We start from the raw sequence: 43,472 nt of genomic DNA, 5'->3' as shown, positions 1-43,472 counted from the left end.
TAAGGAAAGGTTATTGTCTTATGAGAGAGCGGTTTTATTTCTAGTGCTCCTAGAACTAACGGATATGAAGGCATGAGATGTTACGGAATGCATGATTGGCATCCGTCAAAAAGAACTATAGGCACATAATAAATCGCTGCTAACCGTATCAATTTTTGACTGTAATATTATTTAACGGTTGAGTAAAACATGATTTAATACCGAAATTACCTAATAATTCTGTAGTTGTGATGGACAATGCAAGTTTTCATAAAAGCCCATATTTAAAAACTATACTAGAAAAAGAAGGGCATTGAATTGCATTTGAAATAAGATTTAGCATTACTTTTCTTATTCTAGCATAATCAAACTCAAACATAGTTTCAGCTTGATCACATAATTTAAACTAATTATATGGTTTTCAGTTACGTTGAGTTTACTACATTCAGCAACTATTTCTTTTAACATAATTGAAAATTATTTAACTCTATATCAAATACATTCGCCTTGTTCAATTCGATAAATCAAGTAAATTTTCTATATGATACAATTCTCAATACCAGAATTAGCTAATGTTATTATAGTTAATACTCTTTCTTTCTCCTAGAATCTCGCTTCTTATAGTATTTTGGTAGCTTTTATTCAGTAAATTAATGCAGTACGTGCTACAGATAAGGAGACTTTATTTCATGACTTAAATTATTAAGTATATATTTTTTAGTCTCAAGAAGTGCTTCCATTTTTTGACTTTTATCATCTAAACGTAGATTAAGTACATCAACATTATCCTTAGTGTAGCATACATTTTGTGTTACTAACAAACTGATTTTGCTTAATCTAATAGCAATAATATTGCGCTAATAATATTATTGCCCACATAACATATAATTCTAAGTCATTATTAACTTTATCATAATCACTAAGTAGCCTCCATAGCTAGCTAACATATTAAAAACTACAGTACCAACTGGACACCTAATAATATCATAACAAAGCTGTATGCCATTGTAATAATATCCTGTTACAACTAAGTTAGTATAAAACACATTAGTAATATTGGTGATGAACCGCCAATTAATGTTAGTAAAGTATTGCTAAATACTAAAGTATAAAATATTGCAATATGCCAAATAAAGCCTAGATATTTATTTCGAAAATCTTCATTCCATTTCTTATTATAGAGTAATAATGTAGTTATTATAAATCCTAAAAGAGTAATAGATATTTTAGTAATCAACCATACTGAAGCAGCTTTATGCTCTACTTGCCCACATAATGACATAACCATTAATGATAATATAGTAACAGCTGCATACTCAATATAATAGTGCTTACCACGAAATGTTTCATTATTACAATAAGCACAAATATTATTCCAACTCAAGTTAATTGCTAGTGATTTAAAGAAACTAGAAATAGTATTAATTTGTTGTTTACGTTTTTCTTTAAGAACATTTAGTGGTCCACGATCACTAGGACCAACCCACCCACCTGGCTCGCCAAGGCCATAATGCATTATCATCATTACTGTAAAATTTGCTATAGTAGCTGGTATGATGTCACCTATTGGTAGCGCTGCATTAAAGTATTTACTCCAAACAAATGTAGTTGATACTGCAGCAGCCATTCCAGCTAATATCACTCTAGTAGTAGTTCTAAAACCTAAAATTGTAAACAGTAATGGTATTCCTACTATTGGGGTATAAAAACTAGCCCCAAATAATAATATTCCTAACAAATTTTGTTGTGACAACGCCATACATAATCCCAATACTCCAATGGATATAGCAAATGCTCTTACTGCTATAATTTCTAGTTTTTGATTATTGTTAAATAAACCTAAAGGTTTACATAAGTCATTAACAAAAATAATAGAAGCTGAATTAATCCATGAATCTGCTGTTGACATAATCATTGCAGATATTCCAATTATTACTAATCCTTTAAATCCAGTATAAGCATAGCTATCTATTATATATGGTACTAAATTATTAGCTTCTATTGTCTGATGTGATGAAAGTAATGTTAATCCTATAAACCCTACAAATAGACAAAACAATAAATACATAGAAATCATAACTTTAAAGGCACTAACAGCTTGTACTGTATTACGTGCAATTAAAACTCTATGAAACATAGCTGGGCTAAAGCATGGTAATATACAGTAGACAAATACACCATAATATTTCAGAGTATTTTGATTGTTATAGTCTAGCAATATTTTATAGTCTAATATAGGATTAGTAGTTACAGTATTTACTATAGATTTCCAACTGCCAAACATACTCCAAATAAGTATTGCTAAAGTCGGAATAAAAGCTCCAAAAGCTAAAGCTTGAAAAATATCAGTAAATACTACAGCCCTAATTCCTCCAAAAGCTGAATATATAACGACTACCATACTACTAATTAAAGTTGCATATAAACTATCTATATCTAAAAAGTGATTAAACATGGTGGAAAAAACTTTAATCTGCATAGCGATTGCTGTTGATGATCTTATTATAGAACAAATAGCTGTAACAATTCTAACATGTTTGCCATAAAGATCTCCCATTACTTCTGCAACTGATAACTTACCAAAAAACTCCTGCATTCTTGGAATTAAGATATAAGCATAACAAAGTAATCCCAATGTTTGCCCTATAACGGAAAGTAATGCAAGTATTCCAATTGAGTATATTTCATATAATCCAAAACTAAAAGTTCCTCCGCCAATCCAAGTAGCTATTAAAGTTGCTGTAAGTGCAGTTGTGCTGAAATTTTTTCCACCAGAGCATAGTCTTTTATAGATTTTACTCCCTTACCATACCATAACCCTATAGCTAAATTTGTTATCAAGAACAACCTACTAAAATTAGGTCTATATTTAATGCTGGCATTTTAAATTCCCTTTAATTCCTTAGTTAGCAATTATAAATGTATAACAACCAAATCATGTAATAAAACATCTATATAAAAAATAGTGACTTAATATACTAGTCCTGTCAACAATTGTATTTAATATCAGTTTTAGATAACGATTCTAACAATAGAGCTATATCATCAGTCTCTTTAAAAAAAACTTTAAATATTGTTATACTAGTTATTTACAATTATACAAATAATCTGATTTTAATATAATACTGCTGTTTTACTACATTATAAAGTGAGAATATTAAACTATTTAATTTCTTATTTGTGAATAGTATTGTCATTTCTTAGTAAGCCTACTGACTTATCCTGCATAGATTCTATATCAATTTCGATCTATCATTCAAAAAAAGCTTTCAGAAATAACGTTAATATTACTGCTCTTAATAAATGTTGGTTTTTTGGGATTAAAATTACATTTGCTAATTATTCAAGAACCTTAAATTAACTATAGACAAATATAGCCGTAGGATCCTGTTTCTGAATTAATCAAGCATATTAGTTTTATATATGGTGATAAAATGCTATTTAAAATTCAGAATTATTTTCTGATCTTTATATCAACAACTGACATTGGTAACTGGTATAAAGAAAAATATGGAAAATAAAATTTTCACCTCTGTTTGAGATTCACTACGTAAACATTTAATCATTGAAACTGTATTCAATGTATTAATAGTTTCTTAATCAAAAACTGATGTTTGTAATATTGCTGCAAAATATATTATCTACTTCAAAAACTTTTATTATGGCTAGCTGGGCGATTTTTTTGAATTTTTATTCGATGACTCATTTTAGGCTTTAATAACATTCTCTTTTTTACTAACTCAGAATCATCAAAATTTTTTACTTTTTCTGATGGTAACTTTCTTACTAACATATTTTGCGATTGTTTCAATAGTAATTGCTTTTCAAGATCTTTTCTACATTTTTCGGTTTCTATGATATAATCTGCAGCATTCAATTTAATAATATCTTTTTCTTGTATTTGAGTTAAAAGCTCCTTTTTTTGCCATTTACCATCATTATCCTTTTGCCATTGTTGTTCGCAAGTATATTTTTCTACATTATGATGGCTTAAACTACTTATTTGATAATTATTTTCAATAGCCCATGTTAAAGCATCTTTTTCATCAATTTTGATATTGTGATTGTATGCATACAAAACTGGATCTTTTATATTACTAGTAGCAAAAGCTTTTAACCACATTCCTTTCTTAAATTTAGATGATACATTGCTAAACTTACTTATTACATCAGTTGCTTTTGCAATTTCTTTCATATTTTTAATATTTTCTTTTAAATTAACTTTATAGAACTTTATTAGTGCATAATAATTATTGATAGGAGTGCTAGTAAAAGCTTCACCTTTAAATTTAACCTTTCCAATAAAGCCCTTTGGGTCAAATCCTAATTTTTCTAATTCAAAAGCTTTTTGTTCGATTATAGCATCTATTTGATGTTCATCTATTTGAGCTAGCATTTGCTTTAGTGCGCTATTATATTTTCTAATATCAAAGAATAAATTACCTTTCTGAATCGCTGAATTATAATTTAGAAAAGGATCATTAAACATATTATTTGTTGTACTAACCATGCTTTTAAAATCTTCATAAAATTGCATTAAAGATCTACCATGGTCTATTTTAGTTATAGTTGTACCATCTTGTACCATTAAATTACCAGAATGATAATCTAACTCTCCTAGAATATGACAAGCAGCAATTACTTTTTCAAATCCTTCTAATTTTTGTAACTTTTTAGCTCCAGCTTTAAGTCCTGTAGATGTTTTCATGCCAGAAAATTTTGAAAGCAGTACTGCATTATCAAGAAACTTAGACCTAATATATAGGGAATCTGAATTAGACTCATCTGGTCTTACCAATGCTTCCTTTGGAGCTCGGCCATACAATAATAGCTCATATAGGGAAGATGCTATTAATTCTTGTACTGCATCTCTTCTGTCGCTCCAAGCTAGTTGCAGCTTATCTATTTCTTTTTCTGGCATTTGAGCTAAATTTTTACCAATACTGATATCTTTTTTATAAAATTTTTTTAAAAGAAAGGTATGCCCACTTAATTCTTCAGTAGCAACGTATCCATCAGATATACCAATCTTTTTAGCTTCTTTTTTAGGAAATTCATTTTGTTTAGTAACATTTCTATCACGTAGCAGCGTCTCAATATTGCTATTTGGGAAATCTTTATCAGAACTTTTTTGATTCTTTAATTCCTCTGCTTGCTCTGCTTTATATTTTTTAGTTAATCTATCTAGCAGTGGTAAATTGATAACCTCTCTTAACTCCTTATTTTCATCACCTACAAACACATCCTGTAATATTTTTAATACTTTACATAAATCCTGATTATTTAAATCAGAAAGACATTTATGATATTCTTCAATATGAGGTATGCTAGGATTTTTAGAAATAATATTTAAGATTCTTTCTAAATTATTACCTAATGATAAAATTCTTTCTTCTGAAACTTTAGATTGATTAGATACTGCTAGAGCTTTAAGTAACTTATTTGTTAATATGCCTTCTACAAGCACGTCTTTAGACATTAGAACCTTCCTGAATATTACAATCTTCAACTTAAAGATACATAATTCTATAAATTTATTCAAGAGATAAACTGAAAGATTTTTTAATTAGCTAAAATTATGCGTTTCATGCCCTTTTCTATAAAAAATAAGACTGCATGAAAATTGTCTACTATCGTAAGACCTTATATAAAAATATTTTAGCTTATAGTTATATAGTTTTTTTTCTTTAGCTTATATTTATTCGTTTTTATTTTGACATTTTTCTATTTTAGCATAGGATAAAGCGTATTATAGTTCCATAATACTTAATTAGATAAAAATTTACTAATGAAGTTAAAAGAAAAACATAAGCAGCATGGTAAGGTTGTACAAGTTATTTCAGCAGTTGTTGATGTTATGTTCCCTGATGGACACTTGCCTTATATTTTAAATGCTTTAGAGTGCAATGTTAATGATAAAAAAATAGTTTTAGAGGTTGTACAACACATAGGAGATAATGTGGTGCGGTGTCTTGCTATGAGTTCAACTGATGGATTATTTAGAGGAGTAGAAGTAATTGATACTGAAGAACAAATTAAAGTACCAGTTGGTAAATCAATTTTAGGAAGAATTTTAAATGTAACTGGGCAGCCAATAGATGGTTTAGGTCCTATTAAATGCAAAAATTTTGCTCAGATTCATAAAGATGCTCCAACATTTGCAAACCAATCTACTACACGAAAAATATTAGCTACTGGTATTAAAGTAATAGATTTACTTACTCCATATGTAAGTGGAGGAAAAATTGGCCTTTTTGGTGGTGCAGGAGTTGGCAAAACTGTCTTAATAATGGAGATTATCAACAATGTAGCTAAAGCTTACAAGGGCTATACAGTTTTTACAGGAGTTGGAGAACGTACAAGAGAAGGTGGAGATTTATATAAGGAGATGGTTGGGTCTAATATAATTGATCTTAATAACTTAGAAAATTCTAAGGTTACTTTAGTATTTGGGCAAATGAATGAGCCACCTGGAGCAAGAGCTAGAGTAGCATTAACAGGGTTAACTATAGCTGAGTCATTTCGTGATATGCATGAAGGTGAGGTTCTGCTATTTATTGACAATATTTTTAGATTTACTCAAGCAGGTGCAGAGATATCTACATTATTAGGACGTATTCCATCTGCAGTAGGTTACCAACCTACCCTAGCTACTGATATAGGAAGTTTACAAGAGCGCATTACTTCAACAAAATCTGGAGCTATCACATCTATACAGGCAATTTATGTACCAGCTGATGATTTAACTGATCCAGCTCCAGTAGCTTGTTTTGCTCATCTTGATGCTACTACTGTTCTTAGTCGTAAAATTGCTGAGCTTGGCATCTATCCAGCTGTTGACCCATTAAATAGTAGTTCACAATTACTTGATGCTGATGTAGTAGGACAAGAACACTACTTAGTAGCTACAGAGGTACAAAAAATTTTGCAAACTTATAAGTCTCTACAAGATGTAATAGCTATATTAGGTGTTGACGAATTATCTGATGACGAAAAAAAAATTGTTTCTCGAGCCAGAAAAATACAACGTTTTTTAACTCAACCTTTTCATGTTGCTGAAGTTTTTACAGGCAAAGAAGGTAGATTTGTTAGTTTACAAGATACAATTCGTGGATTTAAAGGTTTAGTTGAAGGAAAGTATGATGACTTACCAGAAATGGCTTTTTACATGGTTGGTAGTGTTGATGAAGCTATCAAAAAGTCTAAAACATTATGAAATTTGCAAATCTACAAAAGCTTACAGTTAAAATTTTCGCTTTTGAAAAAGTAATATACAACAACAATGCTGTTGATATGTTAGTCCTGCCAGGATTAAAAGGAGTATTAGCAGTTTTACCTCAGCATTCACATATAATAGTTGTACTAAAATTTGGTATAGCAGAAGTTCATAATAATGGCAAAATTATTGATAGTTTTACTATCAGTGATGGTATAGCAAAAGTATATCCTCAAGGAGTAGATATAATAACCACTTTTGGAATGAATTGTAAGCAAGCTGATAAGGTCAAAATTGAAGCTAGGATTGAAGAAATTAATGCTATAATTTTATCAAAGCAAAATAATTTATTACAAAAAGAACATAAATTTTTAACTGCTAATTTAGAATTATTAGCTAAATAGAATCCAAAAAAAAGTTCTAAAAATAGAAAAAATATCATGGTGAATAAAGATTTAGTTTTATTTTCTTTTATATAAATTCTATCTCCTCCACTATATTTTAGCATTATTCTTAAAGACTTTCTGAAAAAAAAAATTACCTTAGTAGCTGCAGCATTCCTGTGCTTTCTTAGAATAATTGATGGTATTGCTACTACGATAGTCAATTGCTATTAAATCTTAAATATGTCTTGTCTATTGGATTTACCAAGGAGAAAACTTAATTAACTATCTTTGAAAAATCATATGATCTATATTTTGGCTCCTCTTACACTTACTATCTCTTTAAGTTCTCTATAACTTAAAGAAAATTTACACTTCATATATACTAATTTATTATTTCATGTGATAAGCAAAATCATTTGAAATACTTCAAGTGTCTTGGAGCTATAGTAAAATAGCATAAATCTTTCTTAAGCTATTTAAAGTCTATGTCACATACTTGGCAATAAATGCTACAGAACTATATTACAAACACAGCTACAGTTAACAGTTATATATTAACTAACAAATATACACGCTAATAGCAAATTTTATGAAGCTTATAAGTTAAGTAAAATTAACTTTCCACTTCTTTTGTGTAGCCCATAATCTTATAGTATAATGTTTTATAGTATAATATTTTATAGTCAAATTTTTTATAATAATTTTATAATAAAAAAATACTTGAAAACAGTTTTATGCCGCGCTTAGCTTATCAACTATAAGCTCAAGTTGTTTAATTGAAAATTGGTACTCAATTTTTGGGAAGTATTAATGTCTACATTTGCACAATCACCTTTAAGATATTATAGTCATGTTGACAAATTAATATTAATCTAGCTAAAGTTAAATTTATGTATTAACTAAAATGAAGATAAAACTTAATAGCAGATGTTATATAGTTTATAAAACATTAAATAACTATTTCTCTAACTTCTTTTTTAGTTAGTTAGTTCATTTATATTTTAAATCCACGTTTTGATTTAAAATATAAATGAAAAAGCATTAAATGTTTTTAAACAATAATTCTGTTGCATTGGAAATAATTTTATGATATTGCTTGAATTATTCTAATTTAAAATTTGTATATTGTGAAAACATATTCAGTTAAGCCTACAGAAATTAGTAAAAAGTGGGTTCTAATAGATGCAACAAATTTAATTTTAGGACGCTTAGCTGCTAGGATTGCTGTAATATTACGTGGTAAAGATAAGCCTATTTATACATCACATATGGACTGTGGTAACAATGTGATTGTAATTAATTCAGAGCTAATAAAGTTAACCGGTAGTAAGTCTAATACAAAAAATGGCAAGCTTTACTATCACCATAGTGGTTTTCCGGGTGGCATTAAAGTTACAACAGCTGGTAAGATACTACAAAGCAACTATCCTGAAAGGATTATACAGCTTGCTGTAAAGAGAATGTTACCATCAAATAAATTAGGAAGAAAGCAATTTAGTAATTTATACGTTTATAAGGGGCCGGATCATCCGCATATTGCTCAAACTCCAATATTGTATAACTTTGCTGCTGAAAATATTAAAAATAAAATTATAGTTTAATTTATGTCTAATATATCAACTCAAGATACAGTATCATCAGGTTTAAGCTCTAACTTACCTGCTGAATCTAAGGAAATTAGCGCTTCGCTAAAAGGGAGTAGGTTATATTCTAGCTATGGAACTGGGCGCAGAAAATGTGCTGTTGCAAGAGTTTGGCTAAAGCAAGGAACAGGGGCTATTATAGTTAATAGGATGCCAATTAATAGTTATTTTAAACGGTTAGCTCATACGCAAATAGCATTAAGTGCACTAGTAGTTACTAATGCTATTCAGCAGTTTGATGTTAAGTGCACAGTAAAAGGTGGAGGTCTTTCTGGCCAAGCTGGGGCAATACAATTAGGTATATCTAGAGCTCTTAATAATTTTAATCCAGAGTTGCGTCATATATTGAAGCAGCATAAGCTTTTAACCCGGGATTCACGTATCGTTGAACGTAAAAAATATGGTAGACATAAAGCACGTAAGAAAACACAATTTTCTAAACGTTGATATATAAAAATTTATTGTATTATTAGCACTTTTTTAAGCTATTATATAATCGCTTTAAAAAAGCAATTTAATTACAGATTGATATAGCTAGCTATAATGCGGTCTAAAAGTTTTTTAAGTCAAATATATTTATATATTGTTTGGGCGAGGTAGCTCAGGTGGTTAGAGCAGTGGAATCATAATCCACGAGTCGGGGGTTCAAGTCCCTCCTTCGCTACCAGTTTTATTTTTATCTAATCAGCTCTGTATTACTTGAGTTTGCTATAAAATAACAGAAGTAATAAAGCCAAACCAAACAAAGAAAAAAAGTGTATTTTCTTATAAGAATGTGTAAGATTTCTATTATAGAAAATTCAAAGGTAAGGTATTGTTTTATTGCATAATTTTTAATGTATTTTTTCTTTTTTTTACATTATTAAAGATTTAAAGATATTAAAAGTTTTTGATAAGTTTTATATGTTAAAGTATTATATTAGTTATCTTTTATCTTTAATTATGGTTTTGTCCTCTTATGCCTGAACGTTTATCTTCTTCTATCAACCAACCTTCAACTTTCTTTTCAATTATGTCTTCCTTTATTATTAATTACTGAAATAGTTATAGTTTCTACATGATAGAGCACGAAACGCTGGAATGATAAAGGATACTGTGCTTTTGATTTTAGTAACAATACCAGATTTAAACGCTAATATCAATGATATGATTCGAAGAAAAGAGACTTTATAGGATACGTTTAAATCAATTGGATTAGGTACTGAAATCAAAAGCACAGTATCCTTTATCATTCCAGCGTTTCGTGCTCTATTATGTAGAAACTCTGTTCTTCTTTTTTGCTAGCTCAAAACAAATATATTGCCTTTCCGATAAGACTGCCAATTATTCAAGAAATGCTCTATATGATGGCTACCAAATATTTCTCCATTTTAATTCTTAAATTCTTAATCTAAAACTCTGAGGTTTACAAAATGTCTTGGTATAGCATGCAAAAACATAAAATCATACCAGCTCTGGCTTTTTTTAAGAATTACTCAATGTATAGCCTAAACCTAAAGATAAAAATTTTTTATATCTAAAAAATTAGTAATAAAATTCCTCCTGATCTGCTGCTATCTACTATACTAGAAATCAAACCGTATACTACCTAGTATATTATACCCATATAAACTATGCAGCATAAATTTGCCCAATGATTGTGAATTAATTGGTAATAAATCATTTTTTACACTTAAACTTGCGTAATTACACTCAACATCAAAATTTATACGACTTATACTAAGTGATAATCCTCCACCAATCAAAAGTCCAGGAACAATAAACATTGGTTCATGTGATATATTAATACCATATGCTCCTATTCCTCCTGTAGCAAAAACAGATACTATATTAAATAAATCAATTATATGCCAATACCCTTTAATCATTCCTGCAGTAGTAGGAATATATTCTTCCGCTCCTATATTATAATTGTTGATCTTAATATCTGCATTTCCAACTAAGCTTATATCCCCCCCAAATGAAAGATTTGATACATACTGCAATCCTACCTCTAATCTTATTGATCGAGTACAATACATACCCAGAGATATTTCATAAATTGTACTATTTCTATTAACAATAGCATTCTTTAATTCTTGAAACTCAGGATAGAAATCAGCCTTCAGGATTTTTTTTGCGCTTTCAATATTTAATTCTCCTTTAGGTTTTGTCATTCCAGCAGATATTTTAAAATAATAATTTTCCTGCAAATCATTTATACCATAAACTAATGACGGAAACGAGTAAAGTAATAACAGGACTGTAGCTAATAGTAAATTTTTTCCTCTTATAACCATATTTTTACTTAATTTGCACAAAAAGTTATTATAGATTTAATTTAGTAAAACAACAATCAAAAAAATTTACTCTATATTTTTCCATAAGAAAAAGTATAAATAAGTCAAAAATATATAAGCAAAATTGATAGGTGATATATTTCTAGAAAATTATCCTCTGCACCATTTGAGCAGAAAGTTACTTTAAATTACTAAAATTAAAAAAAAGCATATTAATTGGTATAACTGATAAGATGATACTGATGTAATGGTCTTTTATTGAAAAACTTATCTCTCCTATGAAATCAGTATTATAAATATTAGCTTATCACAGACATAGCTCTTGTATTAATGTATTTACTCACTTATTTGCTGAATTCATTAATTATTTAAATTCGTACTGATAACCATTTTCTAGATCAGTTTGCTAAAATTAAACCATTAAACACAGTTAGTGTTACATTTAATTATAGTTACCCATTTTTTTCAAAAATTTCTTAAAACATCATGAAAGTGGTAAAATACTTAAACTTATAATAATATTAGAATATCTTATTAACTAACTCTTTTCTTTAATAAACTTTTCTTCTTTCATCATATCTATTAATTCAAATTTTATGGCATAATTAAAAATAGTTTTTAAAGCTATAATAAATCTACTCGCTGAAATATATTTCTTATTCTTTGTTATATAATTTGATCTCAAATATACAATATATCGTCCAATATCGAATGCTTTTGTTTATACTTAGTCGCTATATTAATTCTAAATTTCATAATCTAACACTGAGGTTTATAGTAACTTTATTCATTAATTAATTCCTATGTAAACAAATATACTTCTATATTTTCCTTTACTATTTTTCTAGTTGTACAAATCCTAATATTGCATTTACAAAATCACTAGAATTAAATTCTTTAATATCATCAATTTTCTCTCCTATACCAATAAAATAAATAGGAATTTTAAACTTTTCAGCTATTCCTATAGCTACTCCTGCTTTTGATGTGCTGTCAAGTTTTGTAATAATTAGTCCATCCAATAACATAATATTTTGGAATTGTTCAACTTGAGTAAAAGCATTTTGGCCATTAGTAGCATCTAAAGTAAGCAGGGTATAACATATGGAACTACTATGATGCTGATTTATAACCTTTTTTATCTTTTTCAATTGATCCATTAAATTTTTATGATTGTGTAATCTACCAGCTGTATCAATAAACAAGATGTTTATTTGATTAGATATTGCCCAATTTACAGCTTGATATGCTACACTTGCTGGATCAGCACCTGCATCCCCTTTAAATATATGGCTATTTGATCTGTTTGCCCATTCTTCTAGCTGCTCTGTTGCTGCAGCCCTAAAAGTATCACAAGCAGCTATAGCTACTTTTTGTGTTTGTAGTTTATAATAATTTGATAATTTACCAATAGTAGTAGTTTTACCATTACCATTAATTCCACACATAATTATTATATTTAGCACATCTGGCTTAATAGCTAGTTTAGAATTCCCATTAGGAAAAGCAAATTTAATAATTGATGTTGCTAACTCTGCCTTAAAATCTTCGAACTGAAGATTTTTATTAAATTTAATGTTTTTAAAGTTTTCTATAATATTATTGGTAGCTGTAACACCAAAATCAGCACTTAACAAAATTTCCTCTAGCTGTTCAATAGATTTTTGATCTATAGTTTTTTCAGAAAAAAGTTTAGTAATTTGTGCTGTAAGCTTGTTAGTTGTTTTACTAACAGCTGTTGTAAGCTTATTAAGCCATGATGACATAAATTTTATACCTTGTTTAATTTTTTAATTATTATGCTATAATATAATTTTTTATAAATATAATTACAAATGAATCAATCAAATAACAAGGTTACAGCTTAAACTATGCTTAACTATCTAGTTATAATTTTATTTGCTATTATCGTAGTTTACTTAGTGCTTTACAAAATACGAAAATATAAGCCAAACAAACATGAATACGTACAACGAGGAGACGAACAAGCGCAAAATAAGTATGCTCAAGCTAGAACATCTATACAAAAGCTTTCCTTAAAGCAACTAACTGAAATGTCTTGGCAATTTTTATATGATATAACTAAGACAATCTTAAAAAGATTTAGCTATGAAGATCAGCAAAAAGTAATTAAAATAGGTAGTAAGTTGCATGAAATAGGAGTAAGGTATGAGCATCAAATAACTAATACTGTTAATCATCAACCTCATCAAAATGTTACTGTTGAAAAAACTACTAACAGAGGAAAAAGCCATTAAATTTAATGTGTATATAACTTAGTTTTGGATTAGGATTTTAGAATAAATAGAATATTTAGTAGATAAGGCCAACTAAGGAAGATAATATATGGACAAAGGTATCCCATACTGAATATTGTTTATATGCTTGAAACCAAAAAAGCATTTTAATAACCAGGGTGGTTAAATATAATATGCCAGAATATAGATAAGTATTACAGACATGATCAAACATTTAAAATAGAAAAAATAATAAAGAATGCATATATAAAAGCTGCTAGAAAACATATTATAGAGTTATTATTAAACTACAATTCTACCACTGCAATACTTATTTCTCTGTACTATGGCCTCACAATTATATTAACCTTGCTGCTGATATTTAACAATATTAGCAAATTTCGAATACTGACTAGTATAGTATAACTTTACTGTACCAACTGGACCATTACGATGCTTAGCAACAATAATTTCAGCAGTATTATGGCATCTATCTTGCCTTTCTTGCCATTCTATGTGTTCTGGAGTATCAAGAGGTGGCTCTGCTCTAGATAAATAATATTCTTCTCTATATATAAACATTACAATATCTGCATCTTGCTCAATAGAGCCTGATTCTCGTAGATCTGATAATAACGGTTTTTTATCTGGCCTTTGTTCAACCGCTCTTGATAATTGTGATAATGCAATTATTGGAATATTAAGTTCTTTTGCAAGTGCTTTTAAGCATTGAGTAATTTCAGATATTTCATACACTCTGTTATACTGACCTTTACTGTTATCAACTTTTATTAACTGTAAATAATCAATAAATAATATTGCTAAATTATGAGTACGTTTAAGCCTACGAGCTCGAGATCTAATTGCAGATATTGATATTGCAGGAGCATCATCTATAAAAAAGTTCCACTGTTGTATTTCATCTTGAATTATCTTTAACTTATTAATTTCTTGTTCTCTTATCTTGCCATTAGACAATGCAGAGCTATTGATTTCTGATTCCATAGCAAGAATTCTAGTAGCAATCTGCTGAGATGACATTTCTAATGAAAAGAAACCAATTGATTGTGCTATACTAGAAACTTTATCATTATTATTGATACTTTGTTGAGCTGATGACAAAAAGTTTTTACAAGAATTCACTGCTAAATTAATTCCTAAAGCAGTTTTACCCATTGAAGGCCTACCAGCTAATATTATAGATCAGAATTTTTAAATCCTCCAAGTTTGCAATCAAGATCTAAAAAACCACTACTAATGCCGTTAATTGAGCCTTTATTTTTTATAGCAGCTGAAATTGATTTCCATGACTCTTCAACAGAAGCTTGTAATTTGGCAAATCCATGACTTAAAGTTCCTTTTGAAACTAGATCATATAATTGTGATTCAGCAGCTTCTATTTGACTTATAGCTGTTTTGTCTAAAGTAGAACAATACGCATTTGTTACTACTTTTTCACCAATTTCAATTAGATAACGGCGGAGTGCAAGATCATATACTATTCTACCATATTCATTAATATTAATAACACTCAAAGCTAAAGTTGTAAGTTTTGCAAGATAATTTATTCCTCCAATTTCTTCAAATGAAGGTTCATTATTTAACATATTTTTTAATGAAATAGGAGTAGCACTAATTCCTTTACTAATAATAAGATTAATAGACTGGTATATTTTACTATGTAATGGCTCGTAAAAATGTTCAGGTAGTAAAAACTCGTTAATACTATATAGTGCACAATTATTAATTAGAATTGCTCCAAGTATCATTTGCTCAGCTTGAATATTATTTGGCGCTGATTTTGCTATAGTTAAATCTTTTTCCATGTTCTCTTAATAATATATATTGATTACTAAAATTGAATAATATTTTAGATCATTAACTAAAAATAAGCAGCTATAATACTAATCTATACTTTATAAATAAAGTTAGTTTTAATTATTATAATTTTTTAAATTTTGCAGCAGTTTAATAAGTGCACTATAAACTCTTACATTACGATTAGAGTAAAAAATTTAAAAAAATACTCAATAGTAAAATTATTAGTTAGGAAAATAATTTACTACTTTTGTAGTAATACTTCATTAAACACATATACCACTTTTTTTCCTAACTTCAAAGATAATCTAGGAGCTACTTGCTCTATAATCATTAAGTTAGGGTGCTTAGTACTTATTCTAAAATTCGCTAGTGATTCTTTTCGTCTATCATCTATTACATATACTGTTGGCATTGCAGCATTTTTATCTCTGAAATATATATAAGTAAAATCCCCATCATCAAAAATCTTTATCGGTGCTATTTCTTGATGTCCACTAATAGTATAGTAAAAATTATAATTTTCCGGATGTGCTAAATCTGGTTCTGAAGTTAATGATGCAGAATTTATATTATTGCTTTTTTCATTATCAGGATACAAAAATTTTACATAAAATATCATATTAGAATCAGTAATATTTTGTACTTCCTCAGCGTGTAATTCAAAAAAGTAAGTACGTTTATTAGTAATGAGAAGCATATTTGTTGTAGCATCATCCTTAATAGGTTTAATGAAAATTCTATTACCAAATTCTTGAATAAACCAAGCATTTGGATCTCCCATTGATAAGTTTATAACCTCTTCGCCTTTATCAAGTTCTATGCATCCTTGATAATTATAATACCCAGTAAATTTGAATACATCATTTGGACTATAAGTTATTACTCTGATTCTGCTGTCAATAGCTGTAGGCTTAGGTTCCCTAATAGCAACTACTTTAAGTGGTAGTATTATAGTTAATAACAATATGAAAAAAAACCTAATGTGCTTGTTGATGCTTTCCATTATTATTCCGTAGTAATGTTATTTTATAATCTGTTACAAAAAATTTAAAAATTGAACCAGATGCAGCATTTAAATTAACTTGGTCTGTCTCAAAATTAATATTTGCTTTCCATTCCATATCTTCAAATATATTGCCCTTATCATCTATAGTACAAGAATGAAAATATACGGCTAGTTCTTCATTATTAAGAAATACCGAGGATAAAATTTTAATCTTACGTTTAGCTGTCTTTTGATATCTTAATACAGGAGAATGATAATTTTCAAGGCTCATATAATTAACAAATTGCCTAAATATTCCTCTAGTAGATCTATTTTTGATATATTGAAATTGACTCGCAAGTTCATTATAGTTATAACTTTCACGCTTTATAACATAACCTTCAGCTAAAATTTTTATTATAGATTGGAGAGGATTTTTAAGAACTTGATCTGCATGAGTTACCTTAGCTGCAGCATTAAACTTTTCATCTACTGAAATAATATATTTCAGTGATTTCGTAATAGGCAATAAGCTATAAACGTTTATTATACTTAGTGCTATTAGCACTAGCAATAACATTAGTACAATAAATATTATAGAACGATGCAGTAAAGGATAAAGGTACTTACTTTTATACCATGTATAAGCATCTTGAAAGTACTTACCGCTTTTAATATTAGCTGTTATTTTACTATTATCCATTATTTAGATTTAGCACTAAAACTGTAGCTAAATCCTAACATATTACTATAGATTTTAAAACTATTTATTTCAAATATGCTTATACTAAATTATAAAAAAATCACACTGTGGATTAGTAATATAATATTTAGTTTAGAAATATAGATAACGATATTTTATGTTAGATCAAATCTTAAATTTTTTATCTGTTTTATTTGAAAAATTTTTTTTTCAATATCTTTTTATATGCTTTTATGATATATTTTGCTGCTTATATATCTCCATCTACATATGCCTAAATATAAAATAACTATTTTCATTTTTAATAATTTATATTAAAATAATCCTACAGGTTAACATTACAGTTAGCAATTACCATATTATATGAAAATCAAGGTTGATATTATTAAACAGGCATTAATTTGGCAAAATTGCAAAAAGATAAATTCTAGCTATATTAAAAAAATTGTAAAAACGACATTAAGCCATCCAGTTTTTACTAGGTTTCAATCAGTACAGCAGGTTAAGATTGTAATTTTATTGACCAATGACCGTGAAATTCAGAGCTTAAATTTTAACCATAGGGGAGTTAACAAGCCAACAAATGTTCTATCATTTCCAGATCAAGTCATTGATTGGAGGAATTTATCTACTTTAGAAATAAAGAGTAACTCCATTTATTTAGGAGATATTGCATTTGGATATGAGACTATTTTGCTGGAATCAAAAGAACAAAAAAAAAGCTTTGTTAACCATTTTTCTCACTTACTAATACATGCAATATTGCATTTATTAGGGTTTGATCATCAATATGAGAACGAAGCTATAATTATGGAGAAGCTAGAAATTAGCTTACTAGCACAATTTAGCATAGCATCACCATATTAGTAATAATTTATGCAACTTAAACCTTTAGAAAAAAAAAGCAAAAAGAGATTTATTGCCTCTTGTATAGTAGCAATAAAAAATTGGATTTTACAAATTTTAAGTAGCTTTAAGCTTATGCGTAATTTCAAATGCAGCGCATTATATCATATTATTCAAGACCTTGAAGTTAATGATAATAAACTATCTCTAAGAGAGCAAATGTTACTAGGAATTTTCTAAAATGCTATAACAAAAGTTTAGAAGAAATCATGATTCCTAGATCTGATATTAAGGCAATTAAGCTACCAGTTACTTTGGATAAGTTAAAATCAATTATTACCCATACTTGCTATACTCGTATATTAGTATATGAGAATAATCTTGATACTATTCTTGGATTTGTACATATAAGAGATTTATTGCCTATATTGGTTGATGATAAGAATTTTGCATTAAACTCCATTTTACGTCAACCAATTGTTGCAGCTCAGTCAATGAAGGTATTAGATTTATTATCTATTATGCAAAGAAAAAAAATATATATATCAGTAATAGTTGATGAATATGGTGGAACAGATGGTATTGTAACCACTGAAGATATTATAGAAAAAATATTTGATGGAATAGACCAAGAAGATAATAATTATTCTGATGCTAGACCAGAATTTACATATCAAGTAGTTGATCAACAAACAATTATTACCAGTGCTAGAGTAAAAATTGAGACATTAGAGAAAGTTATTGGCATGCAACTAAAACAAGAAGAAGATGAATGTAATACTATCGGAGGGTTAGTACTTACTAGAATAGGATATATGCCATCTATAGGTTTTATTGTAGATATTAATAACAACGCTCAAGCAGAAATTATTGATGCTACTCCTCGTATATTAAAGCAAATTAAATTAACTATTCACAATCAAAAAGAATCTACTATATTATAAAAAAATTCTGAAATCATGATTTCCACCTACTAATTGGTATATCTAAGTCAAATAAATCAAGTGCTCTACCAACAGAATGTTCAATAATATTCTCAATAGTTGATGGCTTATTATAAAATGCAGGTATAGGTGGAGCTATTATTCCTCCAAGATTTGTTATTTTAATCATATTTTCTAAATGAGTTAGGTGATATGGAGATTCACGAAACATTAATACCAAGCGTCGTCTTTCCTTTAAAATAACAGATGCTGTTCTTACAATTAAATTATCCTCATATCCTTGAGCAATAAAAGCTAATGTCTTAGCACTACAGGGAGCAATAATCATACCACAAGTTTTAAATGAGCCACTAGATATTGTGGCAGCAATATCAGAATTCTTATAATGAAAAGTAGATAATTTTACAATATCTTTAATTGTAATCTTAGTTTCAATTGAGATAGTTAATGCTGCTGCCTTAGAAATAATTAAATGAGTAGTAACACCATGATTTCTTAGCAATTCAAGAGCCTTAATACCAAAAGCTGCTCCAGATGCTCCTGTAATAGCAATAATAATACTACTTTTTTTAGGCATAGCTTTCTTTTAATGATAAATGGCGGAAAAGAGGGGATTTGAACCCCTGATACGTTTATCGTAAACACGCTTTCCAGGCGTGCGCCTTAAACCACTCGGCCACTTTTCCTTGATATTACTATAAACCAGCATTTGGTAGTACATAATCCTTACTATGCTAAGGTATAAAGTATTGTTATCTTATACCTTTCTTAGTCTTCATATTAAAGAATAAAATATACAATAAAAAATAATGCTCTACAACTACTTATCACAGTACTTAGTTTTATATATTTGGAATAAATTATTTTTTACTTACTTAATTAATAGTAGCTAGTCGCTTCAAGAATTATAACTCAATTAAAACGCGAAATAAGCTAAGGCAAGATTTAGTAAAGACTTAGATATGGCAAGAAATATAGTCACTATCATTGATTAGCAGCAATAATAAGGCCCATTCCATAATGGGCAAACATTGTAAAAATAAAGTATATGCTCTCAAGCAAAAATTAAATTATAATATTCTGTTATAATCCTATTTTATTTTGATGTATAGCATAAATCTTCAGTATGAATTAATAATTCATACCTATTTATTAAATCAAAAAAAATTAGAACATCAGAGATCAGCTATTCACAGATTTTAATAATCATATCTAATTTAACACTCAGGCTATAAACTTCTTCTTAAAACAAGTTAGTGTCTTTGTGTTTTAGTTAAATATCTGTTTTAATGATGCTTTTTACTTAAATTAAAAACAAATTTGATAAAACTTTTTGATAAATATTACTTCAAACAGCACAACTAACGTATTGATTAATAAGCTTTACAATAAAATGGTCGGAGCAGAGAGATTTGAACTCCCGACCCTCTGGTCCCAAACCAGATGCGCTACCAGGCTGCGCTATGCTCCGATGGAAAGTTATACCTACAAGTATATAGATGATATTGTCCCTTTCAACATCTAATTTTACCAGAATTTTATTTATTTTTTTTAAGAAAGCAACATAATTCAGATTACATACTATTCTAAGTCACTAGAAGTTCTTTGTATATCACATATAGTATAATAAATCTAAAAATAGTATAAATGCTTCTTTAACTTGTTAAAACCTAAGCTTGATATAATAACACATATCAGAAAAAGGTAAGCATTATAGCTCTTTTGTGCTTATATACAACCTCAAATTTTGGATTAGGAATTTAGAATTAATAGAAATAATATGTTTAAGGTAATAAGCAACTAAGAAGGATAATATATGAACAAAATTTTTATATGTCCAAGCCCTCTAAAACCATTTAATATATTGGTTATAGTATCAATAATGAAACGTTTACATAGTAAAATTTTTTCTCAACTAAAAGCAAGAGTTTGTTTTTCTTTATACTAGTTACCAACTTCAATCATCGATAAGATTAGAAAATAATTTTTGTTTTAAAAAGCGTTTATTACTAAATAATAAACTGGTAATATGTTTTGTTAATTCAGAAACAGCGGCATTATAATTTAATGTCTAGAGTATCTATAGTATCCATTGCCAAGTTTGTGATATCGAGATAAAAATGTATTTATGCCATCTACTATATCAACTTTAATATGTCTTTGAAGCTTTATCGTTAGGTAATGTATATTGCACAATTAGCATAACTATAAAGTTATTAAATGTCTATTTTGAAGACTTTCATATCATAGAACATATACAACATAATAAACATTCAAAATAGAGATTATTAAACATTAACAATACTACTGTGCAACTAATTGCAAGTTGTTGATAAATTTTTAAAAATCCAATCTTAAGCTAGATAATACAGTATAACCATGCAAATACCCTTGACTGCCAGCTGAAGAAGATATATCTACACCGTGAACATCAAAATCAATATCGAAATGTATCCAGTCTTGGATGTGAATAGATCCCCCTAATCCTAATATAACGCAAGGGTGGTACTCGATATTATAATTAGTCTCATTAGAGTCAAACAAACCTTGAGCACCTACCCCCCCATTTAAGTAGCATGATACCGTTTGTCCATCAATAAAATTCAAATACCCCTTACACATAAATGCTATGCCAGAAGCATTAACATATTGTTGTGCCATTGCAAATATAGGAACATTTCTTATTATTAATCTATTCCTTCCAGAGAGTAAATGCATATCACAATTAAATATCATATCCTTCATAAATTCAGCACTTAATTCAACCCTAGATGCACTGCCGCAATACATTCCTATAGAGAAGGCTGTAACTCTGCTTTTTTGATCTAGATTATTATTATTAGTAATATTACGAAGTATAGCAGCTGCATCTGCATCTAGCGGACCATGATCAGAAACAAACTTTTCTCCTGAGAAAGATGCTGCGATTCCCAAAGATAATTTAACGTAATAACTGCTACCCCTGATCTGACCAAGCTGAGATTGTACATTACTTCCTTCTTGTCTTAATTGCTGCTGCAAGCGTTGCAATTTTTCTAGCTTTTCTAAGTCCTCTAATTGCTCTAATATTTCTAATCTACGTAATCTTTTAACATCATCAGAAGAAGCAAAAGCCGAAGAAAGACAAGGCACTAGTAGAACTACTGCTAGTATAAGTTTTTTTGTTTTCATTTTTTTAAATATTTTTATTAAACAAATTATACAATAACTATGATTTTATAAATATCAACAAAAATAAAGTCAATATCAATATAAGTTATCACATTTTAGAAAAAAATTATTACTTTACTTTTTGTATTTCATCGTCCTCCCTGCAACCCAGTACTAGAAGAGTTTGATCTGTTTTGTTCTAGTTGTATAGTATATAGTTTTTTACTCTGTAGCTTTTTGTGACTATTAGTAATAGGCTCTGGCTCACTATCCATTCTGCATAAATCTCTATGTGTATACGCCCGATAACCTATAAACTGCTTACTACCTTCTAATGGACTATCAATCTCTTCCTCCATAATAATACCTTCATTACCGGTAGAAGCAATATTTTTAGCTTTTTGAGCAGTTTTGCCATCTAATACTAGTAGATCTTTATCCCAGTTTTGGACTGTGAATTCCGTTAGTTCTTTACCGCTATCTTGATTATCAAAGTTTGCTAGTTTATGATCATTAATTTGATCTGAAATAGCTGTAATTTTAAAATAATTCATACAATTTCTTATTGCTGAACAAAATTTATTAATCCAATTTCCTCTTTGCGCAGAGTTACTTATATGTTTATTAGTTGTTGATTTGTTTTTAACTAGCATTAACTTTATCTCTGAACCTAACTGCCTATTAGTCAAATTTATAAAATTACGTTTAGCATTAACTATTATGCAGTGCTTTGCTAATGCCTCTATTGGCATTTCAATTTTATTGGTAAACTCATGATTTTTAATTGCTCTATCTACTATTGGTCTTGATCCTGGGTTTTCAAAAGTAATAGATTTAGTAAATTTTAAATTTTGAGATATGCATTCTCCCATTGTTAAATCTGACATTATTGCTCCAAGAGAATGCCCAGAAGTACTAAAAATATAGTTTTTAGTATCTTGATCAAGCTGTTTAAGGATTTTGTTTATGAAACACTTCATCGGATCCATTTTCCAGGGTAAACTATGGAAATAAATTTTCATATCATCGAAAAGATCCCAAGGCTGCATAGGCTTAGTTCCAGCAGTAGCAATATGAACTTGACCAGTATTTTGGTTAATCAAGGCTACTGCCTTATATCCATATCTACTTGTATCTTTGCCCTCAGCAGAAGTACATAAAACTTTCCACCCTTTATTTTTAAGTATTCCGCTTATTTTTTCATATTCTTCATTGTAGCTAGAATAACCTATCTTATAAGCTAGGTTAAGTGCTGATACCATAACATCCTTAGGTGGATATTCTGCTTCTGATGTTTTGCTTAATATAGTGTCTTTTAATGAATCACTATTATGTATTAATTTGCCCATAATATCTGTCATAAATTTTGATAATTTAAATTGTTAAATTTTATAATCTTTAGTTTTTATATACAGTTACTAAATAACCTTATAGTTTAATATAAAAAATAAACTATAACAACAATTTTCCTTATTTAATAAATAAAAACCTATTAAACTAATGAGCTAAAAGAAGAGAATCACATGAAAAAAGATATAACAACCCCATATTGTTTATCGGTGATTTTGTTAAAAGTAGTAATCGAAATTTATATTTTGAAATTTATATTTTTTAACAATACTAGAAAGCACATTCAGAATCTGAAATAAGCTATTTAGAGATTAACAAAATAGTATTATAAGCGCTATTTACAATTATAAATCTTAATGTGCATTCATACTGCTGTTTTATTGACTAAAGCTAAAATATTAAATTATTTAATATTCTTAACTTGAATTGTATGTCATCTTAGTAAAGCTACTTGGTTATCCTATAATAGACTCTATACCAATTGCTATTTGTTATTCAAAGATCTTCTCCATAAAGTATAAGGAGATTAGTTTTGAATATTACATTTGTTAATTAATAAACAAGGAGAAATCAAAAGCTTTAAACTAACTATATAGATAAAGGGCTACTGTTCTTGAACAACACACCATTAATATAGAAAGAATGATTTCTAGTTCAATATATTATCACTACTTAAGCCTACTAAATTCCTTCTATTGATTCTAAATTCCTACTCCAAAATGGAGTCTTATATTTTTTACAATCTCCCACTTTCCAGTTGTTTTGCCTTTTGTTATTGTACCATTTTTCCTTTATCATAAAAGGAATTTACTAAATCAATATGATAATAGCATAATTTTGCATTTTTTAATTATGAGTTGCTAGAATTAACTTGTAATGAAAATATTCATAAAGTAGTATTGTGCCATCTTAATTTTTAATAAAAATTTTAAAAACTTTGAAAAAATGGATACAAAAAATAACAAGCGCTTTTTTAACTTACTAGCTGTTATCTCTATAGTTATAGGAGTATTATCTTTATACTTTATACTCGTTTTATGGCCTCAGTCTAAAAAAGTAGCTAGTACAACAAGTCATTCTGCAGTTGCAAGCAGCGAGATAGGCGGAAACTTCACGTTAATTGATGTCAATGATCAGGAGTTTAACAGTGAATCCTTAAAAGGAAAACCATATCTTATTTACTTTGGTTTTACTTTTTGTCCTGACGTATGTCCAGCTACACTGGATAAATTATCTAAAGTTATTAAAATTTTAGATATGTATCATATAGATATGTCTACAATTTTTGTGACAGTTGATCCTAAACGGGATAATGCTAGTACTTTAAAAAATTACATGACAAATTTTCACAGCAAAATTATTGCCTTAACTGGTACTGAATTTCAAATTAAGGATATAACTAAAAAATTTGGTGTGTATTATACCATTGCAGCATTGAGTGACAGCAATAGTAAAGATTATCTAATAGATCATTCTACTTTTATATATTTAATGGATAAAAATGGTAAATATATATCGCATTTTACTCTTGAAGATTCTCCAGAAAAAATAATAGAATACATTAGAGTTCACTTAAAATAACAACGTTATATGTGTGCTTAAATTTTATACTAGCAAAAAACAAATTTAACATTGAACTACTACACAATTTTGTTGGTTAGAAATTAATTTTTTACATAACGTAAGAGCATTGCTAAAACTAGAAAATTCGCCAGCTAAAATATTGTATATAACCTTACTACTATCAATTATTACTTTATCTATAATATAATCATAGTTTTTAAGTACCTTTTTATTATTTTCAAAAATTTGTTGCCACATTTCCTTGGCAAGGTCTGCATTATAGCTAGAATCAAGATATAACCTATATTTCCGTATAGAATGTTTTTTTGTTGGCAAATGTAAAAGCAAATTTTTTAATCTGTTATCAAACTTGTCTAATATTATAATCTCTAAATCTTGCAATAATGGCTTGTTGTTAGAATCAACTTTGTTTACATTACGTGTGCTAAAAGCATTAGCTGTAGGTTCTGCTGTTGTTAAATCTGCATAGATAACTTCCTCATTTTTTAAGATATAATTTTCATTATCAGAAATTTTTAGTGGCTGCTCTGGTAAAGGTGAAATTTTTACTTGATTATTTGTACTGCTATTTTCGTTTTTTATTTTGTCATATATAGTTTTATCTGAGTTTAATATTTTAATGCCACCCACTACCTTTGGTTTGATTTTATGCAAAAAATTATCATTTTTAATTATTGGAATATCTGCAGATAAGTAGTAAAAAGCAATATAATACAAGCATATAAGCTCTGCAAGAAGTATCAATAGCATTAAAATAACATAAGCAAAGTATTGACCATAAGTAATTTTATTATTTATATCTAAATAAGATATAAGGCGTTTTATAAACATGATTTCTATTTTTACATTACTTCAACACAAGTAATTCCAATAATTTTTAATCCTTCCCTAATAATTTCTCTAACTGCTACTGCTAAAGCAAGACGTGCAGCGGTTAAATTATTATCATTTGTAACTATAAATCTGTAATCTAGGTCACATTTTTTTAAACTCCATAAAGCATGAAATTCAACTGCTAATTTTTGCAAATAAAGAGCTATGCTATGAGGTTCAAAATGTTTTACTGCTCCTTCTATTATATGAGGCCAAACTGCTAACTTTTTAATTAAATTAAGTTCTTCTTTTGTTGATAGAAGATTAAAATCTGATTTATTAGCAGAAAAAATTTCATATGCTTTATTAGCATTATTTTTTGCATTTTTAAGCACTGAACCTGCTCTAACATAAGCATATTGCACATAAAATACTGGATTATCGCGAGATTGTTCTTGTAATTTTATCAAATCAAAATCTAAAACGGTATTATTTTTTCTAGTCAACATAAAAAACCTAATGACATCTTTTCCTACAGTCTCATATACATCCCTTATAGTAGTAAAACTACCCGAACGCTTAGACATTTTTACTGTTGTGCCATTTTCAATTAGCTTGACAAGCTGACAAATTTTGATATCCAAATTTATTTCTTTTTTATAATCAAGTGCCTGTATAATTGCCCTAATACGGTTAACATAACCAATATGATCAGCTCCAAGAATAAAAATCACATAGTTAAATCCTCGCTTTATCTTGTTTTCAGCATAAGCTATATCGCTGGCAAAATAACTCCAACTTCCATCTTCTTTCTGTAATGGTCTATCTTGATCATCTCCAAAAATAGTAGATTTAAATAATAGCTGACTTCTTGGTTGCCAATTATTATTATTTTGTCCTTTTGGGGGAAGTAATTTCCCAGTATAAATTAATTGCTTAGCTGATAATAAATCAATTACCCTGCTTATTGCATTATTATCATGCAACTTTTTTTCTGAAAAAAAAATATCGTGTTGAACTCCAATTAGTGCTAAATCCTCTTTAATTGATTGCAGCAAATCATTAACAGCTACATCTTTTATAATATTCAAATATTCTGGTTCACTAAGAGACAATAAATTATTTTTATATTCTGTTGCTAATTTTACTCCGATTGGTACTAAATACTTACCAGGATATAATCCTTTAGATATATCAACTTCTTGACCAGTTATTGCCTGCTTATACCTTAAATATACTGACTTAGCTAAATTATCAATTTGTACTCCAGTGTCATTAACGTAATACTCTCTAGTAACTTTATACCCTGTAAATTGCAATAATGTTGCTAATACATCTCCATAAACAGCAGCTCTAGCATGACCGATATGCAATGGCCCAGTTGGATTTGCAGAAACATACTCAATATTTACTTTTTTATTGCTGCCAAGATTACTGTATTCTTCCCTATAGCTACCATCTAATATTGTAGCTAAATAGTTTAGCCATTCTTGCTTAAGAATACTAAAGTTAATGAATCCAGGTTCAGCTATTACAATATTAGTAATATAAGAGTATTGACTAAGTTTATTTTTAAATAAATTAGCAAGTATAATTGAATTATGATTTATTATCTTTGCCATAAGCATTGCAACATTAGTTGAAATGTCATAGCTATTTATATCTTTTGAGTATTCCAGTATAATTGGTATTTTATTATTGTTTAACTTTTTATTGTTGATAGATTCTAGGTCGTTAATAATACTAGTAATTGCTAAACCAATATCTTGCTTAAGCCTTTGATAAATGTTCATAAACCATGAATAACTGGAAAATAATAAAGCTACTATTGTATAATAAATAACATTATTACCCTTTATATCAAGAAAAAATTAACTATAATTATTGTCAACTAAAATCAAAAAAAATGAGTAGTACAAAATTTCATGTTACAATAAGTGACACAGTATATAAAAGAATAGATGAGTTAAATAAAAATGAACCAGATCCACTAATGTTAAGAATTAGTGTTGATGCTGGAGGATGTTCAGGGTTCATTTATGAGTATAATCTAGTTAAAGATTATGAACTAGGTGATTTTATAGCTAGGAAAGATAATGCTATAGTAGTAATTGACTCATTATCACAAAATTTATTAAAAATGCCACTATTGAATACGTAGAAGAGCTAGGGCGTTCATATTTTAAAGTTACTAATCCAGCTGCTCAAGCTAAGTGTGGTTGCGGTAATTCTTTTGCGCTATAAATTACACTTAAATTTGATTGTTTTTTATAGCTTCGATATTAGCTAAGCGCTTAATTGTATGTACTTTCCCTAATATTGGTATAATTTCAAATACACTAGGTGATTTAGTATTACCAGTTAATAATGCTCGAATTGGCTCCATTAACTGCCCTAATTTCATCTGTTTAATTTGAGCTAACCTTATAAAAGCTTGTTTAACTAACTCATAATTTAATTCTGGAAGATTATTAATAATATTAGTTACCTCAGTAATTAATATTAAAGATGTTTTTTGAATAATATTTAAAGCTTCATTTGTAAATGTAAGATTGTTATCTAAAACATAAATCTTAGCATTTTCAGCAAGCTCATGAATTAAATTTGCTCTACTTTTTAAACCTGGCATTCCTTTTTCAATTAAATTACAACTCTCATTACTAAGAATATATTGCTTAGATAATATCTCAATCACTAGTTTTGTTAGTATCAAAGCATCAGTATTACGAATATAATAGCCATTTAAATATAGCATTTTATCAAAATCCAATCTAGCTGCAGACTTGCCTAATCCATCAAAATTAAACAGCTCTATAGCTCTGTCATGTGATATTATCTCTTCATCTCGATAACTCCAGCCTAATCTTAATAAATAATTACATAAAGCTTCTGGCAAAAAACCCATTTTTTGATATTCTTCAATACAGATAGCTCCATGTCGTTTAGATAATTTTGCACCATCAAACCCATAAATTAAAGGTATATGAGCCATAGCTGGCGCTGTCCAACCTAAAGCTTGATATAGTGCTATTTGCTTAGCAGCATTAGTAAGATGATCATCACCACGAATAATATGAGTAATGCCCATATCATGATCATCAACTACCACTGCCAACATATAAGTTGGCATCCCATTACTGCGCACTAAAATCATATCATCAATTTGATGGTTTTGAAATACTACTTTGCCTTGTACATAATCATTAATTACTGTAATACCATGGTCTGGAGCTTTAAATCTAATAACATATGGTTTGTTATTATTGGTTAATAATGAAGTTGTGTTATTGCGCCATGGGCTCTTAAAAATAAAGCTTTGGTTTTTAATAATAGCTAACTGTCTTTGGTGATCAATTTCTTCTTGAGTAGTAAAACAATAGTAAGCCTTACCACTTTTAACTAATTCTAAAGCTATTTTTACATACTTCTGTAAATTTGCAGATTGGTAAAAAACATCATTATCCCAGTTTATTTTTAACCATTTTAAGCCATTTATAATACTAAGCCTATATTCTTCAGCTGATCTAGCAGTATCTGTATCTTCAATACGAAGAAAAAACTTTCCCTTATAGTGGCGAGCAAATAAATAATTAAAAAGAGCAGTACGAGCTCCACCAATATGTAAAAAGCCAGTTGGAGAAGGGGCAAATCTTGTTACTATATTTGTCATAATATTACATAAAAAGATCAAACGTATAATTAAAGTTAATACTATAGAACCTAAGTATTGTTATCAAATAGCTTATTAAAGTGTGTTACAAATTTAGACTGTAATAGAATGTAAAAGTCAAGGCTTGATCACTTCTTCAATTTTTAATACTAAAATTAAGCATACTTTATCTCTTGTTTCTACAATTTTTTGTAATAATATCCCAGATTTAGATTAGTAATTTAGAACTAATAGAAGGTTTAGTAAATATAAAGAGACAATAAGCAACTAAGACAGGATGCTATTATATACGAAAGCATTCCATATTGAACGATGTTTTATATGTTCGAGCTCAAAAGAATTTAATACAGTTTCAACAATTGAACGTTTATATAATAAAATTTTTGGTCATCTTAAAAATAAGATTGTGATAAACTTTATAAGAAAGCATTATTAATAACTATAAAACAACATATGCCAACTCATCAACATTATTGGTCTTTGGATACTACAACAAATTCGATATTTATTAATCTTAGAGTTAAAATAGCTGCTAAAACTAATCAAATTATAGGACTATATCACATAAATAATAAAAGCTTTATATCTATTTGCATTAACGCAATACCAGAAAAGAATAAAGCAAACCAAGAAATTATAAAATTTCTATCACAATGGCTTGAAATAAATAAATCAACTATCAAGATAGTTTATGGCCTTCGTAGTAGTTTAAAAGTCATAAAGATAAATTATAACATCTGTGATCTTATTATAAATAAACTACAAAGTATCAATAAGTGAATGAAATTAATTTTGCTGATAATATTTAATATATTTAGATCTCAGTTTTAGATTAGAAAGGATTAGATCAAGAATTTAGAGAAATAAATTATGAATAGAATAATAACTTAACAAAATGATTTACAAAGGATAAGAGATTCTATATAGAAGGTTAATGGACTATATATTTATCAAATAACATTAGAAAATAGGCTCTTTAGAGATTATAATAATACACTCTGCTAATTTTATTTAAAATAAGATGGATTTTTCTTTTCTTCCATTAAGTCTTTAGTTATTGCAAGACTCACACTTGCTAGCAGATAATTTTAAGTTTAATTCTGATTCTTTTTTATCTTTAACAAACATTATAACTAATAGAAATTGTATATTTTAGGCATAGGTTTCTGGTTATAGTTGCATGTTTCTCCTAATTTAATTTGCTATATCTTCACAATCTCCCTGTAATTTTACATCATTATTGCTGTTAAACATTACAGCACAAAAGCAACCTGCATCTTCTGTTCTATGCTGATCACTGGTTTCAACATAATAATCTAATAACTGTAATTTCGAAGCTTCCAATTGCACTGCTTCTATATAGAAGCATAGTAATCTTGAATCTAAGCGAAATTCATAAGCTAATTGCGACAGCAAGGTTTTCGAGTCAACAGAACCAATTAGTTCATAAAAATTACTCAAGGTTTTACATTTTGTCTGAATAAAATCGCTTATCTTTAGAAGATCATTTAGTTTTTTCTCTGATAAACATTTATTTTCAGTAAAAAATCCAGTATTTTTGAGAAATTCAACTGCATGTAATAAAGCTTCCACTTGTGGATGACCTGCCTTTTTATCCATTGAATCTACCCTACCTGATAAATACTCAACAGCCCCATGTTGTACTAATATTTTAGCAAGTTCATAGTTGTTACATTCAAGAGCTATATATAACGGAGTTCCAAGAGGCCTTTCTGATCCTGGAGACATATTACAATAATTTATATCTGCTTGATGTTGTAACAATATTTTTATAATTTCAAAGTAATTTTTTTGAATACACATATGCAGTGATGTCTTAAGCACAGGACCATCTAATTGCATAGCTTGTATTTGTCCTTCTGATTTAGTTAGACAATAATCCACCATTTTAGCAAATGTTATATCACTAGTCATTGGTTCTTCAGTTACTACATCAATTTCATTTAAACGCATGTTTATATATCCTAAAAGACCTGCGCAGAACTTTACTGCAGCTACTTTTGCTTCTGACTGATTTTCTTCATTACGAAACTTGTAAGCTATATTACACTGTAGTTGATAATCTAATAAAAATTTTAAGCATGAAAAATTTTCTTTTGCTATTGCTTGTTCTGCAAGTTTCCATAAAGCCCTACCACCTATAAGTGCTTTTGCCTTTTCAAGTTTACCTTGATCAAAAAGATTGTAAATTAAGTTTAAATTCTTGGGTTTTATATTAAAAACAGGATGGTAGCATAATTCTTTACTACTAACATGTTTTTGAAAAAACTTGAACAATTTCCATTCTTCATTTGAAATTTCAGTTTTCACACACCGTTTTATTTGTTGAATATCATTTCTATAGCAAAGCATGCAATTCCATGCTAAAGCAAATTGGTAAAATTTTATCGCTTCAACTATGTATCGGATTATAGCATTATTCATTGTTGCAATTTAAAATTGAAAAACTATTGATATATAATAAGCAATATTAGCTAAGTAATTTCAACAAATATTTTTTATATACTGAGTAATTACTTAATAATAATATCTCAGTTTTTGATTGAGAAAGATTAAGTAGAGGATTTATAGCTGTAAATAGATAATCCCATGGAAAAAAGATATCTTAATATCAAGATCGTTTTTTTTATTATGTTTTCTATGCTCTGTTCTCAGAGTTTCTTATCTACTTTTTTATTGCTAAAATGCTTACTAATCATGAAAAATTATTCAATTATCTACCCCCGATGATATTGTGCCTTAAGTGTTCCCCTACTTCCTCCCTGGCTTTAATAGCAAAAAATCCTATCCTATTATATGCACAACATAATTAACACTATGTTTTAATTCTATCGCAAATCCTTTTATCTTGATTTCAGTAGCAGATCTTTAATTCTTCGATTTTCTATCTCTGCTAAAAGTTATTACTATCTTATACTTTTTTGCTTTAATCATTGCCGAACTATTCATTTACTAAAGGTATATTAGTAAGTAAAGTTATATTTATACCTAGAATAGATATTTCTAACAGATTAAATAAAGATGATAATAATATTACATAGATAAAGAAAATTTTCTTTATCTTGACTGTGCTTATTAATCTTTATTTTTTATATCTTCTGTTCTTTTTTTTGGCTACAAATAGATTCTTGATTAGGAACACTAACTGGCATTATTACAAAAGTAGCACTAATATTATCTCTTTCAAATTGAAGTAAAGCTGGAGATATAGAATCTTTAAATTTAATAGGAACTTTAGTATTATCGCACACTTTTAAAACGTCAAGCAGATACTTTGCATTAAAAGCTATTGTTAGTTGATTATCGCCTATGTATTCGTATACCTCTATTTTTTGCTGAGAAGATCTATCTTGGTTCTCATAATTATATTGTTGCCGAAGCAATAGTTCTTGAGCTTGACATTGAGCATTACCATAAGCACGAACTGTAATAGCATCCTGATCTAAATCTAAAATCACTATTTTGGACTTTTCCATTGCGATAGTTGATACTCTATCAATTGACTTAGACAGATACTCAGAGTTAATAGTTATTTCTTTTGTGTTATTAACAGGAATAAATGGCTCATATTCAGGAAAGTTGCCATCTATTAATTTAGAAATAATAGTGATATTTTTACAATCAAACTGTATTCGATTACTTTTAGCCCTTATAATTACATTATATTGATTTATTGACAATTCTTTGAGAATCTTATGCAATTCTGTAACAGTTTTATAAGATAAAATAACTCCAAAACCATCATTACTAGATATATATTTTTTAAAAGTATTAATACAGCATTTTATACTAGCAAGTCTGTGTCCATCAGTTGCTGCTGCTATTAATGATTTGTAATCTTTTGAATGTAGGTAAATACCATTAAGATTATATCGCATTTCTTCTGTAGACATAGCAAACTTAGCATACTCAATAATTTGAGCTAATTGTATAGCGGTAGTATGAATAACAAAATCTGAATCGCTTATTTCTTCAACTACAGGAAAAAGATTAGAAGGTAATGCTGCTAAATTAAACTCAAGATATTTTCCTCCTTTAATTTGGACCAATTTATTATCTTTTTGACAACATATAGTAAATTCACTATGTGGAATTTTAGATATTATCTCACTTAATGCACGCAATGGAAGGGTTATATTAATATCTTTTTGGCTAATTTTAATTGGTAGTTTTTGATAAATAAAAATGTCACCATCTGTAGCACTTATTTCTAAATAGTTCTCTGGAGTACCAAAGGTGTGAGTAAGTTTTACATTACCTAAAATTTGATCAACATTTTTTCTTTCTAATATAGGCATACAAAAATCTAGAGCTCGCCAAAAGGTTTTAGTATCAAGCTTAATATCAAATATTCCCCGATCACCATTATTTGTGATATGATTAGCAGCCATAACTATTACTCTTATTAACTTTGCAGTATTTTCATTAATAGACGCACCTCATCTTCAAACTCCTGTTCCTGATTGCGAAAGTTCTCTACTGCTTTAATAGCATGCATAACTGTAGTATGGTCTTTTTTACCAAATGCCTTGCCGATATCTACTAAACTTTTAGATGTTAGATGCTTAGCAAGGTACATTGCAAGCTGCCGCGGTCTTGTAACTGACCTTGACCTTCGGCTAGATGACATATCAGATATCTTAATGTTATAGCGCTCAGCTACTTTTTTTTGAATGTTATCAATTGTCACAGTTTTTTGATTAGAGCGCAATAAATCTCTTAGAATTTCTTGAGTATTCTCAATAGTAATTTCATATCCAACTAGAGTAGCGTGAGCTATAACCTTATTTAAAGCACCTTCTAATTCACGCACATTTGAGGTAATTTTAGCGGCTAAAAATTCTAATACTTTTAGTGGAATTGAGGTATCTAACTGCTCAACCTTTGATTGCAATATTCCAAGTCGTAATTCATAAGTTGTACTATGTACATCTGCTACTAATCCCCATCCTAATCTAGATTTAATTCTTTCTTCAATATTATCAAGATCAGAAGGAGATCTATCACAAGAAATTACCATTTGTCGCTTATTATCAATTAGGGCATTAAATGTGTGAAAAAACTCCTCTTGAGTACTATCCTTACCACAAATAAATTGAATATCATCTATCATAAGTACATCTACTGACCTAAATTGCTCCTTAAAGGACATAACATCTTTATTTCTTAAGGATTGAACAAACTGATACATGAATTTTTCAGCTGACATATAAATTACCTTGCGTTTACTAAGGCTACAGTTCTGAATATGCCATGCTATTGCATGCATTAAGTGTGTTTTTCCAAGTCCAACTCCACCATATAAGAAAAGAGGATTAGATTTTGCAACAGCAGTTGGTGATTCAGCTACTGTAGTTGCTGCAGCATAAGCCAATTCATTTGGTCTCCCAACTACAAAATTATTAAAGGTAAATCTTGGATCTAATGTTGAGGAAAAAATAAGATTATTACTACTTTTAGTACTATATTGTTGATTATTATTAGCATCTATATTTTGCAAAGCAGAAAATTTTGGATTGAAATTTTTGCAATCAATAGCAGAAGTTATAATATCAATGCTCTTAATAGAGCTATCATAATAAGCCCATATTTGCTGAATAGAATCAAAGTAGTTAGCTTTTATCCAGTCACGCGTAAAATTAGTAGGAGCAGATAATTTTATATAACTATCTGTAAAATCAACTATATTCATTTTACTGAACCAACTTTTAAATACAGCTTCACCGTAATGATGCTTCAGGTCTTGCTTTACATTATTCCACAGTCTATGGAAATATAATTCATCTTTAATATTTGGTTGTTGCAGAAGTGTATTCATTACTTTTTTCAAGATTTGGTTATAGTATTTATTGTATTATGTTGATTAAAAAATTATCTACTAAATATAGATAATTAAACTATAACAAGCTATAAATTAGCATATATCATATGTTTATCAGTTTCATTTTTAGTATTTCTTAATTATGAACAAGGTAAATATCATATAATCACCTAAAAAATTCAAGAGCATAATTTTATACTTGAATACTCTTAAAGTTGGATAGTTATTATTAATGATAGCTATTTTATTAATTATAATATTTATGATTAAATAAATTTAAATGTGGCTTTTAAGATAAAGTTATTTTTAAGAACATTTTTGTTATGAATAAAGATGAAAGGCAGATATTTATAAAGAAGTTAGTTTATAGAGCAACACATCGTGGATGTAAAGAAAACGACCTTTTGTTAAGTTCGTTTTTAAATAACAATCTTAAATGTTTTAGTGATCAAGAATTACTAGATTTTGCATTAATTTTAGAATGCAACGATAATGATATTTATAAATGGATAATGAATACAAAGCTTTGTCCTAAGCATTTAAATAAAAAACTAATTAATATGTTAAGAAATATTTAAATTAAACTTATTTAGATTGATAGAGCATATTGATGGATTATGCATACAATGACTATTGTAAACACTGCAGTTGATTGCCTTGCTCATGAATTTTTTAAGACATAATACCAAAGAAATAAAATTTTTTTGGTATTTAATTACCTATATAAATAATGTCATGCAAGATTAGTGGAATTTTTCTTCTCTAATTCTGCCGCTTCACGCTTTGCTTTAGCAAGATTGGGATCAAATAACTCAGGCTTTTCTTTGGAAACTAACTTATAGTTAACATAAGTAGCTACTGATATTAATATAAAACACAACAAGTACTTTAACCAAGGTCTTTTGTTTATTGTTTCAATTAATGTTATCAATTTTGTGTTTATTCCTGAATTCATTAAATTTTCCGTAAAATTAACTTTAGTGTGCTAAATGTCTATTATAATTGCAATTTTTAAAACTACTATATATAATAAGTTGTGTATAAGAGTTTACAATATTGTTTTTAGAGAAGCAATAAGTTTTAGTATATTAATACAATGTTGCATTTATTAACTGCATTAGAATATCTTCCTATAGCGATATTTTTTGCCATATCATTAATTTTATCAGTTGTAATTATAGTTTTACCGCAAGTATTTGCTGATAAAAAATATAATAAAAATAAACTTGAGAGTTATGAGTGTGGCTTTGATCCATTTAGCAATGCTAGAAGTAAGTTTAATATTCGATTTTACTTAATTTCAATGCTATTCATAATTTTTGATTTAGAAATAGCATTTTTAATACCTTGGGCAGTATATTTGAAGGAAATAAAAATGTTTGGCTTTTATTCCATGATATTTTTTCTATTTATATTAATAATTGGGTTTATTTATGAGTGGAAAAAAGGAGCATTAGAATGGGACTAATCTAGAAAAATCAATGGCAGAAAATACATTTAGTGATACAAGTATCTATCAGCAAAATTTATCTAATCAAGGATTTATTCTAGCTAATATAGAAAATTTAGTTAGTTGGGCTAGAACTAGATCATTATGGCCTATGACATTTGGATTAGCATGCTGCGCGATAGAAATGATGCAAACAGCTGGTAGTAGATATGATATGGATCGTTATGGTATGTTATTTCGCCCAAGTCCACGCCAAGCTGATGTAATGATAGTAGCTGGAACATTAACTAATAAAATGGCTCCAGCATTACGTAGGGTTTATGATCAAATGACTGAACCAAAATGGGTAATATCAATGGGAAGCTGTGCAAATGGAGGCGGATATTACCATTACTCCTATTCAGTAGTTAGAGGTTGTGATAAAATTGTACCAGTAGATATTTATGTTCCTGGTTGTCCTCCGACTCCAGAAGCATTGCTCTATGGCATTTTACAGCTACAAAAAAAGATTAATAGAACTCAGCAAGTCAAATTTAAAAGATAAATTATGAAGCTACAAAATCTCAAAGAATTAGTACAAAATAAGTTTGCTATATCTAATATTAGTGCAAAATTTAATGTTGCTAATCATGTTAATGCAATAATTAATAAAGAGCAGTTAATTGAAGTTTTAAAGCTACTAAAGAATGACAAAGAATTAAAATTCACAGTACTAACAGATGTTTTTGCAGCAGACTTTCCAAGTCGAAATCAAAGATTTGAGATTGTATATAACCTACTTAGTATGATAAAAAACATCAGGATAATAGTTAAAGTTAATCTTAATGAAAACGAACAAATTCAATCAGCTATACCGGTGTTTAGCAATGCTAATTGGTATGAGCGAGAAATATATGATCTGTTTGGAATTGAATTTGCCGGTCATCCGTATTTAAAACGTATATTAACAGATTATGGATTTATTGGTCATCCATTAAGAAAAGATTTTGCCCTCAGTGGATACTCACAAGTAAGGTATGATGACAAGTTAGAAAAGGTTGTTTATGAACCAGTAAAATTAGATCAGGAATATAGAAATTTTAACTTTTCTTCTCCTTGGCAAGGTCAAAAATCAGATACTGAGTAACAACCTAGCATCTATAGAAAGTAATGGTACTAAAGCAAAGAATAAAACGTTCTAAAAAATTTAAATTGAACCTTGGGCCACAACATCCTGCAACTCATGGGGTATTGCGGTTAATATTAGAAATGGATGGCGAAATAGTCGAGAGAGCTAATCCACATATAGGTCTTTTACATCGTGGAACTGAAAAGTTAATTGAATATAAAACTTATTTGCAAGCAATACCTTACTTTGACAGGCTAGATTACGTTTCTCCAATGTGCCAGGAACATGCTTTTGCTTTAGCAGTAGAGCATTTATTAAAATGTGAAGTTCCATTAAGAGCACAATATATTAGGGTTATGTTTGCTGAATTAACTAGGATACTCAATCATACTTTGAATATAGCAACTCAAGCTCTTGATGTTGGAGCTACCACACCATTGTTATGGCTGTTTGAAGAACGAGAAAAAATTATGGAGTTTTACGAAAAAGTTTCAGGATCAAGACTGCATGCTAATTATTTTCGCCCAGGTGGTGTAGCACAAGATTTGCCAGGAGGTTTAATTGAAGATATAGCTAGTTTTTGTGAACAATTTCCATGTAAAATAGCAGATCTTGAGACATTGCTTACTGATAATAGGATTTGGAAGCAAAGAACAGTAGATATTGGTATTGTATCTAAGCAACAAGCTATGGATTTAGGCTTTTCTGGAATAATGCTTAGAGGTTCTGGTATTGCTTGGGACTTAAGAAAGTCACAACCTTATGACCAATATGCTAGTTTAGATTTTGATATAGCTATTGGCAAAAATGGTGATTGTTATGATAGGTATTTAATTAGAATTGAAGAAATGTATCAGTCAATCAAAATAATTAAGCAATGCATTCAACAAATGCCTATAGGAGAAATTAAAACTCAGAACCCTGCTATTTCACCACCAAAAAGGTCTGAAATTAAAAAATCCATGGAAGCTTTAATTAACCATTTTAAACTTTATTCTGAGGGATATAATGTTCCAGCTGGAGAAGTATATGCAGCTGTCGAAGCTCCTAAAGGCGAATTTGGCATTTACTTATACTCTGATGGCACTAATCGGCCCTATCGGTGCCGTATTAAAGCCCCTGGATTTGCTCATTTACAGGGATTAGACTCTATGGCTAGAGGACACTCATTATCGGATATCATAACTATTATAGCAACACTTGATATAGTTTTTGGAGAAATAGACAGATGAATTTAGCTACAAAAACAGAATTTACATTTTCCAAAGAAAATTTGGCAATAGCAAAAAAAATAATCAGTAATTACCCAGTAGGAAAAGAAGCTAGTGCTATTCTAGCAATATTAGAACTAGCACAAAGCCAAAATGGTAATTGGCTTTCTAATAATTGTATTGAATATGTCGCAACTTTACTTAAGTTGCCATATATCAAAGTACATGAAATTGCAAGTTTTTATACTATGTTTAATCTGAAGCCAGTAGGAAAATATCATATACAAATTTGCGGTACTACACCATGCTGGTTGAAAGGTGCAAATGACATAATGAGTTTCTGTAAAAAATTATTAAACATTGAATCCGGACAAACTTCTCAGGATAAATTGTTTACGATAAAAGAAGTTGAGTGCCTAGGAGCATGCAGAAATGCTCCAGTAGCCCAAATTAATTATGATTATCATGAAAACCTTACTAACGATAAAATTAAAGAAATTATCAATAACTTGCAAGCTGCAGATCTACAACAAAAATCTGTACTAAAAATTGATGAGAAATCTAACTTATAATTTAAAAGCAATTATATATGTTGAATACCGAGGATAAAATTTTTACTAATTTGCTTGGATTAATGGCAGTTGATCTTGTAAGTGCTAAAAAACGCGGTGACTGGTATGCAACTAAAGACTTAATATTAAAAGGGCAAGAATGGATTATCGAAGAAATAAAAAACTCTGGTTTACGTGGCCGAGGTGGAGCAGGATTTCCTACAGGCTTAAAATGGTCATTTATGCCTAAAAATTCTGACAAGCCAAGTTATTTAGTTGTTAACGCCGATGAGTCAGAACCAGGAACCTGTAAAGATAGAGATATAATTCGGTATGAGCCTCATAAACTAATTGAAGGCTGCCTGCTTGCAGCATATGCTATTGGAGCTCAAACATGTTATATATATATACGTGGTGAATATTATAATGAAGCTTTAATATTACAAAACGCAATTCAAGAAGCTTATAATGCTGGATTTATAGGTTCAAATTCATGTGGTACAAGCTTTAACTTCAATCTTTACTTACATAGAGGAGCTGGAGCTTACATTTGCGGAGAAGAAACAGCTTTACTTGAAAGCTTAGAAGGGAAAAAAGGAATGCCACGTTTAAAACCTCCATTTCCTGCTAATACTGGATTATATGGATGTCCTACTACTATTAATAATGTGGAATCTATAGCTGTAGTTTCAACAATACTTAGAAGAGGTGCTCAATGGTTTGCTAGTCTTGGTAAACCAAATAATACTGGGACTAAAATTTTTAGCATTTCAGGACATGTAAATAATCCATGCAATATTGAGGAAGAAATGGGAATTCCACTTAAATATCTAATAGAAAAATATGCTGGTGGAGTACAAGGTGGATGGAATAATCTTAAAGCTGTTATTCCAGGTGGATCTTCTGTGCCAATGATTCCCAAGAATATTTGTGATACAGTTGAAATGGACTTTGATAGTTTGAAATTAGCAGGATCAGGATTAGGCACTGGTGGTATTATAGTAATGAATAATAACACTGATATAATTTATGCTATTGCTAGACTAAGTAAGTTCTATATGCATGAGTCATGTGGACAATGCACACCGTGTCGAGAAGGAACTGGCTGGATGTGGCGAATTATGATGAGATTAGTAAAAGGAAACGCTACAATAGATGATATAGATATGTTACTAGAAGTTACCAAACAAATAGAAGGAAATACTATATGTGCATTAGGAGATGCGGCAGCTTGGCCTATTCAAGGTTTAATTAGGCACTTTAGACATGAAATTGAAGATCGTATAAAAAATTTTAATGCATTATAGTATACAGTAAGAAAACAAAAAATAAGAGAATTCCATAAAAAAATATAACAGCTTTATATATATTTTACTAAAAGTAGTAATCAATGAATTAATAGTTTATCTAATAACCTCAGTTTTGATTAAGATTTATAAAAGTATTTGGTGATCTTACAGTTTTTATCAAATTTTATCAAAACTAATAAAGGTTGTTTTTTTGGGATAAAATTACATTTATTAATTAATGAACAATATAAAATCCAAGGCCTTAAACTAACTAAAGAAAATGTAGATGATAGGACCAATGTTTCTAAATTAATCAATTATATTACTGGTTTGTTATTTAGTGATAAAAGCTATTTAAAATAAGAATTGTTTTCTGACATTTATAATAAATGATTGGAGTGGACAACTGGTATAAAACAAAATATTAAGAATAAACTCTTACTCTTAAATTGAAAAATTTTTTACTTATAAACGTTCAATTATTAACACACTATATTAAAATGTTCTTTTGATCTCAAATATACAATAAGAACAGTTAATATGAATGCTTTTTATTTATATATATCTTTCATTCATAGCTTATTACCTTGATAAGGCTATTAAACATTCTATTAATTCTAAATTCCTAATCCAAAATGAGGTTTAAAATAATACTTTTTTTTACTTTATAATTTTTTTTTTATCTTTATAATTGAGGTGTTAAAGTTGGTGATTAGTATAAAAAAACATGCAAAATAAGCTATTGCCTTTAGTTAAAAAATTTTTCTATATTATCTGCATTGGTTTATTATTATCTTAATCATACTAAACTTTTCATTAATTCTAAAATCCATAAACTTAAGATATAAAGTAAAAAGTTATGTTAAATGAAGAATCAGAACTAGATATTAGAAATCTAGATTTTGAATATATTTGTAAAAGTATACAAGATAATATAGATTTGTTAGTATCTAATATAGATAAAAATAACTTTGAACAGTATATAGATCAACTTTCCTTAGCTGTCCATTATACAGTACAATATGGCATTAGGTGTGGTTTACCCCAGATCGATAGTTTATTAGCTGCTAAACTTACAAAAATACATACTGAATTATTAGAAAAAGCTATTAAAGAACGTAACTACCAGCATATTTGCGATATTGAAAGCATATCATCATACACATGTAGTAATGAAGTAACGGCACATATAAGAGATATGTTTGGAAAGGATATTTTAATTGATGATCTCAATGAACTTATTAAAATTGCTCGTGAAAATGATAACATTTCCCTTGCAAAATTTGCCTCAGCAGCAGTTTTAAATAAATTACAAAAAGTATCCAAACTATCTAATGATGAATGTAAAATTCTTGATAATGCTATTAAAGCTCTTAGTAATATTAGTTATGGTGATGATGATTTAGCAATGTATATTGATTATGTTTTTATTTTTGCCATTAAAAATGAAGATTCTCAAATTATAAAAAATGCAAAATTACTTATAGCTACTAACAATCTAAATTTTGAATATATTTTTAAGATTATACACAATGGAGCTAATATAAATTCATTAGTATCTAATATAGATATAAATGATTTCGAGCAATTTAGAGACAGTTTTTATTTTGTCCACAGTGCTACAGTGCAATATTATAGCACTTACGGCCCCAATGCAACATATAATAGATTGCTAGGTAAACTAACTAGTATGCATACTAAAGCATTGGAAAATGCTATCAAAGAACATAACTATCCGCATATTTTAGACATTATAAGTATGACAGATGCGCTAGACAATACAAAGATAAAGAAAGCATTGCAGGATGATATTTTAGTAGATGATCTTATTGAAGCTAATCATATTGCGATTGAAAATAATAATATTACACTTACACAAACTATTAGAGACATAATGTTAAATAAATCTCCAGAAGTATTGAAAATGTTGCCTAATGATGAACTTAAGCGTTTTAATATTTTCTATGAAAATATTAAGGAAGAAAATGCAAACAATGACAATCCTTCTGATATGGAACTATCTCTTCAAGGGGACAATATTATATCAGGATCATGAACCCTCGGAATAGTCTCTCACGAATCCTCTGAAATAAGTCTGCATGCATAAATTTTTAACATTATAATATAAGTTTTTAAAAATTTTATTGCGTATAAGCTTATTTTATAATGAAGCTTCTAATTGGGATTTTTGTTTTTTACTGTATTTATTTGATGTTGGTTTTGTAGGTTCGGTATGATTTTCTTTACTGTATTTTGATATATTCTTGCCTGTTAATTTTTTTATGAATCTTATGTAGCATAGTCTTCAGCAAAAAAAAGCTAAAATTATAATGGAAGAACTTAATCTAAAAGATAAAGAGCGTAGAATGCGCACTAGACATCTTATAGAAATTGGTGGTTTAGCTGTTAAAGCTA

General features: G+C 28.6%; 38 protein-coding genes, 3 tRNA genes and 4 pseudogenes. 23 read left to right on the top strand and 22 right to left on the bottom strand.

The window, feature by feature from the left end; genetic code table 11:
- Nucleotides 1–644: 644 nt before the first annotated feature.
- The 3 genes from OCHUTO_RS06265 to risK1 form a co-directional block, all read right to left on the bottom strand.
- Entirely contained in the window at nucleotides 645–800 is a 156-nt protein-coding gene (locus tag OCHUTO_RS06265; RefSeq protein ID WP_232296921.1) for a hypothetical protein, read from the bottom strand.
- A 206-nt stretch (nucleotides 801–1,006) separates the two neighbouring features.
- On the bottom strand, nucleotides 1,007–2,698 hold the full coding sequence (locus OCHUTO_RS06260; RefSeq protein ID WP_232296922.1) for a sodium:solute symporter family protein: 1,692 nt from the start codon (nucleotides 2,696–2,698) through the stop codon (nucleotides 1,007–1,009).
- Between the two features lie 927 nt (nucleotides 2,699–3,625).
- A complete protein-coding gene (gene risK1 / locus OCHUTO_RS01705; RefSeq protein WP_045797131.1) occupies nucleotides 3,626–5,458 on the bottom strand; it encodes a T4SS effector phosphatidylinositol 3-Kinase RisK1 in 1,833 nt (610 codons plus the stop codon).
- A 309-nt stretch (nucleotides 5,459–5,767) separates the two neighbouring features.
- Between risK1 and atpD the strand changes: the two genes are divergently transcribed.
- Together atpD and OCHUTO_RS01695 are read left to right on the top strand one after the other, a co-directional pair.
- Nucleotides 5,768–7,195 (top strand): F0F1 ATP synthase subunit beta, encoded by a 1,428-nt coding sequence (gene atpD, locus OCHUTO_RS01700; RefSeq protein WP_045797130.1) that lies wholly within the window; start codon nucleotides 5,768–5,770, stop codon nucleotides 7,193–7,195.
- Entirely contained in the window at nucleotides 7,192–7,599 is a 408-nt protein-coding gene (locus OCHUTO_RS01695) for a F0F1 ATP synthase subunit epsilon (RefSeq protein WP_045797129.1), read from the top strand. Before atpD ends, OCHUTO_RS01695 begins: the two co-directional genes overlap by 4 nt.
- Nucleotides 7,600–7,889: 290 nt before the next feature.
- On the opposite strand, the pseudogene OCHUTO_RS06255 reads toward OCHUTO_RS01695, so the two are convergent.
- Nucleotides 7,890–8,026 (bottom strand): annotated as a pseudogene (locus OCHUTO_RS06255) (IS6 family transposase); the annotation flags it as partial.
- A 682-nt stretch (nucleotides 8,027–8,708) separates the two neighbouring features.
- Between OCHUTO_RS06255 and rplM the strand changes: the two are divergent.
- From rplM to OCHUTO_RS06250, 4 genes and pseudogenes are all read left to right on the top strand, one after another.
- Nucleotides 8,709–9,182, top strand: coding sequence for a 50S ribosomal protein L13 (gene rplM / locus OCHUTO_RS01690; protein ID WP_045797128.1), 474 nt, complete (start codon nucleotides 8,709–8,711; stop codon nucleotides 9,180–9,182).
- A 3-nt stretch (nucleotides 9,183–9,185) separates the two neighbouring features.
- On the top strand, nucleotides 9,186–9,671 hold the full coding sequence (rpsI, locus tag OCHUTO_RS01685) for a 30S ribosomal protein S9 (RefSeq protein WP_084215325.1): 486 nt from the start codon (nucleotides 9,186–9,188) through the stop codon (nucleotides 9,669–9,671).
- Between the two features lie 143 nt (nucleotides 9,672–9,814).
- Nucleotides 9,815–9,891, top strand: a tRNA-Met gene (locus tag OCHUTO_RS01680).
- A gap of 383 nt (nucleotides 9,892–10,274) precedes the next feature.
- A pseudogene (locus OCHUTO_RS06250) lies at nucleotides 10,275–10,394 on the top strand (TraC family protein); the annotation flags it as partial.
- Nucleotides 10,395–10,789: 395 nt separating this feature from the next.
- Here OCHUTO_RS06250 and OCHUTO_RS01675 read toward each other — a convergent pair.
- Both OCHUTO_RS01675 and ftsY read right to left on the bottom strand, forming a co-directional pair.
- Complete coding sequence (locus tag OCHUTO_RS01675; RefSeq protein WP_045797127.1) at nucleotides 10,790–11,503, bottom strand: hypothetical protein; 714 nt, start codon at nucleotides 11,501–11,503, stop codon at nucleotides 10,790–10,792.
- Between the two features lie 836 nt (nucleotides 11,504–12,339).
- Nucleotides 12,340–13,269 carry a signal recognition particle-docking protein FtsY gene (ftsY, locus tag OCHUTO_RS01670; RefSeq protein ID WP_045797126.1) on the bottom strand — a complete coding sequence of 310 codons (930 nt, stop codon included), beginning with the start codon at nucleotides 13,267–13,269 and terminating at the stop codon, nucleotides 12,340–12,342.
- Nucleotides 13,270–13,374: 105 nt separating this feature from the next.
- On the opposite strand from ftsY, the gene OCHUTO_RS01665 reads away from it, so the two are divergent.
- Nucleotides 13,375–13,761, top strand: a complete 387-nt coding sequence (locus OCHUTO_RS01665) for a DUF2660 domain-containing protein (RefSeq protein ID WP_045797125.1) — start codon at nucleotides 13,375–13,377, stop codon at nucleotides 13,759–13,761.
- A gap of 342 nt (nucleotides 13,762–14,103) precedes the next feature.
- Here the strand turns inward: OCHUTO_RS01665 and OCHUTO_RS01660 are convergent.
- From OCHUTO_RS01660 to OCHUTO_RS01650, 3 genes and pseudogenes are all read right to left on the bottom strand, one after another.
- Nucleotides 14,104–15,566, bottom strand: a pseudogene (locus OCHUTO_RS01660) (replicative DNA helicase).
- 236 nt (nucleotides 15,567–15,802) lie between these two features.
- Nucleotides 15,803–16,543 carry a P-type conjugative transfer protein VirB9 gene (gene virB9, locus OCHUTO_RS01655; protein WP_370664236.1) on the bottom strand — a complete coding sequence of 247 codons (741 nt, stop codon included), beginning with the start codon at nucleotides 16,541–16,543 and terminating at the stop codon, nucleotides 15,803–15,805.
- A complete protein-coding gene (locus tag OCHUTO_RS01650; RefSeq protein WP_045797123.1) occupies nucleotides 16,539–17,249 on the bottom strand; it encodes a VirB8 family type IV secretion system protein in 711 nt (236 codons plus the stop codon). Before OCHUTO_RS01650 ends, virB9 begins: the two co-directional genes overlap by 5 nt.
- Nucleotides 17,250–17,612: 363 nt before the next feature.
- Between OCHUTO_RS01650 and ybeY the strand changes: the two genes are divergently transcribed.
- Genes ybeY through OCHUTO_RS01640 form a run of 3 tightly spaced genes read left to right on the top strand, consistent with a single transcriptional unit; the run spans nucleotide 17,613 to nucleotide 19,039 of the window.
- Nucleotides 17,613–18,116 carry an rRNA maturation RNase YbeY gene (gene ybeY / locus OCHUTO_RS01645; RefSeq protein WP_045797122.1) on the top strand — a complete coding sequence of 168 codons (504 nt, stop codon included), beginning with the start codon at nucleotides 17,613–17,615 and terminating at the stop codon, nucleotides 18,114–18,116.
- A 9-nt stretch (nucleotides 18,117–18,125) separates the two neighbouring features.
- Nucleotides 18,126–18,335 (top strand): hypothetical protein, encoded by a 210-nt coding sequence (locus OCHUTO_RS06245; RefSeq protein WP_232296920.1) that lies wholly within the window; start codon nucleotides 18,126–18,128, stop codon nucleotides 18,333–18,335.
- Nucleotides 18,336–18,364: 29 nt separating this feature from the next.
- Nucleotides 18,365–19,039 carry a transporter associated domain-containing protein gene (locus OCHUTO_RS01640; RefSeq protein WP_232296919.1) on the top strand — a complete coding sequence of 225 codons (675 nt, stop codon included), beginning with the start codon at nucleotides 18,365–18,367 and terminating at the stop codon, nucleotides 19,037–19,039.
- A 13-nt stretch (nucleotides 19,040–19,052) separates the two neighbouring features.
- Here OCHUTO_RS01640 and OCHUTO_RS01635 read toward each other — a convergent pair whose 3' ends face one another.
- The 5 genes from OCHUTO_RS01635 to OCHUTO_RS04800 form a co-directional block, all read right to left on the bottom strand.
- A complete protein-coding gene (locus tag OCHUTO_RS01635; protein ID WP_045797121.1) occupies nucleotides 19,053–19,616 on the bottom strand; it encodes a UbiX family flavin prenyltransferase in 564 nt (187 codons plus the stop codon).
- A 20-nt stretch (nucleotides 19,617–19,636) separates the two neighbouring features.
- Nucleotides 19,637–19,725, bottom strand: a tRNA-Ser gene (locus tag OCHUTO_RS01630).
- Between the two features lie 708 nt (nucleotides 19,726–20,433).
- Nucleotides 20,434–20,510: transfer RNA gene (locus OCHUTO_RS01625), tRNA-Pro, on the bottom strand.
- A gap of 869 nt (nucleotides 20,511–21,379) precedes the next feature.
- A complete protein-coding gene (locus OCHUTO_RS01620) occupies nucleotides 21,380–22,210 on the bottom strand; it encodes a hypothetical protein (RefSeq protein ID WP_045797120.1) in 831 nt (276 codons plus the stop codon).
- 128 nt (nucleotides 22,211–22,338) lie between these two features.
- On the bottom strand, nucleotides 22,339–23,538 hold the full coding sequence (locus tag OCHUTO_RS04800; protein WP_198139646.1) for a hypothetical protein: 1,200 nt from the start codon (nucleotides 23,536–23,538) through the stop codon (nucleotides 22,339–22,341).
- A gap of 946 nt (nucleotides 23,539–24,484) precedes the next feature.
- On the opposite strand from OCHUTO_RS04800, the gene OCHUTO_RS01610 reads away from it, so the two are divergent.
- A complete protein-coding gene (locus tag OCHUTO_RS01610; RefSeq protein WP_045797119.1) occupies nucleotides 24,485–25,120 on the top strand; it encodes an SCO family protein in 636 nt (211 codons plus the stop codon).
- A 45-nt stretch (nucleotides 25,121–25,165) separates the two neighbouring features.
- Here the strand turns inward: OCHUTO_RS01610 and OCHUTO_RS01605 are convergent, their stop codons facing one another.
- Both OCHUTO_RS01605 and argS read right to left on the bottom strand, forming a co-directional pair.
- Nucleotides 25,166–25,954 (bottom strand): SPOR domain-containing protein, encoded by a 789-nt coding sequence (locus OCHUTO_RS01605; RefSeq protein ID WP_045797118.1) that lies wholly within the window; start codon nucleotides 25,952–25,954, stop codon nucleotides 25,166–25,168.
- Nucleotides 25,955–25,965: 11 nt separating this feature from the next.
- Entirely contained in the window at nucleotides 25,966–27,729 is a 1,764-nt protein-coding gene (argS, locus tag OCHUTO_RS01600) for an arginine--tRNA ligase (protein WP_045797117.1), read from the bottom strand.
- Nucleotides 27,730–27,842: 113 nt separating this feature from the next.
- On the opposite strand from argS, the gene OCHUTO_RS01595 reads away from it, so the two are divergent.
- Nucleotides 27,843–28,097 carry a HesB/IscA family protein gene (locus OCHUTO_RS01595; RefSeq protein ID WP_306305438.1) on the top strand — a complete coding sequence of 85 codons (255 nt, stop codon included), beginning with the start codon at nucleotides 27,843–27,845 and terminating at the stop codon, nucleotides 28,095–28,097.
- A 90-nt stretch (nucleotides 28,098–28,187) separates the two neighbouring features.
- Here the strand turns inward: OCHUTO_RS01595 and gltX are convergent, their stop codons facing one another.
- Nucleotides 28,188–29,606, bottom strand: coding sequence for a glutamate--tRNA ligase (gene gltX, locus OCHUTO_RS01590; RefSeq protein WP_045797116.1), 1,419 nt, complete (start codon nucleotides 29,604–29,606; stop codon nucleotides 28,188–28,190).
- Between the two features lie 285 nt (nucleotides 29,607–29,891).
- A pseudogene (locus tag OCHUTO_RS07195) lies at nucleotides 29,892–29,990 on the bottom strand (IS982 family transposase); the annotation flags it as partial.
- A gap of 69 nt (nucleotides 29,991–30,059) precedes the next feature.
- On the opposite strand from OCHUTO_RS07195, the gene OCHUTO_RS01585 reads away from it, so the two are divergent.
- Entirely contained in the window at nucleotides 30,060–30,386 is a 327-nt protein-coding gene (locus OCHUTO_RS01585; protein WP_045797115.1) for an A1G_07140 family DUF167 domain protein, read from the top strand.
- Nucleotides 30,387–30,800: 414 nt separating this feature from the next.
- On the opposite strand, the gene OCHUTO_RS01580 is transcribed toward OCHUTO_RS01585, so the two are convergent.
- The 3 genes from OCHUTO_RS01580 to dnaA form a co-directional block, all read right to left on the bottom strand.
- Nucleotides 30,801–32,051, bottom strand: coding sequence for an ankyrin repeat domain-containing protein (locus tag OCHUTO_RS01580; protein ID WP_045797114.1), 1,251 nt, complete (start codon nucleotides 32,049–32,051; stop codon nucleotides 30,801–30,803).
- 665 nt (nucleotides 32,052–32,716) lie between these two features.
- On the bottom strand, nucleotides 32,717–34,018 hold the full coding sequence (gene dnaN / locus OCHUTO_RS01575; RefSeq protein WP_045797113.1) for a DNA polymerase III subunit beta: 1,302 nt from the start codon (nucleotides 34,016–34,018) through the stop codon (nucleotides 32,717–32,719).
- 14 nt (nucleotides 34,019–34,032) lie between these two features.
- Entirely contained in the window at nucleotides 34,033–35,445 is a 1,413-nt protein-coding gene (gene dnaA, locus OCHUTO_RS01570; RefSeq protein WP_045797112.1) for a chromosomal replication initiator protein DnaA, read from the bottom strand.
- 326 nt (nucleotides 35,446–35,771) lie between these two features.
- On the opposite strand from dnaA, the gene OCHUTO_RS01565 reads away from it, so the two are divergent.
- On the top strand, nucleotides 35,772–36,026 hold the full coding sequence (locus tag OCHUTO_RS01565) for a succinate dehydrogenase assembly factor 2 (protein WP_045797111.1): 255 nt from the start codon (nucleotides 35,772–35,774) through the stop codon (nucleotides 36,024–36,026).
- Between the two features lie 155 nt (nucleotides 36,027–36,181).
- Here the strand turns inward: OCHUTO_RS01565 and OCHUTO_RS01560 are convergent, their stop codons facing one another.
- Nucleotides 36,182–36,331, bottom strand: coding sequence for a hypothetical protein (locus OCHUTO_RS01560; protein WP_232296918.1), 150 nt, complete (start codon nucleotides 36,329–36,331; stop codon nucleotides 36,182–36,184).
- 213 nt (nucleotides 36,332–36,544) lie between these two features.
- Between OCHUTO_RS01560 and ndhC the strand changes: the two genes are divergently transcribed.
- The 9 genes from ndhC to traD form a co-directional block, all read left to right on the top strand.
- Complete coding sequence (ndhC, locus tag OCHUTO_RS01555) at nucleotides 36,545–36,916, top strand: NADH-quinone oxidoreductase subunit A (RefSeq protein WP_045797109.1); 372 nt, start codon at nucleotides 36,545–36,547, stop codon at nucleotides 36,914–36,916.
- Between the two features lie 13 nt (nucleotides 36,917–36,929).
- Complete coding sequence (locus tag OCHUTO_RS01550) at nucleotides 36,930–37,442, top strand: NuoB/complex I 20 kDa subunit family protein (RefSeq protein ID WP_045797108.1); 513 nt, start codon at nucleotides 36,930–36,932, stop codon at nucleotides 37,440–37,442.
- Between the two features lie 3 nt (nucleotides 37,443–37,445).
- Nucleotides 37,446–38,024 carry an NADH-quinone oxidoreductase subunit C gene (locus tag OCHUTO_RS01545; RefSeq protein WP_045797107.1) on the top strand — a complete coding sequence of 193 codons (579 nt, stop codon included), beginning with the start codon at nucleotides 37,446–37,448 and terminating at the stop codon, nucleotides 38,022–38,024.
- Nucleotides 38,025–38,047: 23 nt separating this feature from the next.
- Nucleotides 38,048–39,238: an NADH dehydrogenase (quinone) subunit D gene (gene nuoD, locus OCHUTO_RS01540; protein ID WP_045797106.1), complete on the top strand. Its 1,191-nt coding sequence runs from the start codon at nucleotides 38,048–38,050 to the stop codon at nucleotides 39,236–39,238.
- Nucleotides 39,235–39,789: an NADH-quinone oxidoreductase subunit NuoE gene (nuoE, locus tag OCHUTO_RS01535; RefSeq protein WP_045797105.1), complete on the top strand. Its 555-nt coding sequence runs from the start codon at nucleotides 39,235–39,237 to the stop codon at nucleotides 39,787–39,789. The genes nuoD and nuoE overlap by 4 nt, the downstream gene beginning before the upstream one ends.
- Nucleotides 39,790–39,806: 17 nt before the next feature.
- Nucleotides 39,807–41,075, top strand: coding sequence for an NADH-quinone oxidoreductase subunit NuoF (gene nuoF, locus OCHUTO_RS01530; RefSeq protein ID WP_045797104.1), 1,269 nt, complete (start codon nucleotides 39,807–39,809; stop codon nucleotides 41,073–41,075).
- Between the two features lie 141 nt (nucleotides 41,076–41,216).
- Complete coding sequence (locus OCHUTO_RS07030; RefSeq protein ID WP_052694610.1) at nucleotides 41,217–41,420, top strand: transposase; 204 nt, start codon at nucleotides 41,217–41,219, stop codon at nucleotides 41,418–41,420.
- A 496-nt stretch (nucleotides 41,421–41,916) separates the two neighbouring features.
- Nucleotides 41,917–43,113, top strand: a complete 1,197-nt coding sequence (locus OCHUTO_RS01520) for a hypothetical protein (protein ID WP_045797103.1) — start codon at nucleotides 41,917–41,919, stop codon at nucleotides 43,111–43,113.
- 274 nt (nucleotides 43,114–43,387) lie between these two features.
- On the top strand, nucleotides 43,388–43,472 hold an 85-nt coding region (traD, locus tag OCHUTO_RS01515), incomplete at its 3' end, for a conjugal transfer protein TraD (protein WP_045797102.1).

The sequence above is a fragment of the Orientia chuto str. Dubai genome (genome assembly GCF_000964595.1).
Taxonomy (GTDB): Bacteria; Pseudomonadota; Alphaproteobacteria; order Rickettsiales; family Rickettsiaceae; genus Orientia; species Orientia mediorientalis.
This window is presented reverse-complemented; position numbering and strand designations above follow the sequence as displayed.

Excerpts from the sequence above, each read along its gene's own strand:
- risK1 (WP_045797131.1), bottom strand. The coding sequence starts at position 5,458 with ATGTCTAAAGACGTGCTTGTAGAAGGCATATTAACAAATAAGTTACTT.
- atpD (WP_045797130.1), top strand. The coding sequence starts at position 5,768 with ATGAAGTTAAAAGAAAAACATAAGCAGCATGGTAAGGTTGTACAAGTT.
- OCHUTO_RS01695 (WP_045797129.1), top strand. The coding sequence starts at position 7,192 with ATGAAATTTGCAAATCTACAAAAGCTTACAGTTAAAATTTTCGCTTTT.
- rpsI (WP_084215325.1), top strand. The coding sequence starts at position 9,186 with ATGTCTAATATATCAACTCAAGATACAGTATCATCAGGTTTAAGCTCT.
- OCHUTO_RS01675 (WP_045797127.1), bottom strand. The coding sequence starts at position 11,503 with ATGGTTATAAGAGGAAAAAATTTACTATTAGCTACAGTCCTGTTATTA.
- ftsY (WP_045797126.1), bottom strand. The coding sequence starts at position 13,269 with ATGTCATCATGGCTTAATAAGCTTACAACAGCTGTTAGTAAAACAACT.
- OCHUTO_RS01665 (WP_045797125.1), top strand. The coding sequence starts at position 13,375 with ATGCTTAACTATCTAGTTATAATTTTATTTGCTATTATCGTAGTTTAC.
- OCHUTO_RS01650 (WP_045797123.1), bottom strand. The coding sequence starts at position 17,249 with ATGGATAATAGTAAAATAACAGCTAATATTAAAAGCGGTAAGTACTTT.
- ybeY (WP_045797122.1), top strand. The coding sequence starts at position 17,613 with ATGAAAATCAAGGTTGATATTATTAAACAGGCATTAATTTGGCAAAAT.
- OCHUTO_RS06245 (WP_232296920.1), top strand. The coding sequence starts at position 18,126 with ATGCAACTTAAACCTTTAGAAAAAAAAAGCAAAAAGAGATTTATTGCC.
- OCHUTO_RS01640 (WP_232296919.1), top strand. The coding sequence starts at position 18,365 with ATGATTCCTAGATCTGATATTAAGGCAATTAAGCTACCAGTTACTTTG.
- OCHUTO_RS01635 (WP_045797121.1), bottom strand. The coding sequence starts at position 19,616 with ATGCCTAAAAAAAGTAGTATTATTATTGCTATTACAGGAGCATCTGGA.
- OCHUTO_RS01620 (WP_045797120.1), bottom strand. The coding sequence starts at position 22,210 with ATGAAAACAAAAAAACTTATACTAGCAGTAGTTCTACTAGTGCCTTGT.
- OCHUTO_RS04800 (WP_198139646.1), bottom strand. The coding sequence starts at position 23,538 with ATGGGCAAATTAATACATAATAGTGATTCATTAAAAGACACTATATTA.
- OCHUTO_RS01610 (WP_045797119.1), top strand. The coding sequence starts at position 24,485 with ATGGATACAAAAAATAACAAGCGCTTTTTTAACTTACTAGCTGTTATC.
- OCHUTO_RS01605 (WP_045797118.1), bottom strand. The coding sequence starts at position 25,954 with ATGTTTATAAAACGCCTTATATCTTATTTAGATATAAATAATAAAATT.
- argS (WP_045797117.1), bottom strand. The coding sequence starts at position 27,729 with ATGAACATTTATCAAAGGCTTAAGCAAGATATTGGTTTAGCAATTACT.
- OCHUTO_RS01595 (WP_306305438.1), top strand. The coding sequence starts at position 27,843 with ATGAGTAGTACAAAATTTCATGTTACAATAAGTGACACAGTATATAAA.
- gltX (WP_045797116.1), bottom strand. The coding sequence starts at position 29,606 with ATGACAAATATAGTAACAAGATTTGCCCCTTCTCCAACTGGCTTTTTA.
- OCHUTO_RS01585 (WP_045797115.1), top strand. The coding sequence starts at position 30,060 with ATGCCAACTCATCAACATTATTGGTCTTTGGATACTACAACAAATTCG.
- OCHUTO_RS01580 (WP_045797114.1), bottom strand. The coding sequence starts at position 32,051 with ATGAATAATGCTATAATCCGATACATAGTTGAAGCGATAAAATTTTAC.
- dnaN (WP_045797113.1), bottom strand. The coding sequence starts at position 34,018 with ATGGCTGCTAATCATATCACAAATAATGGTGATCGGGGAATATTTGAT.
- dnaA (WP_045797112.1), bottom strand. The coding sequence starts at position 35,445 with ATGAATACACTTCTGCAACAACCAAATATTAAAGATGAATTATATTTC.
- OCHUTO_RS01565 (WP_045797111.1), top strand. The coding sequence starts at position 35,772 with ATGAATAAAGATGAAAGGCAGATATTTATAAAGAAGTTAGTTTATAGA.
- ndhC (WP_045797109.1), top strand. The coding sequence starts at position 36,545 with ATGTTGCATTTATTAACTGCATTAGAATATCTTCCTATAGCGATATTT.
- OCHUTO_RS01550 (WP_045797108.1), top strand. The coding sequence starts at position 36,930 with ATGGCAGAAAATACATTTAGTGATACAAGTATCTATCAGCAAAATTTA.
- OCHUTO_RS01545 (WP_045797107.1), top strand. The coding sequence starts at position 37,446 with ATGAAGCTACAAAATCTCAAAGAATTAGTACAAAATAAGTTTGCTATA.
- nuoD (WP_045797106.1), top strand. The coding sequence starts at position 38,048 with ATGGTACTAAAGCAAAGAATAAAACGTTCTAAAAAATTTAAATTGAAC.
- nuoE (WP_045797105.1), top strand. The coding sequence starts at position 39,235 with ATGAATTTAGCTACAAAAACAGAATTTACATTTTCCAAAGAAAATTTG.
- nuoF (WP_045797104.1), top strand. The coding sequence starts at position 39,807 with ATGTTGAATACCGAGGATAAAATTTTTACTAATTTGCTTGGATTAATG.
- OCHUTO_RS01520 (WP_045797103.1), top strand. The coding sequence starts at position 41,917 with ATGTTAAATGAAGAATCAGAACTAGATATTAGAAATCTAGATTTTGAA.